The sequence below is a fragment of the Rhodoplanes sp. SY1 genome, assembly GCF_046000175.1.
GTDB lineage: Bacteria > Pseudomonadota > Alphaproteobacteria > Rhizobiales > Xanthobacteraceae > Rhodoplanes.
The window spans coordinates 1-55,851 of sequence record NZ_JBEOMB010000008.1 but is presented as its reverse complement, the minus strand read 5'-3'; the positions used below and the strand labels follow the sequence as shown (position 1 = coordinate 55,851).

At 70.6% G+C, this 55,851-nt stretch carries 50 protein-coding genes and 1 tRNA gene (1 of these 51 only partly in view); 13 read left to right on the top strand and 38 right to left on the bottom strand.

Features of this window, described 5'->3' with window-relative positions; genetic code table 11:
- Together ABTU92_RS02880 and hemA are read right to left on the bottom strand one after the other, a co-directional pair.
- On the bottom strand, positions 1-211 hold the beginning of the coding sequence (locus tag ABTU92_RS02880) for a RidA family protein (RefSeq protein WP_408087491.1). It extends 269 nt beyond the left edge of the window; 211 of the gene's 480 nt are visible here — the first part of the coding sequence; it begins with the start codon at positions 209-211; the stop codon falls past the left edge of the window.
- A 344-nt stretch (positions 212-555) separates the two neighbouring features.
- Positions 556-1,788, bottom strand: coding sequence for a 5-aminolevulinate synthase (gene hemA / locus ABTU92_RS02875; protein ID WP_408087489.1), 1,233 nt, complete (start codon positions 1,786-1,788; stop codon positions 556-558).
- A 397-nt stretch (positions 1,789-2,185) separates the two neighbouring features.
- Between hemA and ABTU92_RS02870 the strand changes: the two genes are divergently transcribed.
- The 3 genes from ABTU92_RS02870 (at position 2,186) to ABTU92_RS02860 (ending at position 7,134) form a co-directional block, all read left to right on the top strand.
- Positions 2,186-3,658 (top strand): YcjX family protein, encoded by a 1,473-nt coding sequence (locus tag ABTU92_RS02870; protein ID WP_408087487.1) that lies wholly within the window; start codon positions 2,186-2,188, stop codon positions 3,656-3,658.
- Positions 3,655-4,821 carry a YcjF family protein gene (locus ABTU92_RS02865; RefSeq protein WP_408087485.1) on the top strand — a complete coding sequence of 389 codons (1,167 nt, stop codon included), beginning with the start codon at positions 3,655-3,657 and terminating at the stop codon, positions 4,819-4,821. Before ABTU92_RS02870 ends, ABTU92_RS02865 begins: the two co-directional genes overlap by 4 nt.
- Before the next feature lie 186 nt (positions 4,822-5,007).
- Complete coding sequence (locus tag ABTU92_RS02860) at positions 5,008-7,134, top strand: ATP-binding protein (RefSeq protein WP_408087483.1); 2,127 nt, start codon at positions 5,008-5,010, stop codon at positions 7,132-7,134.
- Between the two features lie 166 nt (positions 7,135-7,300).
- Here ABTU92_RS02860 and ABTU92_RS02855 read toward each other — a convergent pair whose 3' ends face one another.
- The 5 genes from ABTU92_RS02855 to ABTU92_RS02835 all read right to left on the bottom strand — a co-directional run bounded on the left by ABTU92_RS02855 (position 7,301) and on the right by ABTU92_RS02835 (position 13,088).
- Positions 7,301-8,200 carry a sulfurtransferase gene (locus ABTU92_RS02855; RefSeq protein ID WP_408087481.1) on the bottom strand — a complete coding sequence of 300 codons (900 nt, stop codon included), beginning with the start codon at positions 8,198-8,200 and terminating at the stop codon, positions 7,301-7,303.
- Positions 8,201-8,431: 231 nt separating this feature from the next.
- The gene (locus ABTU92_RS02850) at positions 8,432-9,112 is read right to left on the bottom strand and encodes a 3'-5' exonuclease (RefSeq protein ID WP_408087479.1); all 681 of its coding nucleotides are present in this window, start codon (positions 9,110-9,112) and stop codon (positions 8,432-8,434) included.
- The gene (locus tag ABTU92_RS02845) at positions 9,112-10,926 is read right to left on the bottom strand and encodes a DUF294 nucleotidyltransferase-like domain-containing protein (protein ID WP_408087477.1); all 1,815 of its coding nucleotides are present in this window, start codon (positions 10,924-10,926) and stop codon (positions 9,112-9,114) included. The genes ABTU92_RS02850 and ABTU92_RS02845 overlap by 1 nt, the downstream gene beginning before the upstream one ends.
- 129 nt (positions 10,927-11,055) lie before the next feature.
- Positions 11,056-12,783, bottom strand: coding sequence for a cation acetate symporter (locus tag ABTU92_RS02840; protein WP_408087475.1), 1,728 nt, complete (start codon positions 12,781-12,783; stop codon positions 11,056-11,058).
- Positions 12,783-13,088: a DUF485 domain-containing protein gene (locus ABTU92_RS02835; RefSeq protein ID WP_408087473.1), complete on the bottom strand. Its 306-nt coding sequence runs from the start codon at positions 13,086-13,088 to the stop codon at positions 12,783-12,785. Before ABTU92_RS02835 ends, ABTU92_RS02840 begins: the two co-directional genes overlap by 1 nt.
- 499 nt (positions 13,089-13,587) lie before the next feature.
- Here ABTU92_RS02835 and ABTU92_RS02830 point away from each other — a divergent pair, with 499 nt between their 5' ends.
- Both ABTU92_RS02830 and ABTU92_RS02825 read left to right on the top strand, forming a co-directional pair.
- Positions 13,588-14,598, top strand: coding sequence for a TerC family protein (locus ABTU92_RS02830; protein ID WP_408087471.1), 1,011 nt, complete (start codon positions 13,588-13,590; stop codon positions 14,596-14,598).
- A gap of 42 nt (positions 14,599-14,640) precedes the next feature.
- Positions 14,641-15,543 (top strand): tellurite resistance TerB family protein, encoded by a 903-nt coding sequence (locus ABTU92_RS02825; protein ID WP_408087469.1) that lies wholly within the window; start codon positions 14,641-14,643, stop codon positions 15,541-15,543.
- Positions 15,544-15,587: 44 nt separating this feature from the next.
- Here the strand turns inward: ABTU92_RS02825 and ABTU92_RS02820 are convergent, their stop codons facing one another.
- From ABTU92_RS02820 to ABTU92_RS02810, 3 genes are all read right to left on the bottom strand, one after another.
- Entirely contained in the window at positions 15,588-16,232 is a 645-nt protein-coding gene (locus tag ABTU92_RS02820; RefSeq protein ID WP_408087467.1) for an MT-A70 family methyltransferase, read from the bottom strand.
- A 91-nt stretch (positions 16,233-16,323) separates the two neighbouring features.
- Positions 16,324-17,130, bottom strand: a complete 807-nt coding sequence (locus ABTU92_RS02815; RefSeq protein ID WP_408087465.1) for a slipin family protein — start codon at positions 17,128-17,130, stop codon at positions 16,324-16,326.
- Complete coding sequence (locus tag ABTU92_RS02810) at positions 17,127-17,813, bottom strand: NfeD family protein (protein WP_408087463.1); 687 nt, start codon at positions 17,811-17,813, stop codon at positions 17,127-17,129. Before ABTU92_RS02810 ends, ABTU92_RS02815 begins: the two co-directional genes overlap by 4 nt.
- Before the next feature lie 225 nt (positions 17,814-18,038).
- On the opposite strand from ABTU92_RS02810, the gene ABTU92_RS02805 reads away from it, so the two are divergent.
- Positions 18,039-18,488, top strand: a complete 450-nt coding sequence (locus tag ABTU92_RS02805; protein WP_408087461.1) for a hypothetical protein — start codon at positions 18,039-18,041, stop codon at positions 18,486-18,488.
- A gap of 160 nt (positions 18,489-18,648) precedes the next feature.
- A complete protein-coding gene (locus ABTU92_RS02800) occupies positions 18,649-19,521 on the top strand; it encodes a hypothetical protein (protein ID WP_408087459.1) in 873 nt (290 codons plus the stop codon).
- Positions 19,522-19,738: 217 nt separating this feature from the next.
- Here the strand turns inward: ABTU92_RS02800 and ABTU92_RS02795 are convergent, their stop codons facing one another.
- Both ABTU92_RS02795 and ABTU92_RS02790 read right to left on the bottom strand, forming a co-directional pair.
- Positions 19,739-20,323 carry a hypothetical protein gene (locus ABTU92_RS02795; RefSeq protein WP_408087457.1) on the bottom strand — a complete coding sequence of 195 codons (585 nt, stop codon included), beginning with the start codon at positions 20,321-20,323 and terminating at the stop codon, positions 19,739-19,741.
- A 94-nt stretch (positions 20,324-20,417) separates the two neighbouring features.
- Positions 20,418-21,380 carry a DUF1236 domain-containing protein gene (locus ABTU92_RS02790; RefSeq protein WP_408087455.1) on the bottom strand — a complete coding sequence of 321 codons (963 nt, stop codon included), beginning with the start codon at positions 21,378-21,380 and terminating at the stop codon, positions 20,418-20,420.
- Positions 21,381-21,678: 298 nt separating this feature from the next.
- Between ABTU92_RS02790 and ABTU92_RS02785 the strand changes: the two genes are divergently transcribed.
- On the top strand, positions 21,679-22,068 hold the full coding sequence (locus ABTU92_RS02785) for a hypothetical protein (protein WP_408087453.1): 390 nt from the start codon (positions 21,679-21,681) through the stop codon (positions 22,066-22,068).
- Positions 22,069-22,307: 239 nt separating this feature from the next.
- Here the strand turns inward: ABTU92_RS02785 and ABTU92_RS02780 are convergent, their stop codons facing one another.
- Both ABTU92_RS02780 and ABTU92_RS02775 read right to left on the bottom strand, forming a co-directional pair.
- Positions 22,308-22,601 carry a DUF3072 domain-containing protein gene (locus ABTU92_RS02780; protein ID WP_408087451.1) on the bottom strand — a complete coding sequence of 98 codons (294 nt, stop codon included), beginning with the start codon at positions 22,599-22,601 and terminating at the stop codon, positions 22,308-22,310.
- A gap of 34 nt (positions 22,602-22,635) precedes the next feature.
- Complete coding sequence (locus ABTU92_RS02775; RefSeq protein WP_408087449.1) at positions 22,636-23,013, bottom strand: DUF1236 domain-containing protein; 378 nt, start codon at positions 23,011-23,013, stop codon at positions 22,636-22,638.
- Between the two features lie 235 nt (positions 23,014-23,248).
- Here ABTU92_RS02775 and ABTU92_RS02770 point away from each other — a divergent pair, with 235 nt between their 5' ends.
- A complete protein-coding gene (locus ABTU92_RS02770) occupies positions 23,249-23,641 on the top strand; it encodes a hypothetical protein (protein ID WP_408087447.1) in 393 nt (130 codons plus the stop codon).
- A gap of 36 nt (positions 23,642-23,677) precedes the next feature.
- Here the strand turns inward: ABTU92_RS02770 and ABTU92_RS02765 are convergent, their stop codons facing one another.
- From ABTU92_RS02765 to ABTU92_RS02750, 4 genes are all read right to left on the bottom strand, one after another.
- Positions 23,678-24,040, bottom strand: coding sequence for a DUF1236 domain-containing protein (locus ABTU92_RS02765; RefSeq protein WP_408087445.1), 363 nt, complete (start codon positions 24,038-24,040; stop codon positions 23,678-23,680).
- A gap of 286 nt (positions 24,041-24,326) precedes the next feature.
- A complete protein-coding gene (gene murA / locus ABTU92_RS02760; RefSeq protein WP_408087443.1) occupies positions 24,327-25,616 on the bottom strand; it encodes a UDP-N-acetylglucosamine 1-carboxyvinyltransferase in 1,290 nt (429 codons plus the stop codon).
- Between the two features lie 54 nt (positions 25,617-25,670).
- On the bottom strand, positions 25,671-25,895 hold the full coding sequence (locus ABTU92_RS02755) for a hypothetical protein (protein WP_408087441.1): 225 nt from the start codon (positions 25,893-25,895) through the stop codon (positions 25,671-25,673).
- Between the two features lie 105 nt (positions 25,896-26,000).
- On the bottom strand, positions 26,001-26,900 hold the full coding sequence (locus ABTU92_RS02750) for a LysR family transcriptional regulator (RefSeq protein WP_408087439.1): 900 nt from the start codon (positions 26,898-26,900) through the stop codon (positions 26,001-26,003).
- A gap of 137 nt (positions 26,901-27,037) precedes the next feature.
- Here ABTU92_RS02750 and ABTU92_RS02745 point away from each other — a divergent pair, with 137 nt between their 5' ends.
- On the top strand, positions 27,038-28,201 hold the full coding sequence (locus ABTU92_RS02745) for a mandelate racemase/muconate lactonizing enzyme family protein (RefSeq protein ID WP_408087437.1): 1,164 nt from the start codon (positions 27,038-27,040) through the stop codon (positions 28,199-28,201).
- 46 nt (positions 28,202-28,247) lie between these two features.
- Here the strand turns inward: ABTU92_RS02745 and ABTU92_RS02740 are convergent, their stop codons facing one another.
- Positions 28,248-28,442 (bottom strand): hypothetical protein, encoded by a 195-nt coding sequence (locus ABTU92_RS02740; RefSeq protein WP_408087435.1) that lies wholly within the window; start codon positions 28,440-28,442, stop codon positions 28,248-28,250.
- Between the two features lie 20 nt (positions 28,443-28,462).
- Entirely contained in the window at positions 28,463-28,801 is a 339-nt protein-coding gene (locus tag ABTU92_RS02735) for a hypothetical protein (RefSeq protein WP_408087433.1), read from the bottom strand.
- Between the two features lie 436 nt (positions 28,802-29,237).
- On the opposite strand from ABTU92_RS02735, the gene ABTU92_RS02730 reads away from it, so the two are divergent.
- Positions 29,238-29,456 carry a DUF6894 family protein gene (locus ABTU92_RS02730; RefSeq protein WP_408087431.1) on the top strand — a complete coding sequence of 73 codons (219 nt, stop codon included), beginning with the start codon at positions 29,238-29,240 and terminating at the stop codon, positions 29,454-29,456.
- Between the two features lie 565 nt (positions 29,457-30,021).
- Here the strand turns inward: ABTU92_RS02730 and ABTU92_RS02725 are convergent.
- The 5 genes from ABTU92_RS02725 to ABTU92_RS02705 form a co-directional block, all read right to left on the bottom strand.
- Complete coding sequence (locus ABTU92_RS02725) at positions 30,022-30,504, bottom strand: DUF6538 domain-containing protein (RefSeq protein ID WP_408087429.1); 483 nt, start codon at positions 30,502-30,504, stop codon at positions 30,022-30,024.
- A 95-nt stretch (positions 30,505-30,599) separates the two neighbouring features.
- Positions 30,600-30,674, bottom strand: a tRNA-Thr gene (locus ABTU92_RS02720).
- Positions 30,675-31,092: 418 nt separating this feature from the next.
- Complete coding sequence (locus ABTU92_RS02715; protein WP_408087427.1) at positions 31,093-32,073, bottom strand: tripartite tricarboxylate transporter substrate binding protein; 981 nt, start codon at positions 32,071-32,073, stop codon at positions 31,093-31,095.
- 116 nt (positions 32,074-32,189) lie between these two features.
- On the bottom strand, positions 32,190-32,888 hold the full coding sequence (locus ABTU92_RS02710) for an RraA family protein (protein WP_408087425.1): 699 nt from the start codon (positions 32,886-32,888) through the stop codon (positions 32,190-32,192).
- A gap of 57 nt (positions 32,889-32,945) precedes the next feature.
- Positions 32,946-33,878, bottom strand: a complete 933-nt coding sequence (locus tag ABTU92_RS02705; protein ID WP_408087423.1) for an NAD(P)-dependent oxidoreductase — start codon at positions 33,876-33,878, stop codon at positions 32,946-32,948.
- Between the two features lie 136 nt (positions 33,879-34,014).
- On the opposite strand from ABTU92_RS02705, the gene ABTU92_RS02700 reads away from it, so the two are divergent.
- Positions 34,015-34,968 carry a LysR family transcriptional regulator gene (locus ABTU92_RS02700; protein WP_408087421.1) on the top strand — a complete coding sequence of 318 codons (954 nt, stop codon included), beginning with the start codon at positions 34,015-34,017 and terminating at the stop codon, positions 34,966-34,968.
- Between the two features lies 1 nt (position 34,969).
- Here ABTU92_RS02700 and ABTU92_RS02695 read toward each other — a convergent pair whose 3' ends face one another.
- Complete coding sequence (locus ABTU92_RS02695) at positions 34,970-35,476, bottom strand: pyridoxamine 5'-phosphate oxidase family protein (RefSeq protein ID WP_408087419.1); 507 nt, start codon at positions 35,474-35,476, stop codon at positions 34,970-34,972.
- Positions 35,477-35,653: 177 nt separating this feature from the next.
- Here ABTU92_RS02695 and ABTU92_RS02690 point away from each other — a divergent pair, with 177 nt between their 5' ends.
- Positions 35,654-35,923, top strand: a complete 270-nt coding sequence (locus tag ABTU92_RS02690) for a hypothetical protein (protein ID WP_408087417.1) — start codon at positions 35,654-35,656, stop codon at positions 35,921-35,923.
- Between the two features lie 31 nt (positions 35,924-35,954).
- Here ABTU92_RS02690 and ABTU92_RS02685 read toward each other — a convergent pair whose 3' ends face one another.
- From ABTU92_RS02685 to uvrB, 12 genes are all read right to left on the bottom strand, one after another.
- Positions 35,955-37,343: a dihydroorotase gene (locus ABTU92_RS02685; RefSeq protein WP_408087415.1), complete on the bottom strand. Its 1,389-nt coding sequence runs from the start codon at positions 37,341-37,343 to the stop codon at positions 35,955-35,957.
- Entirely contained in the window at positions 37,340-38,776 is a 1,437-nt protein-coding gene (locus ABTU92_RS02680; RefSeq protein ID WP_408087413.1) for an amidohydrolase family protein, read from the bottom strand. Before ABTU92_RS02680 ends, ABTU92_RS02685 begins: the two co-directional genes overlap by 4 nt.
- The gene (locus tag ABTU92_RS02675; RefSeq protein ID WP_408087411.1) at positions 38,773-39,831 is read right to left on the bottom strand and encodes an ornithine cyclodeaminase family protein; all 1,059 of its coding nucleotides are present in this window, start codon (positions 39,829-39,831) and stop codon (positions 38,773-38,775) included. The genes ABTU92_RS02680 and ABTU92_RS02675 overlap by 4 nt, the downstream gene beginning before the upstream one ends.
- Before the next feature lie 53 nt (positions 39,832-39,884).
- Positions 39,885-40,673 (bottom strand): ABC transporter permease, encoded by a 789-nt coding sequence (locus ABTU92_RS02670; RefSeq protein ID WP_408087409.1) that lies wholly within the window; start codon positions 40,671-40,673, stop codon positions 39,885-39,887.
- Positions 40,670-41,458: an ABC transporter permease gene (locus ABTU92_RS02665; protein ID WP_408087407.1), complete on the bottom strand. Its 789-nt coding sequence runs from the start codon at positions 41,456-41,458 to the stop codon at positions 40,670-40,672. The genes ABTU92_RS02670 and ABTU92_RS02665 overlap by 4 nt, the downstream gene beginning before the upstream one ends.
- Positions 41,458-42,267, bottom strand: a complete 810-nt coding sequence (locus ABTU92_RS02660; RefSeq protein ID WP_408087405.1) for an ABC transporter ATP-binding protein — start codon at positions 42,265-42,267, stop codon at positions 41,458-41,460. Before ABTU92_RS02660 ends, ABTU92_RS02665 begins: the two co-directional genes overlap by 1 nt.
- 61 nt (positions 42,268-42,328) lie before the next feature.
- The gene (locus ABTU92_RS02655) at positions 42,329-43,366 is read right to left on the bottom strand and encodes an ABC transporter substrate-binding protein (protein ID WP_408087403.1); all 1,038 of its coding nucleotides are present in this window, start codon (positions 43,364-43,366) and stop codon (positions 42,329-42,331) included.
- Complete coding sequence (locus tag ABTU92_RS02650) at positions 43,363-44,217, bottom strand: FCD domain-containing protein (protein ID WP_408087401.1); 855 nt, start codon at positions 44,215-44,217, stop codon at positions 43,363-43,365. Before ABTU92_RS02650 ends, ABTU92_RS02655 begins: the two co-directional genes overlap by 4 nt.
- A gap of 318 nt (positions 44,218-44,535) precedes the next feature.
- Positions 44,536-45,972 (bottom strand): amidohydrolase family protein, encoded by a 1,437-nt coding sequence (locus ABTU92_RS02645; protein WP_408087399.1) that lies wholly within the window; start codon positions 45,970-45,972, stop codon positions 44,536-44,538.
- Positions 45,973-46,058: 86 nt separating this feature from the next.
- Positions 46,059-47,639 carry an HWE histidine kinase domain-containing protein gene (locus ABTU92_RS02640; protein WP_408087397.1) on the bottom strand — a complete coding sequence of 527 codons (1,581 nt, stop codon included), beginning with the start codon at positions 47,637-47,639 and terminating at the stop codon, positions 46,059-46,061.
- 8 nt (positions 47,640-47,647) lie between these two features.
- Positions 47,648-52,657: a response regulator gene (locus ABTU92_RS02635; RefSeq protein WP_408087395.1), complete on the bottom strand. Its 5,010-nt coding sequence runs from the start codon at positions 52,655-52,657 to the stop codon at positions 47,648-47,650.
- Between the two features lie 578 nt (positions 52,658-53,235).
- Positions 53,236-55,851, bottom strand: a 2,616-nt coding sequence (gene uvrB / locus ABTU92_RS02630) for an excinuclease ABC subunit UvrB (RefSeq protein ID WP_408087393.1), incomplete at its 5' end; no start/stop codon positions are given.

Sequence of the window (55,851 nt, the reverse complement as noted above, 5' to 3'; positions counted from 1 at the left end):
CCTCGCGGGCGTCGTCGAGCGACACGCCGTCGCCGACCCGGCCGGGCTGCGCCCACAGGCGGCCGTCCGGCAGCACCGGGCCATGGCCCGAGATCAGGGCGCGGCGGCCGACGACGCGCACCGGGGCGAAGGGCAGCACGGTGCCGGGCGGCAGCGCCGGCGGCGGCGGCAGCACGAGCCCGAGCTCCTGCAGGCGGGATTCGATCGACATGGTGAAGAGATCCTTCTCAGAACGAACACCGACGCCGGAGGCGACGAGCCGCGTGGCCTCGGTTCCGCAGCGGTCGTCGTCCCGGGGCGGCGCGCCACCGCCGAGCCCGGGACCCATACGCCCTGTCCGTCGTGAGCCATAGGCTCCGGGGTTATGGGTTCCGGGCTCGCGGACCTGTCGGCCCGCGCTCCGGAACGACGGGCTCGCACATGCGGCGAGTCTTCGCTCCTCGTCGGAGTGGCGACCGCACACCCCAAAAAAATGCGCGGGCCGGAGCCCGCGCAAGAGAGTCGTCCAGGTCGAAACGTATCAGGCCGATATGGCCCGGCTCGAAACGAGCCGGATCACTCGGCCGCGATGGCGCTGTACGGCTTGCGCGGGAGCTCGAGGCGGTCCCACACGTCGATCAGGGCTTCGGTGAGCGCCTGCATCAGGACGTCGTCGTGATAGGGCGACGGGGTGATGCGCAGCCGCTCGGTGCCGACCGGAACGGTCGGGTAGTTGATCGGCTGGATGTAGATGCCGTGCTCCTCGAGCAGGATGTCGGTGGCCTGCTTGCACTTCTCGGCGTCGCAGACCATCACGGGCACGATGTGGGTGTCGGTCGGCATCACCGGCAGGCCGGCGGCCGAGAGGTCGGCCTTCAGCTTGGCGGCGCGCTCCTGCTGGCGCTCGCGCTCCCAGCTCGACTCCTTGAGGTGCTTGATCGCGGCGGTCGCGGCGGCGCAGATGCCGGGCGGCAGCGCGGTGGTGAAGATGAAGCCCGGCGCGAAGGAGCGCACGGCGTCGACCAGCTCCTTGGTGCCGGTGATGTAGCCGCCGAGGCAGCCGAACGCCTTGGCGAGCGTCGCCTCGATCACGTCGATGCGGGCCATCTCGCCCTGATGCTCGGCCTGGCCGCCACCGCGGGCCCCGTACATGCCGACCGCGTGGACCTCGTCGATATAGGTCATCGCGTTGTACTTCTCGGCGAGGTCGCAGATCTTGCCGATCGGCGAGACGTCGCCGTCCATCGAGTACAGGCCCTCGAAGACGATCAGCTTGGCCCGCTCCTTGCCGGCCTTCTTGAGCAGATCCTCGAGATGCTCGACGTCGTTGTGGCGCCACACCACCTTGTCGGTGCCGGCGTTGCGCACGCCGGTGATCATCGAGTTGTGGTTCAGCGCGTCCGAGAGGATCAGGCAGTTCGGCAGCAGCTTGGCGATCGTCGAGATGCCGGCGTCGTTGGAGACGTAGCCCGACGTGAAGACGAGGCCGGCTTCCTTCCCGTGCAGGTCCGCGAGCTCCTGCTCGAGCAGGACCAGGGGATGGTTGGTGCCGGCGATGTTGCGGGTGCCGCCCGCGCCGGTGCCCATGCGGGTCGCCGTCTCGACCAGGGCGCCGACCACCTTCGGGTGCTGGCCCATGCCGAGGTAATCATTGGAGCACCACACGACGACGTCGCGCGGGCCTTCGGGCGTGTGGTGGATGGCGTGCGGGTAGCGGCCGGCCAGCCGCTCGAGATGGGCGAACACCCGGTAACGACGCTCCGAATGCAGGCGGTTCAGGGCGTCGGCAAAATAAGTGTTGTATCCCATTAGTTTAAACTCCCCGATCACGGTCGGAACGCCGCGAGAGTATCATGTGGTGCGCAGAGTTGACAACGGCCGCTGTCACGCTGCCTTGACGATTGTCAATGGACGGACCGGGAACGGGCATGGATTTGGCTCCCTTCGGGGGGCAGGGCGGGGGTGGTCCGGTAGAGCGCCGGGATGGCCGACTGTCGCCGGGCCGGTTTGGAATTGTCCTAGACGGAGATCAATCATCTTGAAAGTCCGTGTGACTCCGCGGCGACGCGCAGCATGACGCAGGCGCGCGCCCCGGCTGCACCGACGGTTGCCGCTTGTGGCGACGACGCGCCCGGACTATGGGTGTGGCCTGCCGGCAGAGCGGTGTCGCGCGGGGCCCTGTGATTTTGCTCAAGTCGTTGCAAACATGACGTCATTCGTCTCGGATCTGGTCGAGCGGGCACGCCTCGCGGCGCGCGCTCTGGCCGATTACGGCGAGAATCTCGTCCGCCCGACGGTGCGGATCGGGGTCACCGGCCTGTCGCGGGCCGGCAAGACCGTGTTCATCACGGCGCTGGTGCACGGGCTCGCCCGCGGCGGGCGCTTCCCGGTGTTCACGCCGCTGGCCGACGACACGGTGCTGCGCGCCTATCTGGCGCCGCAGCCCGACGACGCGGTGCCGCGCTTCGAGTACGAGAGCCATGTCCGGGCCCTCGTCACGGACCGGGTCTGGCCGGAATCGACGCGCCAGATCAGCGAGTTGCGCATCGTCATCGAGTACCGGGGCAAGGACGGCCAGACCAAGACCCTGACGCTCGACATCGTCGACTATCCGGGCGAGTGGCTCTTGGACCTGCCGCTCCTCGACAAGTCCTACGAGCAGTGGGCCAAGGAGAGCCTGGCGCTGTCGCACAGCGGGCCGCGCGCCATGCTGGCCGCCTCCTGGCACGCCTTCAACGCCACGCTCGATCCCGACGCGCCGGCCGACGAGCAGTCGGCCATCACGGCCTCGCAGCTGTTCACGGACTATTTACGCAGCTGCCGCGACGAGCGCTGGGCGCTGAGCCTGCTGCCGCCCGGGCGGTTCCTCCTCCCCGGCGATCTCGCCGGCTCGCCGGCCCTGACCTTCGCGCCGCTCGCCCTGCCGGCCGAGGCGGGGCCGCACGAGGGCTCGCTGTGGGCGATGATGAAGCGGCGCTACGACGCCTACAAGGACATCGTCGTGAAGCCGTTCTTCCGCGACCATTTCGCGCGGCTGGACCGGCAGATCGTCCTGGTCGACGTACTCGCCGCCCTGAACGCCGGGCCGGCCGCGGTGCGCGACCTCGAGTTCGCGCTCGCCTCGATCCTCGACTGCTTCCAGGTCGGCCGCCGGACCTTCCTCAACAGCCTGATCAGCCCGCGCGTCGACAAGGTGCTGTTCGGCGCCACCAAGGCCGACCATCTCAACCAGGTCAGCCACGACCGGCTGGAGGCGATTCTCCACCGCATGATCGAGCGCGCCGCCAGCCGCGCCCTCTATGCCGGGGCCGAGACCGACGTGGTGGCGCTCGCCGCCGTGCGGGCGACCCGCGAGGCGCGGGTGCGCTCCAACGGTGACGAGCTGCCGGCGATCGTCGGCGTGCCGCAGGCGGGCGAGCGCGCCGCCGGCCATCTGTTCGACGGCGAGCGCGAGATCGCGCTGTTCCCGGGCGACCTGCCGTCCGACCCCGAGCGGGTGTTCGACCTCGGCCGCACCGGCTACCAAGGCCTCACGGCGGGCTCGCACGACGACGCGGAATTCCGCTTCCTGCGCTTCCGGCCGCCGCGGATCGAGCGTACCGTGGACGGACTGCCGACTCTGCCCCATATCCGCCTGGACCGCGTGCTGCAGTTTCTCATCGGAGATCGATTTCAATGAGCAGCCCCGCCGAATCCCGCCGCCCCGCCGCGTTCAGTGTCGACGATCCCAACGTGCTGATCGGGCCGGCCCCGGCCAGCGAGCCGCCGCGCCGGGCGATGGCGCGCGAGCCGCTGCGGGAGGCGCCACGGCGTCCGGTCGCGGTGGCGAGCGTCGTGGTGCCACCGGTCGCCGAGACGCCGGCCACGGTTCCGGCTGCCGCGGTCGCGGCCGCCGCCACCACGGTGGTGGCCGAGCAGGATCTTCCGCGCGGCACCGTGGCGGGCCGGCAAGTCCCGTGGGGGCTGCTGTTCTGGAGCTCGGCCGGCGGCCTCGTGGTGCTCGGCATGGCGCTCTCGGTGATCGACCTGGTCGCCGATCTCTACGGCCGCTCCGGCTGGCTCGGCACGCTCGGGCTGGTGCTGGCCGCGGTCGCCGCCGTCGCCTTCGTGGTGGTGGCCGGGCGCGAGGCCTCCGGGCTCCTGCGCCTCAAGGCGATCGACCAGGTGCGCGACCGCGCCACGGCCGCGATCGAGACCGACGACCGCGCCACCGGCCAGGCCGCCGTCACCGAGCTGCTCGCCGTCACGCGCGGCATGCCGGCGCTGGCGAGCGCCCGCATGCGGGTGCAGTTCCACCTCAACGAGATCATCGACGGCCGCGACGTCGTCCATCTCGCCGAGCGCGAGCTGCTCGCCTCGCTCGACGAGGAGGCCTCGCGTCTCGTCACCAATGCGGCGAAGCGCGTCTCGGTCGTCACCGCGGTCAGCCCGCGCGCCGCCATCGACATGCTGTTCGTGCTGGTCACGGCGCTCGGCCTCGTGCGCAAGCTGGCGCTGCTCTACGGTGGCCGGCCGGGCGCGCTCGGCATGGTGCGGCTGATGCGCCACGTCGTCACCCATCTCGCCCTCACCGGCGGGCTGTCGGTCGGCGACGGCGTCGTCCAGCAGATGATCGGCCAGGGGCTCGCCGCCAAGGTCTCGGCGAAGCTCGGCGAAGGCGTGCTCAACGGCCTGCTCACCGCCCGGCTCGGCCTCGCCGCGATCGACGTGACGCGGCCGCTGCCGTTCTCGGCGCTCAAGCGCCCGACGCTGCAAGACCTCGCCGGCGGCCTGCTGAAGGGCCCGGAGAAGGGCGACGCGGTGCCGGCCGGCGGCATGCCGCGCGCCGCCACGGCGGACTGATCCGCACCCTCTGCGCAGACGAGCGGCTCGGCCACCCGGCCGGGCCGCTGTTTCATATGGCGCTCCCGCGACGCGCGGCACTGCGGAACCTTTGATGATGCCCCGCGTTGGTGCATCACGTTTTGCCGCGCCGTTCCGCTCTTTTGCCCGTCCCTCCGTTCGGTGCGCCTCGTGGAGTCCTGATCGATGGTGAGCGCCCGGCGCGGGACGCTGCGTCTCCTCCGTGCCCTCATGGTCGGTGCCGTCGTGGTCCCGGCGGCGCTGTTCGCCTATGTGGCCTGGGTGTCGTGGGGATCGATCACCGCGCTCACCGACGACCGCCTGGTCCGCACGCTCGACGTGCTGCACGAGCAGGCCCTCAAGGTGCTCACCACCGGCGACCTGGTGCTCGACGAGATCGTCGAGGCGGTCGAGGACGCCACCGCCGAGCAGATCGCGGCGCGCGAAGGCGAGCTGCACCGCCGCCTCAAGCGCGTCGCCGACCTGCTGCCGCAGGTGCAGTCGATCTGGGTGATCGATCGCGACGGCTACGCGCTCGCCAACAGCTACTTCGTCCCGGCGCCGCGCGGTGCCTCGCTCGCCGACCGCGACTTCTTCCGGGCCCAGGTCGACCGCGACGCCGGCACCTATGTGAGCAGCGTGTTCACGCCGCGGCTGATCGAGGGGCCGTCCTTCTTCAGCATGAGCCGCCGCCTGAACGGCCCGAACGGATCGTTCGAGGGCGTCGCCAGCGTGTCGATGCTGCCGGGCGACTTCGAGAAGTTCTACCGCGAGATCGCCCGCAGCCCCGGCGAGGTCTTCGCGCTGATGCGCGATGACGGTGCCTTCCTGGCGCGCTGGCCGGCGAGCCCGGCGGGCAGCGCGCCGCTGCCGCCGCGCAGCCTGTTCTTCCAGGAGATCGCCCGCGCCCCGCAGCGCGGCCTCTACACCGGCGTGTCCCGCATCGACGGGGTCGAGCGCCGCGTCGGCTACCGCCGCATCGAGGGCTTTCCGATCTATGTCGTCGCCTCGGTGGAGGCCGCGTCGATCCGGGCCGAATGGCTCGCCGGGCTGCGCGGCCACCTGGTGTTCGGCCTGCCGGCGACACTGCTGCTCCTGTGGGTGCTGTGGGTCGCGCATCAGCGCACCGCCTCGCTCTACGCGGAGGCGATGCGGCGCGAGACGGCCGAGGCGGCGCTGCGCCAGGCGCAGCGGCTGGAGGCGGTCGGCCGGCTCACCGGCGGCGTCGCCCACGACTTCAACAATCTCCTGATGGTGATCTCCGGCAGCGCCGACCGGCTGCGCCGCCTGGTCGAGGGCGAGAAGGAGAGCCGGCTCGTCGAGATGATCACGACCGCGGCGAAGCGCGGCGAGACGCTGACGCGCCAGCTCCTGTCGTTCTCGCGCCAGCAGGCGCTGAGCCCGCAGAGCATCGATCTGTCGCAACGCATGCCCGAGCTCTCGGAGCTGATCCGCCGCTCGCTCGCCGACGACGTGGAGGTGGTGATCGACGTCCCGGATCGCGTCTGTCCGGTCAAGGTCGATCCGAGCGAGTTCGAGGTCGCGGTCCTCAACATCTGCGTCAACGCGCGCGACGCCATGCCGAAGGGCGGGCGTCTTCTCGTGCGGGTGCGCGACGCGGTGCTCGACGAGGACGGCGAGAGCGGGCTCGTCGGCGCCTTCGTGTCGCTGTCCTTCGACGACACCGGGGCGGGCATCCCGGAGGACCTGCTGCCGCGCGTCTTCGAGCCGTTCTTCACCACCAAGGAGACGGCCAAGGGCACCGGCCTCGGGCTGAGCCAGGTCTACGGCTTCGCCCGCCAGGCCGGCGGCGACGTGCGCATCACGAGCCGGGTCGGCGAGGGCACCACGGTGACGCTGTGGCTGCCCTGGGTCGCCTTCGAGCCGGCCGCCGTGACGGAGCCGTCGCCCGCGCCCGTGGCGCGACCGGCCGAGCGCCGGACCGTGATGGTGGTCGAGGACAACCGCTCGGTCGCCGATGTCTGCGGCGCCTATCTGGAGCAGCTCGGCTACGACGTGCGAGTCGCGGCCTCGCCGCGCGACGCGCTCGCGGTGCTGCGCGGCGAGCATTCCGTCGATCTGGTGCTCTCCGACATCCTGATGCCGGGCGGCATGAGCGGCGTCGACCTCGCGCGCGAGCTGCGGGCGCGCGACCCCGAGCTGCCCGTGGTGCTGATGACCGGCTTCAGCGACCGCGCCGGCGAAGTGGCGCGCGACGGCTTCCCGGTGCTGCGCAAGCCCTTCGACGTCGACCAACTGGAGCGCGAGCTCGCCGCCGCCCTGGCCCGCCGCGACGGCTCGGCGGCGGCGTGAGGACTTCGCCGGCGGCCCCACGGTAGGCTCCGTCGTCCCGGGGCGGCGCGCCAGCGCCGAGCCCGGGACCCATACGCCCTGTCTCGCGAGAGCCACCTGTACAGGGGCTATGGATTCCGGGCTCGCGGGCCAAAGGCCCGCGCCCCGGAATGACGGAGAGCCGGCATCACCCTCGCTTGCGCTCGTCCGGGCCGGTGGCGACCGGGCGCGAGGGCTCCTCGGTCCATTCCGACATCGAGCCGTCGTAGAGCGACACGTCGGGCCAGCCGAGGATCTCCGACAGCACGAGCCACGGGGTCGCCGCCTGGTGGCCGGTGTTGCAATAGGTGACGACGGGCGCCTTGGGCACCGAGGCGACCAGCGCCTCGAGGGCCGCTCTGTCCTTCAGCCGGCCGCTCGCCGCGTCCCACAGGGTCGTGTGGTCGAGCAGGAAGGCGCCGGGCAGCCGCCCCGGCACGCGCGCCTGCGGGCTCTGCGCGCGGCCCTCGAAGAACGACAGGGCGCGCGTGTCGAGCAGCACGGCGTCATCGGTGGCGAGCGCCCGCACCACGCGCGGAATCTCGGCGCGCGGGCCGGACGCGATCGCGACCGGATAGGGCGCAGCCTGCGGTGGCTTGCTCGGGCCGCCGACCACCGGGCGCGCCGGATCCGCCGTCCACGCCGCCATGCCCCCGTCGAGAATCGTGATCCGCGGGTGGCCGGCCATGCGCAGCGTCCAGAACACCCGCGCGGCCGCGGCGAAGTCGCCGGCCGAGGTGCCGGCCGCGATCACGACCGCGGTCTGCTCGGGCGTCAGGCCGATGCCGCCGAGCAGCACGGCGAGCGCGTCGGGCTCGGGCAGCAGCCCGGTCGCCATGCCGCGCGTCGCCCGCCAGCCGTCCTCGACATAGTCCGAATGCACGGTGCCCGGGATGTGCGCCGTCAGATAGGCGCCGCGGGCGCCGCCGTCGACCACCGAGCGGATGTCGATCAGCCGCAGCGCCGGATCGCCGAGCCTCTGGGCGAGCCAGTCGGCGGAGACGAGCGACGGGACGGTGTCGGGGGCGGGCTTTTCGACTTCGGGCATGGGGCACTCCTGGGCGGGAGGGCGTTATAGCACCGCGAGCGGCGCTGTCCCTATCGCCCCGGGCCGATGCATCGCTCCTCATCATGGTGAGGAGCACTCCTGGCGCATGCGCCAGGAGTGCGTCTCGAACCATGAGGTCGCCGGCATCGTGCCCGCCCTCGCCCTTCGAGACGCGGCCTTCGGCCGCTCCTCAGGGTGAGGGCGGAGACGATCACGCGCTGTCCGTCCTGATCACACCGAAAAGTCGCCCGTCCGCGGGGTCGCGCGCTGGCGCGGGATGCGCACGCCGCGGCGCTGCATGTCCTTCAGGATCACGTACATCTGCGCCGCCGTCAGGGCGTCGTTGAAGGCGTCGTGCTGGGGCAGCATCGTCAGGTCGAGATCCGCGGCGATCGCCGCGTAGCGCAGGTCGATCTCGGTGCCGGGCGGCGCCTTGCCGTACTTGCGCTCGTAATACAGCTCGGAGACGTCGATCTGACGGTTCGGCAGGTTGATGTTGAGCATGCCGAACAGGTACTTGTTGATCATCCGCACGTCGAACGACACCCAGTAGCCGACCAGCGGCCGGCTGCCGATGAAGCGCAGGAACTCCGGCATCACCTCGCGGATGGTGCGGCCTTCCTTCACGTCGGCCTCGCGCAGCTGATGCACCTTGATGGCCGACACCTCCATGGCGGCGCCGGGCCGGATCAGGGCCCGGAACGTCTCGCTGGTCAGGATCGTGTTGCCGCGGATCTTGATCGCCGCGATGCTGATCACGTCGTCGGCCAGGATGTCGAAGCCCGAGGTCTCGCAGTCGAACGACACCACCTCGCCCGAGTCGTCCTGGTCGAACAGGAACGCGTAGGCGTTATCGGCGAGCAGCATGCGGTCGAACAGGGCGCGGCTGCGGCGGAGAATCTCGGAGCGCATCAGAACACGCTCAGATGGTAGCGGTTGCGGACGATCTCGCGGAAGCGCTTGACCACGCGGAGCGCGTCGCGCAAGAGGTCGCGGTCGCGCGTCGTCAGCTCGCCGAGCTTGACGATCGATTCGCGCTCGCGTTTCCCCGTCGCCATGGCGGCGAGCTGCGAGCGCAGCCGGATCTCCATGAAGTAGGACAGCGCGCTGGTCAGCTCGCGGCCGAAGTCGGCGCCGAACAGACCGGCCTCGGCCAGCGCCGCGATGCGATCCGCCGTCGACACCTCGCGGATGCCCTGGTCGATGGCGAGCGTGCGCACCCCGTGGACGATCGGGAAGGTGCCGGATTTCTTCACGTCGATCTCGTCCGAGCCGACGCCGACCGAGGCCATGAACGAGGTCAGCATGCCGGCGCTCGCCCCGGCGAACAGGTCGATGGCGCGGGCGAAGCGGGCCAGATACGCGGTCTCGCCCCGCATCAGGTCGACCATGGTCGACTTGGCGCGATCGAGCAGGTCATGGTGGCCCGTGACCGAGACGGCGTCGAAGAAGATGCCGAGATTCATCGGCCCGTCCTCGGCCGGCGAGCGCACCCAGCCCTCGAGCTGGAAGAGGAAGTCGTCGATCGGCTGCGACCAGCGCGGGTTCTTCACCATCACGTCGCCCGGGCAGGGCGGGAAGCCGAAGCTCTCCAGCGCGCCCGAGAAGGCGGTGCGGAACGCCGCGAGGTCGGCCTCCGGGACCGGCTTCGCCAGCAGGATCCCGTTGTCCTGGTCGGTCCGCACGGTCTGCTCGCCGCGCCCCTCCGAGCCCATGACCAGAAGGCAGCCGTGCTCGCGGATCGAGGGCGGCGCCACCATCTCGAACAGCTTGGCGAACAGCCGACGGTTGAGGTCCGACGTGATCTCGGCGATCACCTCGACGCGGGCGCCCTGGCGGTGAAGCCGCTCGACCTGGCTCTGGATGTCGAGCGCGCAGGCCTTCAGGTCCGCCGGCACCTTGGCCTGGTCGATCTGGCCCGGGATGAGCTGCGGATTGCCGGCGACGAGGCCGAGAATGTCGATGTCCTCGAGCACGCCGACATAGTCGTCGCCGGAGCGGATCGCGAGGCGGCGCTTGTTGTGGCGGGTCATCGCGATGACGGCCGCGAAGATGAAGTCGTCGGCGTCGATCGCCACCACGTCGAAATGGCAGACTTCGCGCACCGGCGCGTCGAGCGGCTTGCGGTCGACCACGAAGGCCTTGGCGAGATTGGCGCCCGTGACGATGCCGGTGCGCGCGCCGTCGCGCACGAACAGCGTGTTGTTGTTGCGCTCCTGCATGAGCTGGCCGGCATCGTGCAGGCTGGTCGACCCGTCGACGAAGATCGCCGCGTGGTAGCGCACCTCGCGCACATGGGCGCGCAGCGCCGAGTCGACGCCGGTGCGGTCGCGCCGGTCGTAGGACCGCAGCTTCCGCGAGATCTCGGAATAGAAGAAGGCGGCGAAGCCGGGGTTGCGGGAGATCAGGTCCTGCACCACCGCCTTCGGCAGCAGGTAGCAGAGCGTCTCCTCGGCGGCCACGAAGGTGGTGCCGGCCGGCCCGTGCACCAGCGAGCGGGCGTCGAACGTGTCCTTCGGGCCGAGGCTCGACTCGACGGTGTCGCCGTCGCGCTCCTCGACCCGGCCCTTGATGACGACGTGCAGGTGCTCGGATCGCTGGCCGGACGGGATGACGCTCTCGCCGGGCGCGAAATAGCCGATGTCGATGGCGGCGCGCAGCGTGCCGATCTCGTCGTGGCTGAGCCGGTCGAAGGGGGGATTCTGGGCGTCGAAGGCTTGCGGCATGCGGTCACCAGCAACTGTCACCCGGAACCAAGCGGTCGACCGGCCCGGGGCGGGCCGATCGACCGGAGGGTCGGCATCCGGTCGCCGCCCGGTCTCCGTGCGAAGACCGGGCGGTCGATCGGATGGTGGTCAGTGGGCGACCGCCTTGTGCGAGCCGATGCCGGTTTCGGAGCGGACGTACTGGTGCTCGAAGCCGGCCTTGTCGATGGCGCCGCGCTTGGAGCCGTCCAGCTTGGAGAACAGCCAGATGCCGGCGAACGCGATGGTCATCGAGAACAGCGCCGGGTTGTCGTAGGGGAACGGCGCCGAGGCGAAGCCGAAGGTCTTCACCCACACGGCCGGGCTGAGCACGACCAGCGACACCGAGCTGATCAGGCCGAGCAGGCCGCCGAACAGCACGCCCCGGGTGGTGGTGCCGCCCCACAGGATCGACATCAGGAGCACCGGGAAGTTGCAGCTCGCGGCCACCGCGAAGGCGAGGCCGACCATGAAGGCGACGTTCTGGTTCTCGAAGATGTAGCCGAGGATGATGGCGACGATGCCGATCACCACGGCCGTGACCTTCGACACCCTGACCTCGCGGTCCTCGGAGACGCGGCCTTTGGCGATGACCGAGGCGTAGAGGTCGTGGCTGACCGCCGAGGCGCCGGCGAGCGTCAGGCCGGCCACCACGGCCAGGATGGTGGCGAAGGCGACGGCCGAGATGAAGCCGAGGAAGAGCGAGCCGCCGACCGCGTTGGAGAGATGGATCGCCGCCATGTTGGTCCCGCCCAGCAGGGCCGTGACCTTGTTGTAGGCGCCGTCGGCTCCGACCTTGTAGAAGCTCGGGTCGTTCATCAGGAACGTGATGGCGCCGAAGCCGATGATGAAGGTCAGGATGTAGAAGTAGCCGATGAAGCCGGTCGCGTAGAACACCGACTTGCGGGCCGCCTTGGCGTCCGAGACGGTGAAGAAGCGCATCAGGATGTGGGGCAGGCCGGCCGTGCCGAACATCAGCGCGAGGCCGAGCGACAGCGCCGAGACCGGATCCGACACGAGATTGCCCGGGGCCATGATGGAGGCGCCCTTGGGATGCGTCTGGACTGCCTTCTGGAACAGCGCCTCCGGCGAGAAGCCGAAGTGGATCAGGACCATCAGGGCCATGAAGGTGGCGCCGCCGAGCAGCAGGCAGGCCTTGATGATCTGCACCCAGGTGGTGGCCACCATGCCGCCGAAGGCGACGTAGATGATCATCAGGGCGCCGACCGAGATCACGGCGTAGAGATAGGGCAGGCCGAACAGCAGCTCGATCAGCTTGCCGGCGCCGACCATCTGGGCGATCAGGTAGAACGCCACCACGGTCAGGGTGCCGACCGCCGACAGGCTGCGGATCTGGGTCTGCTCCAGGCGGAACGACACCACGTCGGCGAACGTGTACTTGCCGAGGTTGCGGAGCCGCTCGGCGATCAGGAACAGGATCACGGGCCAGCCGACCAGCCAGCCGACCGAGTAGATCAGGCCGTCGAAGCCGGTGGCGAAGACGAGGCCGGAGATCCCGAGGAACGAGGCGGCCGACATGTAGTCGCCGGCGATGGCGAGGCCGTTCTGGCCGGCCGTGATGCCGCCGCCCGCGGCGTAGAAGTCGGCGGCCGAGCGGGTGCGCCGCGCCGCCCAGTAGGTGATCCCGAGCGTCGCCGCCACGAAGGCGAAGAACATCAGGATGGCGGCGAGGTTGAGGGCCTGCTTGCCGCCGCCCTCGATCGGGCCGGCGGCCTCGGCGACGCCGGCGAGCGCCGCGAGCGCGAGGGCCGCCGTGACGGTCGTGGTCGCGGTGGTCTTGACCGCGACGGTTCTGGCCGTGGTGCGGAGCGCGCGCATCACTTCTGCCTCCCGACGATGTTCGTGGTGATATCGTCGAACTCGGAGTTGGCGCGGCGCACGTAGATGCCGGTCAGGAGGAACGCCGAGACGATGACACCGAGGCCGATCGGGATGCCGACCGTGGTGACGCCGCTGCCGAGCTTGACGGCGAGGATGCCGGGCGCGAAGGCGATGACGAAGATGAAGCCGAAATAGATGACCAGCATCGCCAGGGTCAGGGTCCACGCGAAGCGCGAGCGCTTCGTGACGAGCTCCTGGAACTGCGGGTCTGATTTGATCGTGTCGTACGACGGCGTACTCACGGCGTCCCCCTTGGTTAGAGCCTCCCGCTCCGATATCGGCCGACTGTTTGCTCGGCTCTGATGATTGCGCGGCACGTTAGTCGGCGCGACCACACGGCGCAATCCGACCAAAGACGCAACTCGCCCGTCCCGCCATCCGAAGAATCACGTGCTTCGGTGGCGTTCGGCGACACGATCGCGTGCGCGTGTGCGGCGGCGGACGCGGCGGTCCGGACCGGCCGGGGCACCGCCCGCACCGGGCGCGACGGCGGCCGCCACGGAGCCGGCGCGGCCGGTGCAAGCGGCTGACCCGTCGACCTTTCCTCGCGGCCGCCCCGGGCTGCGGCGGTTTGGCGCGACCCGGCGCGGTCCGGTTCTCCTGGACGGCCGGCCGGCGGGTTCCTAGATCTCGCGATACCGATCCGGGCCCCTCTGGCGGCACCGTTGCCGCGATGTCGGATCTTTCACCTGCCGCTCCTTTCGACTTTGGTCGAGCCGGAGCGACATCTGGAGGATTGCGATGGAGCTCCTGTCCGGACTCGATTTTCTGTTCGCGACGTTTCTCGGCAAGCCGGCCTGGGCCTGGTTCTTGTTTCTCGGCATCGTGACGACGCTTCTGGTGCTCGACCTCGGCGTCCTGCACCGCAAGGCGCGCGCCATCGGGGCGGGCGAGAGCCTGGCGCTGTCGGCCGCCTATATCGCCGTCGCGCTCGTCTTCGGCGCCTGGGTGTGGTCCGACATGGGCCGCGAGGCGGGCGTCGCCTGGCTCACCGGCTTCTTCGTCGAGAAGACCCTGGCGCTCGACAACGTCTTCGTCATCTCGCTGATCTTCGCGACGCTCGCGGTGCCGCCGTACCTGCAGCACCGGGTGCTGTTCTACGGTATCCTCGGCGTCGTCGTGCTGCGCGCCGTGATGATCGGGCTCGGCGCCGCGATCGTGTCGTCGTTCTCCTGGGTGTTGTTCCTGTTCGGCGCGCTCCTCATCGCCACCGGCATCAAGATGCTGGTGGTCGCCGAGAATCCCGCCGCCTGGGTCGACAACCCGATGATGCGATGGATGAACCGCCGCCTGCGGGTCACCCGCGAGCTGCGCGGCGAGGCGTTTTTCGTGCGGCAGCCCGCCGTCGCGGGCGGCCCGGCCGTCATGTGGGCGACGCCGCTGTTCGTCGCGCTCGTGCTGATCGAGTTCGCCGACCTCGTCTTCGCGGTCGACAGCGTGCCGGCGATCTTCGCCATCACCACCGACCCCTACATCGTCTACACCTCCAACATCTTCGCCATCCTGGGCCTGCGCGCCCTCTACTTCGCGCTCGCCGCCTCGGTGCACCGCTTCCGCTACCTGAAATACGCGCTGTCGCTGGTGCTGGTGTTCATCGGCGCGAAGATCTTCTGGAACCAGATCGTCGGCAAGGTCGATCCCCTGGTGTCGCTCGGCGTCACCTTCGCGCTCCTGGCCGGCGGCGTGATCGTCTCGCTGTGGAAGACGCGGGCGGAGACGCCCGCCGCCACGACCCCGGCGTCCTCGGCCTGACGCCTCGTGAGTAGACCCCGAACCTCGACCCTGGAGACCCGCATGTTCGACGTGAACAAGATCCTCACCGCGGTGCTGGCCGGTGACGGCGCCGGCGCGCCGCCTCCGGCGACCAGCCGAGATACCGGCTTCCTCACCCGCGGCCGCGGCCTGCCGCCCGCCGGGCAGGGGGGCGCGGCGCAGGGCCAGGGCGGCGGCCTGCCGTTCGACCTCGGCAGCCTCGCCGGCCGGCTCGGTGGGCTCGCCGGCGGCAGCCCGCTGGGCGCGGGTGGCGGCGGCGGACTCGGCGATCTGCTCGGCCGCAATGCCGGGATGCTCGGCGCCGGCGGTCTCGCGGGCGGGCTCGCCGGGATCCTGCTGAACTCGAAGCATGCGCGGAAATACGCCGGCACGGCGCTGAAGGTCGGCGCCGCCGCGGTGCTGGGCGGCCTCGCCTACAAGGCGTATCAGGACTATCGGGCCGGGCGCCCGGTGGTGCCGCAGGGCGTCGCCGACACGCTCGGCCAGATGCTCGGCGGGCCGCAGGGCGGCGCGACGGCGGCGAGCGGCCCGGCCGGGGCGCCGGCGCCGGGCAGCGAGGCGGCGGCGGCCCGCACCACGCTCCTCCTCTTGCGCGCCATGATCGGCGCCGCGCTCGCCGACGGCCGCATCGACGAGGCCGAGCGTGTCATGCTGATCGAGCGGATCGAGGCGAGCCCGCTCTCGGTCGAGGAGCGCCAGGTGCTGGAGGGCCTCGTCGCACGGCCCGACACGCCGGCCTCGCTCGCCGCCGACGCGGCCACCCCGGAGGAGCGCGCCGAGGTCTATCTCGCCGCCTATGTGGCGATCGACGCCGACACGCCGGCCGAGCGCGCCTGGCTCGACGACCTCGCGGCGCGGCTGCAGCTCGATCCGCGGCTGCGCCAAAACCTCGAGACGGCCGGCGACGCCGCCGCGGCGGCGTGAGCCCACGCGGCGGCGTGAGCGAGGAGCGCGCGTCGCCGCGGCGCCTACTCGGCCGGCAGGCCGGCGCGCGAGTGGTTCGCGTAGGTCGCCCAGGTCGGCGCGTAGGCGTCGTCGGCCTGGTTGCCCCAGGTCGCCCAGCCGGGCCGCGTGCCGCGGGCGAACAGCTCGAGATAAGGCCCCGGCGAGCACGCCTCGATCAGCCCGTACTGCTCGTCGGGTTTTCGCGAGTGCTCGCGCTTTCGGGTGGCGAGGAAGTTGACCTGGCGGCGGCCGGCCTCGCGGGTGCGGGCGTTGCGGCCCCGCACGCCGAACAGCAGAAGCTCGGTGACGTTGCGGAAGTAGAAGCCGACCCCGCGCCCGTCCGGACCGCCGTCCTTCCTCACCTTGTGCCAGACGATGTTGGACTTGTAGGCGAAGCCCCAGGCCCGCATCACGGCGAGCCCCTCGGGCAACAGCGCGTTCGGCACCCACAGATAGAGATGCGCCGGCTCCTGCGCGAGCGCCGCGACCGGCAGCGCCTCGATCTCGGGAAGCGTCATGGTGCCGTAGCGCGACAGCCGCCGATGCTCGGGCGCCATCTTTCCGGTGCGGTTGACGAACTGCCAGGGCGGGTCGGCGAGAACGGTGGCGAAGCGGCGGCCGCCCGCGAAAACCTCGAGATCGACGGCGGCTGGATGATCGGCGGCCATGATGCGGTCCGGCGGTGCGACTCGCGCCGCGTCCGGCGCGATTCCGCATCTATAGCGCGACCGGGCGCGCTGCCGCCAGAACGGCGGCCGCTCACGCCGGCGGCGTCGCCCGCGGCGCGGGAGGCGGTGCGTCGGGTGTCGTGACCCGGGCGGCGAACGACTGGATCAGGTCTATCGGCACCGGGAACACGATGGTCGAGTTCTTCTCGCCGGCGATGTCCTGCAGCGTGGAGAGGAAGCGCAGCTGCATCGACTGCGGCGTGCGGGCCAGCATCTCGCCGGCCTGGACGAGCTTCTCGGCCGCCTGCTGCTCGGCCTCGGCGCCGATGATGCGGGCGCGGCGATAGCGCTCCGCCTCGGCCTGGCGGGCGATGGCGCGGATCATGCTCTCGTCGATGTCGACATGCTTGATCTCGACATTGGCGACCTTGATGCCCCAGGCGTCGGTCTGGCTGTCGAGAATCGTCTGGATGTCGCGGTTGAGCTTGTCGCGCTCGGCCAGCATCTCGTCGAGCTCGTGCTTGCCGAGCACCGAGCGCAGCGTCGTCTGCGCGAGCTGGCTGGTCGCATTCATGAAGTTCTCGACCTGGATCACCGCCTTGTCGGCGTCGACGACGCGGAAATAGACGACCGCGTTGACCTTCACCGAGACGTTGTCGCGCGAGATCACGTCTTGGGTCGGCACGTCGAGCACCAGCGTGCGCAGATCGACCCGCACCATCTGCTGGATCAGCGGCACGAGGAAGATCAGGCCGGGCCCCTTCACGCCGGAATAGCGGCCGAGCGTGAACACCACGGCGCGCTCGTATTCGCGCATGATCCGCACCGCCGCGAGAACGAGGCCCACGACGAGGACGGCAATCACGAGATACGGGAGAATGCTGGAGAGGGCGTTCATGAGCGGTCCTTCGGGCGAGCGGTGGGTGCGGATGTCGCGGGAGCGGGTGCAGGCGCGGGCTCGACCCGCAGCACGAGGCCGCGGCGGCCGACGACCCTGACGGATCGGCCGGACCCGTCCGCGGCGCGCGCATCCGTCGCTGCCGCAGCATCCGTCCAGGATGGCAGCGGGGCGTCGCTGCGCGCCTGCCAGAGCTCGCCGCAGACCCGGATCATGCCGGTCCGGCCGCGCCAAGCGACCACGATGCCGTCGCTGCCGATCAGCGCCGGGTCGCCGGTCGCGACGCGGTGGCGCCACGCCCGCCGCACGACGGCGCCGGCGATGACGAGGTAAACGAGCAGAACGACCGCGACGCCGATCGCGGTCGTCTGCGAAACGTCGGCGACGTCGGCCGCCACGGCTCTCCCGTCGGCCAGAATCAGGAGACCGGCCGCCAGCGCGACGAGGCCGCCGACGCCGAGGAGACCGAGGGTCGGCAGCACCGCTTCGGCGGCGATCAGGACGATGCCGAGCAGCAGGAGGCCGAGTCCGGTCCACCAGCCGAACAGCCACCAGCCGAGACGCCACGTCGATGTCGTCTGATCGACATTGACGCCCGGCGCGGCCGCGCTCGGGCCGGCCACGAGCGCGAGAAGCAGCGCGAGCAGAATCGGCGCGAGCAGAATCATCGGGCGAGTCGGCATCGAATCTCCGTCACGACTCGTCTCCGTCACGACTCGGGGAGGGCGGACGCCGTGTCGCGTCGGCCGCATCACCGCTTCCTTCGGGCAACGATCGGCCTGTCTCGCCGTTCCGGCGCGGGTCGCGAACCTCCGTCCCCGCGACCCGATGACACCCGCGGCCGTAGCAGGTAGAAAGTGGGCGTAGGCCCATCGTCGCAAGGGAGGGCGCCGATGCCGGAGGGGCCCATGTCACCTGAGTCGATTTCGCCTGAGTCGATGTCGCTGGAGACGCTGCTGGCGCTGTTTCGTACCGCGGCGCTGTTCTGGCTCGTCCTGTTGGGGCTCGCCGTCGCCAATGGTGCGTTCCGCGAGCTGGTGCTCGCGCGGCTTCTCGGTCCCGAGGCGCTGCCGATCTCGGGCATCACCGGTATCGTGCTGATGGCGGTCGCGATCGCGCTGTTCGTGCGGCGGGTGCGGCCCGGCTTCGGCGCCGCCTTCGCGATCGGCGCGATGTGGCTCGTCCTCACGCTCTCCGCCGAAGCCGTGCTGGTGGTCGCGAGCGGCAAGCCGCTCCGGGTCGTGGTCGATACCTTCTCGGCTGCCGCGGTGGCGGAGGGCGACTTGTTCGCGCCGCTCGCGGTGTTCGTCGCCCTGTCGCCGCCGCTGTTCGCGCTGCTCCGGCGGCCGCTTCATTGAGTCGCTGCACCGCGCCCGGGTGTGGCCGCGCAACAGGCGCGGGTGCGGTGCGCAACGGGTCTGCGGCCGGCCGGCGCAAATCCGCCGCGATCGGGCGTCACTCGCCGGCGAAAAGCCGCTATCATCGAATCGAAATCGTATCCGAGTATCGAGGCTCGCCATGATCGATCATAAGTACCGCTTGCAGCTGCGCGCCGGTTCCGCCGTCGCCGGCCTTCTGGCCGCGAGTCTCGTCGCGCTGGCCGGTCCCGCGCACGCGCAGCTGTTCGATCGCTGGCCGGCTCCCGCCCAGCAGATGGAGCAGCGCACGCCGGACGCGACCGATCCGCCGGCCGCCGAGGCGCCGCCTCAGCCGGCCAAGCCCAAGCCGGTGCGCAAGCCGAAGCCGGCGCCCGAGCCGAGCGCGCAAGGCGCCGATCCGGCCGCCGCGCCGGCACCTGCCGCACCGCCGCGCCGCGCCGCGCCCAAGCCGGCTGCCGCCGCGGCCGGCGCCCCGAAGACGATCGCCTGCGCGGGCGTGTTCGCCAAAGGGTCGAGCCATCTCCAGCTCGCCCAGACCTTCGACGCCAAGAACGTCGAGTTCGGCGAGGTCGACGGGCCGGAGGGCAGCAAGCTCAACGCCACCCTGGTGTACCCGACCGACCCGAAGCGCCGGCTCGAGGTGCTGTGGCAGAACGAGGCGGCGCGCAGCGACGTGTCGCTCATCGTCGTCACCGGCCAGTCGGGCTGGACGGCGCCCAAGGGGTTGAAGCTCGGGATGCCGCTCGCCCAGCTCGAGAAGGCCAACGGCAAGCCGTTCAAGGTGTCGGGCCTCGATCAGGACAACGGCGGCAGCGTGATCGACTGGCAGGGCGGCGCCCTCGCCTCGTTGCCGGGCGGCTGCAAGGTCGGGGTGCGGCTGACGCCGGACGCCAAGGCGACCGACGCCGCCAAGGCCCAGGCCGCCGGCAAGGAGTTCGCCTCCACGGACGCCGCCCTGAAGGGCATCAAGCCGGTGATCGCCGAGATCCTGCTCGGCTATCCGCAGGACTGATTTTTCGCACGGACACCCCGACCCTCTCCCAGAGGGAGAGGGTCGACGCGCTGTTGCGCCTCGGGGTGAGGGGTTAGGGCGCCAGTTGGCTGGCCTCGGCATCCCCTCACCCGGTTCTCGCGCAGCCGCGCGAGAACCGACCTCTCCCCGCTGGGGAGAGGTGAAGGCAGGCGGCGCGGTCGGTGAAGCTGGGATCCTGCTGAGATGCGCCCCGCCGTCACGCCGGCTTCGGCACGGTCGGGGGCGACGCGGTCGGCTTGACGGCGGCCGCGGCCGCCGCCATCGCGGACGGCGCGGGAGCCGCCGTGCCGGGACTGGCGAACGGGCCGGAGCGGGCCGCCTGCAGGGCGGCGCGGGCGCGGGCGGCCGAATCACCGGATTTCGAAATCTCGGCATAGTCGCCGCGCAGCGCCTTGAGGGCGTTGCGCTCGACGTCGATCTCGCGGGCCGTACGGAAGCCCATGCGCCGCATCACCGGCAGGGGCGGGCACCAGCCCTGGGTCGCGTGCTGCAGCAGGAAGCCGCCGACCACGGCCGGCACGGCGAACCAGCCGCCGCCGCGGGTGAGCGCCAGGAGCGAGCCGGCGAGGCCGACCGCGGCGGCGTTCGCCTGCAGGGCGCGCTCGACATCCCACTCGGCGTCGAGGGCGCGCAGGCGCAGCGCGATCTCGTCCGGATGCTCGGCGTAGAACAGGACGTTGCGCTCGATCTGGCGATCGATGGCGGCGTTGATCTCGGCGTCTGTCATGCGGCGCACGCGCTGCGGCGTGCCGGGAAGCGTGGCGGTGTGGCGAATCGTCATCGGGGGTGTCCGCGTTTTCTGGTTCGGGAAGGTTTCTCGCTGCGGCTTCGACGAAGCGACGCGGCCGAGGCCGCGTCGCGGTCGCAGCCGGGCGTCAGCGGACGACGTCGGCCACCACGGTGCCGGTCGACGGGTCGATCAGCAGCACCCGGCCGTTGACGACGGCGTACTGGTAGCCGCGCGTCTGCGGGATCTGCGTCGCGATCCGGCGCGGCACCGGCGCGAGCGTCACGCTGTCCGGCACGACCGAGCCGACCGTGTACGTCACGGCGCGGGTGGTCGGCACCGCCGCGTAGCCGGCGTAGCCCGACTGCCAGCCGTAAGGCTGCGCGTAGGCCGGCTGACCCCAGGATTGGCCGTAGGGCTGCGCGTAGGTCGGCGTCACCCGCTCCAGCGTCGCCGGATCGTAGGAGGACTGCTGCCCCAGCGTCCGATAGATCACGGCCCGCTGGGTGGGGGCGAGGGCCATCGGCTCGGCCGTGACGCGCCGGACCGTGCGGGTGCGGCTGGTTCGGGTCGGCTCGGGCTCGACGGCGCGCGCCATGATCGGCGGGGTGCCACGCCGGACGGTGCGCACGGTCGGCGCCGGCACCGGATCGTCGACCGACTCCTCGATCACCACGGTGCGGGTCGGGTCGACCGGGACGGTCTCGACATAGGGGCCGCCATAGGGCCGCACCGACACGCCGCCACCGACCGGCGCGGGCGGGGCGACGGCGACCGCGGGCGGCGCCGTGTAGGCCGGGGCCCAGCCGGTCGGCGCCGGCGCCCAGCTCTGCAGATAGGCTTCGCCGGAGGGGCCGTAGGTCGGGAACACCGGCGTGGTCGAGACCACCGGAGCCGCCATGGTCTGCAGCGGCCGCCGCGTCACCGTGATGCCGGCCGGCCCACTGGTGATGACGGTCTCGACCGGCTCGTTCGACACCTCGCGGGAGATGACGGTCTGGGCGTTTGCGAGGGCGGTTCCGGACAGGAGCGCCGCGGCGACGGCGAGCATGCGGGGCGCGATGCTGCGAGGCACGAGCGGACGGGGGGCGAGCAGGCGGGATGCGGTCATGCGGCCTCTCCGGGGCTGGGGACGGTACACCCCAAACGCGGGCGCTCCGGTGCCGTTCCCGTCATACCGCCACACGGTCGCGTGAGCGCCGGCCGGATCCCACGATCGTGGCGATCTTTGGACGAGAGCGGGGCGGCAAAAGCCCAACTGCGGCCGTCACGACGTCAAATTCCCGCGAGTTAATCGAGGCATGGCGCGTCGCCTTGGGGCGTCGCTCGAAGGGGACCACCGCAGGGTGGGTCGGGCCCGGCCGGATGCGCCCAGGGGACCAGAGTTTCAAACCAGGAGTACGGGGAGAATGACCATCACGACCCAGGCGCCGCTGCAGCCGGCCGACGATGTCGAGGCCGCCGCCACCTCGTTCGAGGGCGAGATCCGCGAGTTCGTCCGGCGCGACTTCACGCCGGTGCGGCGCGGCACCGACACCGGCTCGGGCGAGTTCGCGGCCAGCAACATCTCGACCCTAGTGCAGCGGGTCGCCGGCACGTCGCTCGCCGAGATCGAGAACCTGATCGGCGAGCTGCAGACGCTGCGCGACTACATCGCCAGCGAGGGCGAGCGCGTGCAGCGCGAGCTCGCCGGCTACGCCCAGCTCAACCAGGCCGCCATGGCCTCGACCCGCATCATCGCGGACAGCATGTCGAAGTGGAAGACGCACGCCGGCGTCGAGGAGACGAAGACGGCGTGAGGAGGCGACGCGCGTCTCCGATCTGATCAGATCGCTGCAGATCGGGAATTGCGACGCGTCGCGGAAGGCACCGGACCCTCTCCCTCAGGGAGAGGGTCGGACGCGAGCGCAGCTCGCGACCGGCGTGAGGGCTTCCGACGTCTGTTGGATGGCTCGGCACCCCCTCACCCGGATCTCGCGCGGTTGCGCGAGATCCGACCTCTCCCCGCCGGGGAGAGGTGAAGTGCGAGCGGCGCCCTCTACTTGTTCAATGACAATCGCTGTTTCAGCGCGTCGATGCGGCGCGACGCCTCGGCCTTGGTGAGGTCGGGCGCGAAGGCGTCGGGATCGTGCGCCTGCTCGGACAGGGTCTTCAGATACGACGCCTGCGCGCCGGTCATCGGCTCGCCGCCCGACACCCAGTCGTCCGGATCCTTCTCGGTGTTGCCGGGCGGCGCCGGATCGCGCTTCGGATCGGGCGCGGACGACTCCTGTCCGGTGCGATCCCGAGTCTCGTCCGTCTCGACATGTGTGCGGGTGGGGCTCTTCGCCATCTGCTCCTCGTGATCGTTCCGGCCGCGAACGGCGTCACTCCTCCGACGTGATCACGAGCGCGACGCGCCGCGACTCCGGCTCGACCAGCACGACCTGCCTCTCGATCATCGCCACCGAGAACGGCTTCGCCTCCGGCATCAGCGTCACCAGCGTGTCCGGCATCGGCGCGAGATCGACGCCCGCCGGCAGCGTGGCGCCGACGGAGACGCGGAAGCCGGTCGGAGCGGCGTGGTTCTTCTGGGTGCGGCTGACGCTCTGATAGATCGTGTGGCGCTGCGCGTCGGTGAAGCGCACGCGCGGCGCCGCGCCCGGATCCTGGGTGTCCTGCGGCGTCGTCTGGGCCGTCACGATGGTCGGCGTCGCGAGCGCCAGCCCGGCCGCGAGCATCAGGATCGGCGGCGAACGGCGCATGCGAGACCTCCATCGCGGTGTGATCGTCTCGTCAACGCCCGCCTCGCGGACGCGGTTCCTGGATGCGGTCGCCGCCGTCCCGCTGCCACGCGATCGCCGCACAGCTTGACGCGGCATTAACCGTGTTTCGATTATGCTTCGGGGTGATCCTGCGACTCGGGCATGGCGCGCGGCTTGCTTGCCTCACGCCGCGGACGCGCCGCAGAGGCGAGCGGAACGGGGGGATGTCATGATCATGGCACCGCTTTATGCGGCGGCGCTGGCGACCGCGCTGACGACGGCGGTCGCGACCGGGCCGATCGACCCGGGCGCTGCGATCGGCCGGGCCGGCCTGCAGAGCCGCGTCACGGCGACGACCGACTGCATCGTGCGCGCCGTCGCGGCCGATCCGCGATATCGCCGGGCGAGCGCCGACGCCACCGCTGTCGAGGCGACCGCGCCCGCGGCGACGCTCGGCGATTTGATCGTCGATTCGATGACGGCCTGCGCGAGCACGGTGCGCGAGATGATCGACGCCTGGGACGCGACCTATGGCGAGGGCAGCGGCGAGGCCTTCTTCATGGGCCCGTTCCTCGACGTGCTGCCGACCGCGGCGAGCCGACTGCTCGAACGCGCCAAGCCGAAGTGAAGGCGAGGTGTTTGCGCGGTGACGCGCAACGCGCCGCTATTTCGCCAGCACCTCGACGACCCGCATCGTGGTCGGATCGACCAGCACGACGCGCTCCTCCACCACGGTGTAGCGGTAGGGCTTCGCCTCCGGGATGTCGGCCAGCGCCCGGTCGGGCAGCATGTGCAGCTCCATCGCGGGCGGCAGCTCGGCGCCGACCTGCGGCGAAACGCCGGGCGGCACCTTCACGTCGCGGCGGTTCTCCCGCACCGCCTGGGCGATCGCCCCCTTCTGCTCCTCGGTGAGCGGCACCGGCTGAGCCGACACCGGACCGACCCCGCCGGTCGACGGCATCGCCGGCAGCGGCGTCTGGGCCGATGCGGAAAACGTGGGGACGAGCAGCGCCGGAGCGGCGATCACGGCCGCCGCCAGGGCGGCACGAAGCGCACGGGACCGGCGGACGGGCGATAGTCGGACAGGCGATCGTCGGAACGGCATGGCATCCTCGCGAAACGATGGGGTTCGAGAGGGAATGCCGCGGCGCGGAAGTCGTTCCGGAATTTCCGGGCATCGAGCCGGCTCGTGCTCGGACATCCCCGCGCTCCGCTCGTTCCCGCGCAAGCGGGAAACCAGAGCCCCCGCGTCGTGCGGCCCCTGGGTCCCCGCCTTCGCGGGGACGAGCGAAGGAACACCGCTTCCCGGCGAACTACCCGCTGATGCGCTCGATCTCGGCGCCGCAGGCCGAGAGCTTGTCTTCCAGCCGCTCGAAGCCGCGGTCGAGGTGGTAGACGCGGTTGACCAGCGTCTCGCCCTCGGCGACCAGCGCCGCGATGACCAGCGACACCGAGGCGCGCAGGTCGGTCGCCATCACGGGCGCGCCCTTGAGGCGCGGCACCCCGGCGATGGTGGCGGTCTCGCCGTCGAGCCGGATGTCGGCGCCGAAGCGGGCGAGCTCCTGCACGTGCATGAAGCGGTTCTCGAAGATCGTCTCGGTGATGCGCGACGTGCCCTTCGCCCGCGTCATCAGCGCCATCAGCTGCGCCTGCAGGTCGGTCGGGAAGCCCGGGAACGGCGCGGTCGTCACCGTCACGGGCGCGATGCCGGCGCCGTTGCGCTGGACCCGGAGCCCCTCGTTGGTCGCGGCGATCTCGACGCCGGCCTCGACCAGCACGTCGAGCGCGGCCTGCAGAAGCTCCGGGCGGGCGCCGTCGAGCATCACGTCGCCGCCCGTCATCGCCACCGCCATCGCATAGGTGCCGGTCTCGATGCGGTCGGCGAGGACGCGGTGACGGGTGCCGTCGAGCCGCGCCACGCCCTCGATCTCGATGCGCGGCGTGCCGGCGCCCTTGATGCGGGCGCCCATCTTGACGAGGCAGTCGGCGACGTCGGCGATCTCGGGCTCGCAGGCGGCGTTCTCGATCACGGTCGCGCCCTTCGCCAGCACGGCGCCCATCAGGGCCGTGTGGGTGCCGCTCACCGTCACCTTGGGGAAGACGATCTCGCCGCCGCGCAGGCCGTGCGGCGCCCGGGCCAGCACGTAGCCGCCGTCGATCTCGATCTCGGCGCCGAGATTCCGCAGCGCCATCAGGAGCAGGTCCACGGGCCGCGTGCCGATGGCACAGCCGCCCGGCAGCGACACCTTGGCCTCGCCCATGCGGGCGACCAGCGGCGCGATGACCCAAAAACTCGCCCGCATGCGCGAGACGAGATCATAGGGCGCCGTGGTGTCGACGATGCGCTTGGCCGAGATGTGCAGGGTCTGGCCGTCGTACTCGCCGTCGCCCGGCCGCTTGCCGCCGACCATGACGTCGACGCCGTGATTGCCCAGGATGCGTTGGAGCAGGGCGACGTCGGCGAGGCGCGGCACGTTCTCCAGCACCAGCGGCTCGTCGGTGAGCAGGCTCGCGATCATCAGGGGCAGGGTGGCGTTCTTGGCGCCCGAGATCGGGATGCGCCCCTTCAGGGGCTGCCCGCCCACGATGCGAATCCTGTCCATCTCGCCCCCTCTGCCCGCGCCGGGCAAGCCCGCGGCGTCCTGCCGCCGGCGCGTCTATCCATCGATGCCGGATTGCTTTTCTGTGACGATTCCGGCGGAATCGTGGGACTCGTCCGCCGCTCCGGTGCGGTCTCGCCGGCCCGGATCGGCCGCGTCCGGCGGCTCCCCGCCGACGCGCGCCCGCGACTGCGCCTTGCGGCGCTTGAGGTTCTCGCGCAACGCCGCCGAGAGCCGCTGCTCCCGTGCCGCGCGTTCCCGATCCTTCCCGGCCGCCGTCATGGCGGCCTTAGAGCATGGCGGGAAAGGGGGCGCAACACGGCGACGCGGCCCGCCCGCGGGGGGACGGGGCGAGGCGGGTCGCCGGCCCCGGCCCGGTCCGGCCGGTCACGGCGCCGTCAAGCCGTGCCACAACGCGTCCGCCGCCGCGTTGCGGCAATCCGGGGACCGGACCAGCCGGATCTCGATCGCGATGTCGAGCGCGTCCGATCCGGCGCGCACGAGTCGGCCCTGGTCGAGGTCGTCCTGCGCCAGCGTCCGCGGCAGCCAGGCGACCCCGTGGCCTTCGCGCGCCATCGTCATCAGCGTGGCGGCGAGATGCGACGTGAAGCCGATCTCCATGGGCGCGGTGGCCTCGCGGGTGATCGGATGCCCCGACACGATGCGGCCGAGGCCGGACGCCCGGCTGTAGGCGAGCAGCCGGCTCGGCCGCGCGGCGGCCGCGGGCAGGGGCCAGGCCGGCCGGCCATCGGCCGCGGGCGCGCAGAGCGGCACCAGCACGTCGTCGCCGACCCGGACGCTCTCGAAGCGGTCCGGCGCGAAGCGGATCGGCGCGTCCGGGTGATGGTGACAGAGCAGAAAGTGCACGTCGCCGGCGAGCATCACCTGCTCGCACGCCTCCATGCTGTCCGACAGCAGGTTGAGGGTGCCCAGGGCCTCGAACCGCACGTGCCGCCGGATCCAGGACGGGAAGAACGTGAAGGAGAGCGCGTGCGTCGCGGCGATCGACAGCGTCGCCATGCCCTGCGCGCCGACGTCGCGCGTCTCGCGTCGCGCCTTCTCCAGATCGCGCAGCAACGTCTCGACCTGCGGCTTCAGGTGGCGCCCCGCGGGCGTGAGCGTCACGCCGCCGGCGCCGCGCGCGAACAGCGACGTGCCGGCCCACTCCTCGAGCGACCGGATGCGACGGCTGAAGGCGGGCTGCGAGACATGCCGGGCGTCGGCGGCGCGCGAGAAGTTCCGATGCTCGGCGAGCGCCAGGAAGTCTCTCAGCCAGTCGGAATCCATGATGCGACTCGCGCATGGGGCGATCCGATCTTGGCATTGGCCAGACGCGGCCCACAAGCCTATCGGGTCTGCCGACGCTCGGGGTCGTTCCGCCCGGCCCGTCCCGCATAATCCATCCAGCACCGAGGAGAACCGGCATGCGCATCGTCGACGTCCGCGAGGTCACCAAGCCGATCGCCTCGCCCATCCGCAACGCCTATATCGACTTCTCCAAGATGACCGCGAGCCTCGTCGCGGTGGTGACCGACGTCGTGCGCGACGGCCGCCGGGTGGTCGGTTACGGCTTCAACTCGAACGGCCGCTACGGCCAGGGCGGGCTGATCCGCGAACGGTTTCGCGATCGCCTGCTGGGCGCCGATCCCGAGAGCGTGCTCAACGAGGCCGGCGACAATCTCGACCCGCACAAGCTGTGGGCGGCGATGATGACCAACGAGAAGCCGGGCGGTCACGGCGAGCGCTCGGTCGCGGTCGGCACCCTCGACATGGCGATCTGGGACGCGACCGCGAAGATCGCCGGAATGCCGCTGTTCCGGATGCTTGCCGCGCAGAAGGGCCGCGTCGCCGATCCGCGTGTCTTCGTTTACGCGGCCGGCGGCTACTACTATCCGGGCAAGGACCACACGGCCCTGCGGGCCGAGATGCGCGGCTATCTCGATCGCGGCTACACGGTCGTGAAGATGAAGATCGGCGGCGCGCCGATCGGCGAGGACCAGGCCCGCATCGAGGCGGTGCTGGCCGAGATCGGGAGCGAGGCGCAGCTCGCCGTCGACGCCAACGGCCGCTTCGATCTGGAGACCGGCATCGCCTACGCCAAGATGCTGCGGCAATATCCGCTGTTCTGGTACGAGGAGGTCGGCGACCCGCTCGACTACGCCCTGCAGGCGGCGCTCACGGAGTTCTATCCCGGCCCGATGGCGACCGGCGAGAACCTGTTCTCGCACCAGGACGCCCGCAACCTCTTGCGCTACGGCGGCATGCGGCCGGATCGCGACTGGCTGCAGTTCGACTGCGCGCTCTCCTACGGCCTCGTCGAGTATCTGCGCACGCTCGACGTGCTGCACCAGCTCGGCTGGTCGCCGTCGCGCTGCATCCCTCACGGCGGCCATCAGATGTCGCTCAACATCGCGGCCGGCCTCGGGCTCGGCGGCAACGAGAGCTATCCGGACCTGTTCCAGCCCTATGGCGGCTTCCCGGACAGCGTGAAGGTCGAGAACGGCCACATCGTCATGCCGGAGCTCCCCGGCATCGGCTTCGAGGGCAAGTCGGACCTGATCGCGGTGATGCGCGAGTTGGCCGAGTAGGGGGGCGGGGGGGCGAGGTTCGCCGGTGCCGGGCTCGGGGGCGTCGTCAGCTCCGGCGTAGCTCCGCGGCCGTCGTGCCGTGCAGGTCGAGCCAGCTCCGGCCGATCAGCCATCCCGGGTTGGTCAACTTGCCCCAGCGACGCAGCAGCTTGCGCTGCAGCCGGCCGAGCGCGGGCAGCGACTGATAACGGCGGAACTGCCTGACCAGCGTGTCGAACCCGACCCACCGGTTCGGCGGCAACTCGCGCCTGAACGGGCCACTCATCTTGCCGGGAAACGCGACGGGACGTAGCGTCCTTCGCGCGCCGGGTGGGGTGGGCGATAGAGCCGAAGGCGGGCCTGGTCGATGATCTGAAAGCGATCGTATCCCAGCCGTGCCACGATCGGCCGGCCGGCCCGCGGATTGTCATCCCCGACCACGACGTTGCAGAGCTGGACGCCCCACAGCCGGAAGCCCGTGGTGGCGGTGACGCGGTCGAAGTCGTCTGGGGCGATCAACACGGGCCAGCCCTCCGGGCCGACCGACAGCAGGAGCGCGGGGCCTCCGTCCAGCGTCTCGACGGCCTGAGCGGTGGGCGCCGACACGATGCGGCTGGACATGGGTGGGTGCTCCTCGGGTTCGGTCAGGGACGGTGGGGTCGGGACGGTGCCGGCTCGGCGGCGGCGGCGCCGCTGATCGGAGGCGGACGGCCCGGCGGTAGCTGCGCCGTGTGGCTCTCGGGACGACGGGCCGGGCGGCTGGGCAGGTCGGCGCCGAGGCCTGGCGCGGGGACTTTGCGCGGCGGCGCGAATCGAGGGGGCGGCTCGGATTTTCTGCCGAACATCCTGGGTGGTGGACCGTGCCGTGCTGCAGGCTCCCGAGCAGCACGCTGCTCATCCCGTCCGAGATGAACCACACCGGGCAGCTTCACCGCCGCGCGACGGACACCGCTTCATTCGGAGGTCGGCGAACTCGGCGCCGCTGTAGTCCGAAAGAAAACGCAAGCCGGCCGGAACGTCGCTTCATCAGCCAGGGTTGGACATACAGAGGTCCAAGATGCCGCGGTATTTTTTCGACTATGCCGACGACACGCGCGTCCTGGACCGTTCCGGCACGGAGTTTCCCCGACTAGCTGATGCCGAGCACCACGCCCGCATCATCGCTGCTGAGCTGGCCCGGGATGTGCCGGACCACGAACTCCACGAAGCCTTCATCGTGGTAGTCGACTCGGATGCCAAGGAGGTGTTCAGGGTCGCTCTGGCCCACCTCCAGTAAATGTCAGCGTTCGGTCGATTCCGCCGGGGGCGACCACACGTCTCCGATAGCATTCATGCTTTGGAGCATTGCGGCAGCTCTCGCCTGAATTGCGTCGGTCGAGTACCCAGACGAGATCAATCGTCCGTCCGGGGCTCTCAGCTCCCAGTGCCAGCCGTTGTCGGTTTCGCGCAATACGTATCGGAGATCGTCAGCCATGACATGACTCCCACGTTTGCTGGCGGGAGCACAAGTGTCTCTCAGGCGACAGCGCCAGTTGGCCGCGGCTGTCGATTTTCGTCAACTCGCAAGGGGTCGAGTTGGTTCCGCCACCTTCCAGTTTAATCCAGGAGTTGAGGCGCGGCACGGTTGTAGCGGCCGGCCGACCACCAGGGCGCCTACACCCAAGTCAGGGCCGACCATGACGGAACCTGCTCGGCACCGACCGGAGAGGCTGGCGGTGGTGACGACGATCGACGATGCCACGAGCCGGACCTCCTCGTCGTGTTCGGAGCGCAACACCGGCCCGTGGAGTTGCTTTCGTCCGATGACCGCGGCGTCTCCGTGAAGGTCGCCTGGAGCGGCATCATCTCGGTCGCGCCCACCTCCACGGTCGCCGGGTCGGCGCCGGCCAGGACGTAGCCGCCGTCTTGCGGATCGCCGGCAGCACCTCGCGGGTCACCCAGGCCGTGTTGCCCGAGCCGCGCGTCGCGGTTCGCCTCGGCGATCGCCCGCCACTGCTCCGCCGCGAGCACCGGGTCCTCTTCCAGGCCTTCGGTGAAGCTCGGTAGACCAGCCCGGAGAGCCCGGCGATCTGCTTCGGCGTGAGCGGCGCCGGCCCCTTCCGCAGCGCCTGCATCTGGCGCACGACGGCGGCGGCGATCTCCGGGCACTTCGCCTTCGCGGTGCCCCGGTCGGCGGTGCCGATCGAGATGACGATGTGCTGCTTGTGCCAGCCGGGCGGACGGCGGGACTTCGGAAGGGACGCGAGGATACGTTGCAGATCGGCGGGGAGCTTGCGGCGGAAGTACCAGTTGTCGGACCCCTTCCGCTTCGTGGGGCAGGCCATTCTCAGCACCATGGTGGTGTATCAGTCCCGTGTATCAGGGACGGTGCGAAAATGCCAACAGACTCAGTAAGGTGTTGGAGTATCAGCGGTTCTGCTGGTGCTGCCGGACAGGATTGAACTGTCGACCTCTCCCTTACCAAGGGAGTGCTCTACCACTGAGCTACGGCAGCATCAGGCTCGCGCGGGCGGTGCGACACGGTGCGACGCAGTCGCCGGCGACGCGGTTCCATGCCACAAGCCCCGGGGCGGCGCAAGCGCCGCGGAGGGGCTTCTCCCCCGCGTCCGGCCGCCACGTCGGAACCGGCCGGTGGAGCGGCCGGTGCGGAGCCGGACGGCACCGCACCGGCTTCGACAATTGCCCCCCCGGCGACGACAGGCCACCGCCCGCCGCCGGCGAGGCGTCCCCGCCGACGAGGCGCCACCGCCCCGGCGGGCGGGTGCCCGGCCGGGGCGGACCTCCCGCCCGGCCGGCGGGGTGGCCGGGCCGGAGGTCGGGCCCCGGCGCAGCGGCGTCACGTGGGCAGGCTCACTTGGGCAGCCTCACTCGGGCAGCCTCACATGGGCGGCCTCACATGGGCGGCTTCGCCGTCACTTGGGCAGCGAATCGGCGAGCTTGCGCAGCGCGTCCATGCTCTTGGCCAGCGACGCCTGCCATTGCGCGCCCGGCAGGTAGGCGAGGACCGGGGCGTCGCCCGGCGAGGCGGCGATGAACTCCGGGTCGCGCACGCTCTCGGCGATCGCCGCCTCGAGTTTTTGGACGATCGCCTCGGGCACGCCCTTGGGCACCGCGACGCCGCGCTCCGACGACATCACCACGGCGACGCCGGCCTCGCGCGCCGTCGGCACGCCGGGCAGGGCCGGGGAGCGCGCGTCGGAGAGCTGCGCCAGCACCCGCATGTCGCCGGTCGCCCCGCCGTGCAGCTCGGGCACCTCGCCGACGCTGATCAGGCCGACGTCGAGATGGCCGCCGAGGACGTCGGTCTTCTGCGCCGCCGTGCCCTTGTAAGGCACCTCGTTGGGCGCGACCTTGGTGGCCTCGGCGAGCAGCCGGATCGCCAGATGGCTGTTGGTGCCGGTGCCGTTGTGGCCGAGCGCGATCGTGCCGGGCTTCTCGCGCAACGCGGCGAGCAGGTCGCCGAGGCTCTTGAAGCGGCTGTCAGCGCGCACCACCAGCACGGTCGGGTCGTCGACCACCCGGGCGACGAAGCGCACGTCGTCGACGCTGTACTGCGCCTTCTTGATCATCGGGACCACCACGAAGGGCGGCAGGTTGACGACGCCGATCGTGTAGCCGTCCGGGGCCGAGCGGGTGAGATAGGCGCTGGCGATCTCGCCGGCCGCGCCGGGCTTGTTGATCACCACGATCTTGGCCTTGTCGCCGAGCCGCTTCTGCACCGACTGGAACAGCTTGCGGGCCATCACGTCGGTGCCGCCGCCGGCCGCGTAGCCGACCACGACCTCGATCGGCTTGTCGTCCGGCCACGCCGCGGCCGCGGGCTGCGCGACCGCGAGGGCGAGCGCCGCGCCCACGAGGACCTGGATCGCTCGCCTGCGAGACTTGGTTTTCATTCTTCGCCTCCCCTTGTGATCTTGCCGTCTCTCACACTGTCCGTCTCTCGCGCGCGCCGTCTCTCCCGTCGTCGCCGCCATGCCGGCGCGCCCGGCGTGGCGGCGGGCCGGCGCGGTCAGAACCGATAGACGTCGTCGATGATCTCGGTGCCGCTCTGGCGCAGCTTGGCGTCGACCCAGCTGCGGTCGTAGCGGCCGGCCGCGATGTCGGCGAAAATCTTCTTCTCGTTGGCCGACATCGCCTGCGCGGCGGCCAGCACGGTGCGGGCGTCGCGGGCCTGAACGAAGACGACGCCGTCGGCGTCGCCGACCACGATGTCGCCCGGCCGCACCACGGCGCCGCCGCAGGCGATCACCGTGTTGATCTCGCCGCAGCCGTTCTTGTACGGCCCCATCGGCGTGTAGCCGCGCGAGAACACCGGCAGCACCCCGAGCGCCGCGATGCCGGCGCGGTCCCGCATGGTGCCGTCGAGCACCAGGCCGCCGATGCGGCGCTGGGCGGCGTAGCGCACCATGATCTCGCCGATCAGCGCGTTGGTGGTGTCGCCCTGGCCGTCGACCACCACGATGTCGCCCGGCTGGGCGAGGTCGAGCGCCTTGTGGATGAAGAGATTGTCGCCGGGATTGACCTTCACGGTGAAGGCCGGGCCGCACAGCGTCATCTCCGGGAGAACCGGCGCGATGGCGCTGCAGGCGCAGAACATGCGCGACATGTTGTCGGCGATGTTCGGGGTCGGCAGGCCACGGAAGGCCTCGACGAGATCGGGCGCCGGGCGCTCGATGCGGGTGTAGATGCGGTTTCCGGGAAGGGACATGTCGGGCTCCGATTCTCGTGGGACGTGACCGCCTCGGCCGAGGACGAGGCGGTCGTCTCAGGCGTAGGCGAATTGCGGGGCCGCGCCGCGCAGCACCGCGAGCACGTCGTCGACCACGATGGTGCCGACGCGCAGCAGCGCCTCCTCGGTCGCGGCGCCGACATGCAGCGTGCCGATGAAGTTTTTCTGCGCGAGCAGCGGATGGTCGGGCTTCGGCGGCTCCTCTTCGAACACGTCGCAGGCCGCGCCTGCGAGCCGGCCGGCGGCGAGCGCCGCCGCGAGAGCGCGCTCGTCGACCACGCCGCCGCGCGCCGTGTTGATCAGCAGAGTGCCGGGCCGGCAGGCGGCGAGCGCGGCGGCGTCGATCAGATGATGGGTCTGCGGCCCGTAGGGCACGCTGATGCTGATCACGTCGGCTTCGGCGAGCAGCGTCTCCAGGGCCGCGTGGTGCGTGATGCCGAGCGCCGCGGCGCTCTCGGCGGAGACGTAAGGGTCGTAACCGGCGATCCGCATGCCGAAGCCGGCGCGGCCGATCGCGGCGATGCGGCGCGAGATGCGGCCGAGCCCGACGAGGCCGAGCGTCTTGCCGCCGAGCTCGGTGCCGGTCAGCTCCGGCGGCGCGAGGCGGGTGGCGCCGGCGCGCAGCAGCCGGTCGTTCCCCGGCAGCCTGCGGGCGAGTGCCAGCATCAGCCCGACGGCCAGCTCGGCGACCGAATCGACATTTGCGGTCGGCGTGTAGACGACCGTGACGCCGCGCTCACGGGCGGCGCCGACGTCGATGGCGTCGACCCCGATGCCGTGCTTGCCGATCACCTTGAGCTTCGGCGCGGCGGCGATACGGGCGCGCGGCACCGCGGCGGCCCGCACGATCACGGCGTCGGCCTGCGACCAGTCGCCGGCGCGCGGGTCGTCCCAGGTCACCACCTCGACCTCGTGACGCAAGCGGGCCAGCGGCGTCGCGTGGATCGGCTCCGTCACGATGACCTGCATGGGGCGCTCCGAGGGATGCGGCGGACCTTCTGTCGGGTCCCGCCTTCTCGGTGCCACGAGACGGAATATCGGAAAAGCGATCTATCGGAATGAATAATATCGGCTATAAGAATATTGGTTGCGGCGTGGAGAATGCATGGATTCCCAGGATCTCGATCTCTTCCTCCAGGTGGCGCGACACCGGACCCTGTCCCGTGCCGCCGAGGCGGTGCATCTGGCGCAATCGACCGTCAGCAAGCGGATCCAGATGCTGGAGGAGCGGCTCGGCTATCCGCTGCTGGAGCGCGGCAAGGGTTTGAAGCGGGTCGCGCTGACGCCGCAGGGCGAGGCCTTCCTGCCGATCGCCGAGCGCTGGCAGGAGCTGGCCCGCGAGGCCTTCGAGGTCAACCGCTCGAAGCCGCGCCAACACCTCGTCATCGGCACCGTGTCGAGCGCCAACATGACGTTCATCCCGGAGCTGTGCCGCCGGCTGTGGAACCGCTCGCCGCGCGTCTCCTACCGGGTGATCTCGCTCCACTCGGTCGAGATGTACGACGAGATCGAGAAGCGCACGATCGACGTCGGCTTTCCGCTCGTCGAGCAGACCGCGCAAAACGTCGCCGTGACGCCGTGCTTCTCGGTCCCGCTGGTCGGCGTCCGGCTCAAGCAGGGCGGTCCGCGAAGGGTCGACGTGCGTACGCTGCCGGCGGAGACCTGCGTGTTCGTCCCTTGGGGAACGAGCTATCTCACGTGGCACGACTACTGGTTCCACGCCGGCCAGAAGCCGTGGGCCGCTGTCGACAACCCGCTCCTGCTGTTCACCGTGATCGAGCATTCCGAGCAATGGGCGATCGTGCCGCGCGGCATCGGCCATTCGATGCTGGCGACCGGTCGCTTCGAGACGTTCCAGATCGATCCGGCGCCGCCGCAGCGCACCTTCTACAAGATTACGCACAAAGCGCCGCGGAGCGGCGTCGCCGCCGCGCTGCGGTTGTTCGACGAGGAGCTGGCCGGCACCATCCGGGACGGATTTCCGGACATCTACACGGACATCCGAACGGGGCGGGCGGAGCGCAGCTCTAAGCGCAAGTTGGGTCGCACGCGGCCCTGAATCACATCGCCACCTTGCGGTTCTCGCCGAGCGCCGGGCGCGTGTTGGTCACGGCGGCCGCCGCCATCTTTACGTAGCTCACCACGGTGCCGGGCGAGTCCCAGTACTCGGCGTCGTGCGGCGTCACCTTCAGGAGGCGGATGTTCGGATCCTCGGCGCTGTCCCACCACGCTTTCGCCGGCGTCGACCACAGCTCCTTGATCTTGGCGAGATCATAAGTGACCTCGGCACGGCCGGTGAGCGAAACGTAGGTCTGGCCGCGCGAATCCGCGAAAGCGAGACAGACATGCGGGTCGCGGGCGATCTCGTCGTCCTTGTGCCGGCGGATGTCGGTGAAGAAATAGACGGCGTTCTCCTCGGGCCGGACATAGGCGCCCATCGGGCGCGCCCGGATCTCCTCGCCGTCGCGGGTCGCCAGCATGCAGATGCCGACGTCCTTCATCAGCGCCCACACCTTGTCGCTGTTGTCGGCGTCGCTCCTGCCGGCCTCGTGGGTCGTGCTGCTCATGGGATTCTCCAGGCGGTATCGTTTGGCCGGACACGGCGTCCGGCGCTCGATCAACCAACCGAGGCGATCCGACACGGTTCCTGGACGCACCGAATGGCGTGGTGCGGCGCCACGGTGCCGACGGTAACGGAACCTGCATGCCCGCGGGCAGTTGGCGGAGCAAATGGAGGTTTTCCCATGGTCACACGGCTGCTCATCGCTGCGCTCGTCTACATGATGGTGCAGGCGGTCCTGTTCGGGATCGGCACCATCCTGATCGTCTCGACGCCGCTCGCGGCCTACGCGAGCGAGCTGATGCCGTTGCACATCGTGCTCAGCTTCGTGGTGGCGGCTCCGATCGCGTGGGTTCTGGCGCCGCGGCTGCGCGCCCGCTGGTCGCGACGCCGCGAGGCCCGGATCGCGGCCGGCCTGGAGCCGGCGCCGGACGCGCCGCGGCCGCGGATCTGATCAGGGCCGTTCTGATCAGGCCGTGTGTGACTCACGTCCGGGTGACGGCGACCGGCCGGCCCCAGCCGGGCGTGCCGACCGGCCGGCCTTCGACCGCGACGGTGCGTCCCCGCACCAGCGTGCGCACCGGCAGGCCGTGCAGGGCAAATCCCTCGAACGGCGTCGCGTTGCCGATCGAGTGAAGGCCGTCGGCCGTGATGTGGCCGGTCCTGGTCATGTCGAGCAGCACGATGTCGGCATCGGCGCCGACCGCCAGAACGCCTTTGGTCGGGAACAGGCCGAAGGCCTTGGCGGGCGCCTCGCAGGCCATGCGCACATACTGCCCGAGCGTCAGCCGTCCGCGCGACACCTGCGCCAGCATCAGCACCATCGCGGTCTCGACGCCCGGAAAGCCCGGCGCACAGTCCCAGATCACGTCACGGGTCTTCTCGGACCTCAGGTGCGGCGCGTGGTCGGTGGACAGCATGTCGATGGTGCCGTCGAGCAGCGCGTCCCACAGCGGTCCGGCATGGCCGGGCTCGCGCACCGGCGGCTTCACCCGCATGAAGTTGTCGCCGAGCCGTGCGCCGTCGTCGGTCGTGAGGAAGAGGTAGTGCGGGCAGGTCTCGACCGTCAGGTCGACGCCGCGCGCTTTCGCGAAGCGGATGTGCGGCAGCGAATGGCGCGTGCTCTCGTGCGCGATATGCACCTTGGCGCCGGTCCACTCGGCGAAGATCGCGGTGCGGCTCACCGCCTCGACGGCCGCGAGGTCGATGTGCTGCTCGAGATGCGCGGCCGCCTCGGTGCGGCCGGCGGCGCGCAGCTTGTCACCGCGCCAGGCGAGCAGCGGCGTGTTCTCGGCATGCACGGTGCAGCGGAGACCGAGCCGCGCCAGGATCTCGAACGCCTCGACGATGGCGCCGTCGGGCGGGCAGGGCACCAGCGGGTTCTCGCTGCCCATGTAGAGCTTGAAGCTCGCCGCGCCGGCCTCTGCCATCGCTTCGAGCTGATCGAGATTGTGCTCGCCGATCAGGCCGTAGAGCCCGTAGTCGACGATCGCCTGGGTGCCGGCGAGGGCGTGCTTCTGTTCGAGCGCTGCGACGTTCGCGGTCGGCGGATTGGTGTTCGGCATGTCGAACACGGTGGTGACGCCGCCGACGGCCGCCGCCTGCGTGGCGCTGGTCCAGGTCTCCTTGTGCGAGAAACCGGGTTCGCGAAAGTGCACGTGCACGTCGATGGCGCCGGGGATCACGTGCAGCCCGGTCGCGTCGATGGTCTCCCGCGCCGGCGGCAGCGTGCCGGGCGCGCCGATGGCGACGATGCGGCCCTGATCGACCGCGATGTCGGCCGCGGTCGTCGTGTCGGGTGAGACGAGCAGGCCGTTCGTGATCACGAGATCGACGGAACGTTGCGCGAGGGTCGGCGTCTCGGCGGTCGTCACGGCACCACCCCCGCGATCTCGGTCGCGACCGCGAACAGGTCGGCGTTACGCCGTTTCAGAAATGCCGCCATGGCGCGCACCTCGCGTACCAGGGCGTCGGTGTCGAACGTGGTGACGCGGCCGCGGTCCAGCACGATGCGGCCGGCGATCATCACGGTGTCGACCGCGCCACCGGTCTCGGCGAAGACGAGCTGCGCCACCGGATCGTTGAGCGGCGTCCACCACGGCGTGTCGCGCCGGTAGAGCACCAGATCGGCCGGCGCGCCGGGGACGAGGGCGCCGAGGCCGGGGCAGCGCAGGGCCGCGGCGCCACCGCGCGTCGCCATGTGGAGCGCGTCCCGTGCGGAGATCCAGCGCGTGCGGTCCGGCTCGGCGGCGCGATGGCTGGTCGCGACGGCGCGCATCGCCTCGTGCAGGACCATGTTGTCGTTGGCGCTCGCCCCGTCGGTGCCGAGCGCCAGCGTCACGCCCCGCCGCAGCATCTCGGGGGCGCGGGCGAGGCCGGTGCCGAGCCGGGCGTTGCTCTCGGGATTGAGCACCGCGACGACGCCGCGCTCCGCCATCAGGTCGATGTCGGCGTCGTCGAGCCAGATCGAATGCGCGCAGGACCAGCGCGACGAGAGAACGCCGAGCGTCTCCAGGTGCCGCACGGCCGTCTCGCCGTATTGTTCCGCTGCGAGGCGGGCCTGCTTCCGCGTCTCCAGGAGATGCGTGTGGATGCCGGTATCGTGCTTTTCCGCCAGCTCGGCGCAGAGCCGCAGCGCCGCGTCGGTGCAGCGGTCGGGATTGGACGGTGCCGGAAACACGGAGAGCCGGCCGGCGCGGCCGTGCCACCGCGCGATCGTGTCGCCCATCAGGTCGCGCAGCTCGTCGACGCCCTGGGGCTTCAAGATCTCGACCGCGGCCATGCGGGCCTTCAGATCGTCCGGCAGCGGCGCATCGGGAAAGATGTCGGCGAAGGCGCCGTCGAAGAAGCGCATCGCGAGCGCGGCGCGCAGGCCCGTCTCCTCCCAGGCGGACAGCACCGCGTCGATGTCGGCTGCCGTGAAACGCTGGCCCGGGAAGTGATCGATCGCGGCCGTCGTGCCGCTGGTGATCATGCCCCAGGCGGCGAGCAGCACGGCGAGGCGGATCTCGTCTCGCGTGCGACGCGAGGTGTGCGCCTGCGTCAGCCACATGAAGGCGGGATGGCTCAGCCGGTCGCCGAAGCCCGCCATGGTGCTCGATTGCGAATGCATGTGGGCGTTGACGAGCCCTGACGCGACCATCCGGTCGGTGCCGTCGATGATCGTGTCGGGCGTCTCGGGTCCGACGTGGTCGCCCGCCGCGACCGCGGCCATCACCCCGTCGCGGATCAGCACATGGCCGCGCGGAATAAAGGTGTCGGCGACGTCGAGCGTCAGGATCGCGGCGTCGCGGATCAGCGTGATCATGACGCCGGCCCGGGGGTCGCCGGTGCTGTTGCGGCGACCGGAACGACGCTGCCGTCGCGCATGTCGAACTCGAGGCCGACGCCCTCGCGCACCGCACGGTCGTAGACCATGCCGGCCGTGATCACGTCCTGGGCCGCGATGCCGATCGACTTGAACACCGTGATGTCGAGGCCGGGCGGCATCGGCGGCACCTCGCCGGACGCCAGGACCGCGCCGATCTCGCCAAAAATCTGCTCGGGCCGCAGCACGCCGCTCGCCAGCGTCAGGGCGAGGTCGCCGGCTCGCGTGGTGGCGCCGTCGAAGTGATCGACGAAGACGCGGGCGCGACGCATGAAGCCGTCGTCGACCTCGCGGTGCGTCGGGCGGTTGCCGCCGCCGAGAATGACGACGGTGCCGGACCGCACCGCGTCACCGGGGAAGATGGGCGTCTCGGCCGTGGTTACGGTGGCGATCACGTCGGCCTCGGTGGCGGCCGTCGCGGCGTCGGTCTCGACCGTGATGTCGATACCGTCGAGCTCGGGCCTTGCTGCGAGCTGGGCCGCGAGGCCGCGCGCCCGCTCGACGTTGCGGCCGACCAGGACCACGCGGGCGAAGCGCCGCACGGTCGCGAGATACAGCACCGTGGCGGGTGCGATCTTGCCGGCCCCGAACACGGCGAGCGTATGCGGCGCGGGTGGTACGAGCATCTGTGCGGCGGCGGCGAATCCGGCCGCGGTGCGGTGATCGTTGAACGACGACGTCGCCATGTGGGCGAGCGGCACGCAGGCGACGCCATCCCACAGCACCAGCCCGCTCGACGCGGTGCGGGCTGGCTTCGCGGCGTCCGTCGCGGCGTCCGCATAGGCGTGGATGTTGGTCTTGACCACGAAGCGATGGTCGAAGGAGTGGCCGGCCAGCACCAGGGCACCGCCTTTCGGGTCGGTGCGCAGCACGTCGAGGCGGCCCGGCGCCGGCATCTCGCCGGCCGCCTGGCGGCGATAGGCCTCGGCCGAGGCCGCGATGGCGGCAGCCGGATCGATCAGGCGCTCGATGTCCCGTTCGGACAGAAGCCTCATGAGCAGTCTCGATGCGCCGGGCGCGATGCCGGCGAAGGAAGGAAAGGGCGGGTTCAGGCCCGCCAATGGACGAATCGCTTCTCGCCGGCCGAGGTGAGCCAGAAGACCGACATGGCAATGGTAACCGAGGTCACGACCGCCGCCCAGAGGAGCTCGGTCTCGCGCATCTCGCCGGAATCGAGGATCAGGTTGCCGAGCCCCTTCGACCCGGTGATCCACTCCGACAGCATGGCCCCGAGGATCGCGCTCGACGCGGCGATGCGCATGCCGGTGAACAGGAAGGGCAGGGCGTAGGGAATGCGGACGTAACGGAGCTGCTGCCAGCGGCTGGCGCCGTAGACATGCATCAGCTCGGCGGCGTTGCGGTCGGCGCCGGCGAGGCCGCGCATCAGGTTCACCAGCAGCGGGAAGAACGACACGATCGTCACCACGGCCATGCTGGTCGCGATGCCGCGTCCGAGGAACAGCATGGCGAGCGGCGCGACGGCGGCGACCGGCGTCGAGCGGAACGCGATGACGACGGGCAGCGACGCCTGCGCGATGTTACGGCTCATCGAGAAGGCGAGCGCGATGCCGGTCGCGAGCAGCGTGCTGAGAGTCAGGCCGAGCGCGGCGGCGGTGAGCGTGAAGCCGGTCTGGGTCGCGATGACCTTGATGTTGACGACGAAGGCGTGCGCCACCGGTCCGGGCGGCGGGACCAGGTAGGGCGGAATCCTGAGCGCGACGACGATGAGCTGCCAGGCGAGCACCAGGATGCCGACGGTGAGCGCCACCAAAGCGAGGCTGCGCGCGACGCGCAGACCCGGCCGTGCCGTGTTGTCCGGGGAGGTCGTGGCGCTCATGGCTGGTCCGCCAGCTCGGTGGCCGGCTCCCAGAAGATCGCGACGCGCTCGATCGCGGCCCAGATCGCGTAGCCGCTCGCCGCGAGCAGGCAGGTGAGCACGACGGAGAGCCACACCTTCGGCGTGTCGTAGGCGAACAGCGCGTAGAGCATCATGGCGCCGACGCCACGGTCGGCCCCGGCCCACTCGGCCGTGATGGCGCCCAGCACGGCCGAGGGCGCCGCGATCTTGAGACCGGCGAACAGGTAGGGCAACGCGCTCGGGACGAGCAGATACCGCAGCATCTGCAGTCGCGTCGCGGAGAGCACGTGGAGCAGCTCGCGCTGGCGCGCATCCGCCGCGCGCAGCCCCTGGATGGTGCCGACCAGCATGGCGAACTGGCTGGTCAGCGCCGCGATGGCGATCTGCAGCTGCGAGCCGGTGCCGATCCAGGTGGCGAGCAGCGGCGCGAGGGCGATGATGGGAATCGAGTGCAACGTCACGCCGAGATTGTAGACGGGGCCGTAGAGCGGCCGCACCAGCACGGCGAGCGAGGCGGCCGTGATGGCGATCGTCGCCGAGATCGCGTAGCCGATGGCGGCGCGCAGCGCGGTCTGGCCGACGTTTTCGGTGACGAGGCGCGGATCCCGGATCGCCTCGGCGATCACCTGGGTCGGCGAGGGGATGAACACCGGCAGCAGTCCGGCGCGCTGCGCCGCCTCGGCGCCGCCGAGCAGCACCGCGACGGTGAGCAGCGGCCGCCACGACGCGGCCGCGGCCCGGCGCAGGCTCGTCGCCGCGCTCATCAATAGGCCTCGACCGGCTCGCCGGCGCGGGCCGGCTCGCTCTCGCGGCCGAACAGGCCGTCGCGCACCGCGTTGACGCAGTCGTAGAAGGCGGGCGTTCGCATCATGTCGAGGCTGCGCGGGCGCGGCAGCGGCACCTCGACCACGCCGGCGATGCGGCCCGGCCGTGCGCTCATCACGTGCACCTGGTCGGACATGAACACGGCCTCGGCGATCGAGTGGGTGACGAGCAGGGCCGTGGTGCCGGACTCGGCCCAGATGCGCAGGAGCTCGAGATTCATGCGCTGGCGGGTGATCTCGTCGAGCGCGCCGAACGGCTCGTCGAGCAGCAGGATGTCGGGCTCGAGCACCAGCGAGCGCGCGATGGCGACGCGCTGCTGCATGCCGCCCGAGAGTTCGTGCGGCAGCGCCCGCTCGAAGCCCTTCAGGCCGACCAGCTCGATCAGCTCGTCGGGCGTCTTCTGCGAGCGCCGCGTGCTCTTGCGGCCGACCACGTCGAGCGGTAGCTCGACGTTCTGCCGCACGGTGCGCCACGGCAGCAGCGTCGGGCTCTGGAACACGAAGCCGATCGCGTGCTCGTGGCGCGCCGTCCGGGGCGAGTCCCCGGACAGCGTGACGGTGCCGGCGAAGGGCTGCATCACGTCGGCGACGAGGCGCAGCAGCGTCGACTTCCCGCAGCCGCTCGGCCCGATGATCGAGCCGAAGCTGCCGGCCGGAACATGCAGGTCGACCTTGTCGAGCGCGACGACCGGCTGGCCGCGACCCTCGAACACCATCGTGACCTGATCGACCTTGATGTCCCGTGACACGGTGCGTCTCGTTCCTTCTCGTGATCTGCTCGCCTGAGGGTGCTGGCGTCAGGCGTCGACGTCAGGCCTTGGTCGCGGCCTCGGCGAAGCTCGGATCGCACAGATCGGTCGCCTTCATGTCGCCCTTCACCAGGCCGACGCTGCGATAAAGCGCGATGATCTTGCCGAACAGATCCATGTCGAGGGTGAGCAGCCCCTTGGTCGCCGCCGGGCCTGCCTCGATGAACGGCTTGCTCTCCTTGATCTCGGCGAGCTGCGCCTCGTAGACGAGCCCGGGATTGCCGTACTTCTCGACCATCAGCTTGGCGGTCGCCTCCGGATTGGCGAGTGCCCAGCGCCACGACTCGGCGGTGGCGCGCAGGAATTTCACGACGAGCTCGCGATTGTCCTTCAGGAAGTCCTCGCGGGCGTAGATGGTGCCCGTGGTCTCCGGCAGGCCGAGGTCGTGCGCGTTGAGGGTGACGATGTCGACGCCGCGCGTCTTCAGCATCACGCCCTGGTTGGTCGAGTAGCCGGCATAGCCGTCGATCTGGCCGGAGACGAGCGCCGACGGATCGGGCGCCGACGGCACCAGGTTGACCGACGCCGGATCGAGCCCCGCCTCCTTGATCAGATAGAGCATCATCGGCCGGCCGGAGGTCGCCGTCGCGATGGTCTTGCCGGCGAGCTGCTTGACGTCGGTGATCGGCGTCTTGGCGAGGCTGATGATGCTGTACGGGCTCTTCTGGAATACCGTGCCGATCACCTTGATCGGGATGCCTTTCTCGCGCGCTACGACGAGCGGGCCGATCGGCCGGTCGCCGATCTGCGAGCGGCCGCTCGCGACGTTGGCGACGGGATCAATGTTGGGGCCGCCCGACACGAAGGTCGGATCGATGCCCGCCTTCTTGTAGATGCCCTGGTCGATGCCGGCGAAGTAGCCGCCGTACTGGATGCTCTTGATCCACGAGAGCTGGAACGACAGCGGCGTCTCCGCGGCGAATGCACGTGAGACTCCGTCGAGACCGCCGACCGACAGCGCGGCGGCCGATGCCGCCGCGGCGCCGCCGATCTCGAGGAACCTGCGCCGGCTGAGCGAGCGATCGTCGCGTGAGGTCATCGCGGTCTTCCTTTCTGGCTGGATGGGCGCGGACGGGCGTCGCCGGAGGTCCGGCGACGGGAGGGGGAACGTGCCGCAGAACGTGCCGGCGTCTCAGCAAGCGACGTGCCACGCGCGCTGCGGCGCGGCGTCGTATCCGGAAAACGCGGGGCGACCATGCGGGCGATGTCGGCGGCGGCCTCGGCGATGTGGCGCTCGAGCAGCGTCGCAGCGCGTGCCGCGTCACGCGCCAAGGCGGCCTCGACGATGGCGCCGTGCAGGTTGGCGCCGACGCGCGGATGGCGGCCGGCCGCCTGCACGGCGATGCGGCGATAGCGGTCGAAGCGGTCGTGCAGGTCGTGACAGAAGCCGAGCAGCAGGGCCGAGCCGCAGGCGTCGATCAGGGCGAGATGGAAGGCGCGATGGCGGCGCTCCCAGTCCTCGTCGACCAGCAGCTCGGGCGTGCGCGGCCGCCGCACGAGACGATGATGGGTGGCGAGAATCTGCGCCTCCCAGGTGTCGTCGCCGTGCGCGATGGCGTCGCGCAACGCCATGGATTCGAGCCGGATGCGCGTCGCCGTGATGTCGTCGAGCTCGCGGCGCGAGATCGGTGCGACACGAAAGCCGCGCTGGCCGTCCTGAATCACGAGGCCGCGGCCGACGAGCTGCGCCAGCGCCTCGCGCATCGGGCTCATGCCGACGGCGTAGCTCTCGCACAGCGGCTCGAGCCGCAGCCGGTCGTCCGGCGCGAGCCGGCCGAACAGGATGTCGGCGGACAGGCGGCCCTGCACGGCTTGCGCGATGGTGCGCACGTCGGACACGCGCGGGTCGATCGGCCCGGCGTCGGACGCGCGGACGTCGGTTCGGTCCATGGCTCTCCTCCGGCGTCGTCTCAGCAAGGGCCGGGCCACGCCGGTTTGCATGCCAGGTATGGTGCGAGACGCCGGCGCTGCCGCGAAACTGGGCAGCCTCGTAGGCAAACTGCCGTTTCGTATGCAAACGGATGGAATTTCGAAATTCCAGCCGAAGGCACACCCGGGGCTGTTGCGGGATCACGAGCGACAACGATGCCGCGCCGAAGCCGCTCGTCCCCGCGAAGGCGGGGATCCAGGGGCGGCACGGCAGAGAAACACTGGATCCCCGCTCGCGCGGGGATGAGCGGAGGACAGGGCCGGACTCGCCGGTATTGCTCAGGGCAGCGCCGCGGCGATCTCGGCGGCGAGGCCGTGGAGGGCGACGTTGCGGGCGCGCAGATGCTTCACGAGGTCGCGCGCCTCGCGCAGCACCGGCTCCGGGTCGAAGGCGGTGATGCGTCCGGCCTCCATCAGCACCCGGCCGGCGACCACGACGGTATCGACCGTCGAGCCCGACCCGCCGAACACCAGTTGCACGAGCGGATCGTTCAGCGGCGTCCAGAACGGCGTTCTCAGATCGTGCAGCACGAAGTCGGCCGGCGCGCCCGGCGCGATGCGGCCGAGCCCCTCGACCCGCATCACCGCGGCGCCCGACAGCGTCGCCATCGCGAGCGCGTCGGCGGCGGTCGGCCAGCGGCGGCGATCGGGTTCGCCCGGCCGCTGCAGCATCACGGCGAGCCGCATCACCTCGTGCATGTCGAGATTGTCGTTGGTCGAGGCGCCGTCGGTGCCGAGCCCGACCCGCATGCCGGCGGTCAGCATGCGGGCGACCGGCGCGATGCCGGCGCCGAGCTTGAGATTGCTCTCGGGATTGTGGACCGCGATGGCGCCGCCCGCCGCCATGCGGGCGATGTCGTCGTCGCCGATCCAGATCGTGTGGGCGCAGGAGAGCCGGTCGGTCACGAGGCCGAGCCGTTCCAGATGCGCCACCATGGTGGTGCCGTAACGCTTTTCCGCGATTTCGGCCTGGATGCGCGTCTCCAGCAGATGCATGTGCAGGCTGGTGTCGTATTTGAGCGAGAGGTCGCGCACCGCCTGCAGGAGCGCGTCACTGCAGCGGCTCGGATTGGACGGTGCCGGGCAGAGGCGAATCCGCCCGTCGGCGGCGTGATCATGACGCGCGATCGCGTCGTCGATCAGGTCGAGCGATTCGCGCAATGGCGGTGGCGTCAGCGGGTTGCACGCCCCCACCGAGGCGGGCAGCCCACCGGGCGGATCGATGTCCGAATAGGGCTCGTCGAAGACGCGCAGCGCCACCAGGGCGCGCAAGCCGGCTACCTCGTAGGCCTTCACAACCGCATCGACGTCGGAGGAGACGAAGCCCTGCTCCGGGAAGTGATCGACCACGGCGGTGGTGCCGTTGCGCAGATGCTCGACGCAACCGAGCAGCGCGGAGAGCCGGATCTCGTCGGCCGTGCGGTGCGCCGTGTCGGCCTGGTTGAGCCACATGAAGGCCGGGTGGCTCAGCACGTCGCCGGTGCCCTTGAGCACGTTCAGCGGCGAATGCGTGTGGGCGTTGACGAGACCCGGGACCATGAGCTTGTCACGCCCGTCGATCACCTGTTGGTCGTTAACATGTGTGTCGGGCTCGATCGTCGCGGACGGCGCCCGCACCGCGACGACCCACGTTCCTTCGATCAGAACGTCGCGGCGCGCCGGCGCGATTTCGGCGTCGAGCACGAGCACGTCACGGACGAGAATGCGGTTTGTCATGAGCGGCCTGTGCGGTCGAGGGCGGGTGCACAGGCGTCAGCAAGGTGCGTGCCAGATGATTCGACCGGCGTGGGGCGGCGGCCGGATCACCCGCCGCGCGCGCCGGCGCTCGTGCCCGCGACCTTCCGAGGTACCCGCGGGGCCGCGGGCATCTCGGCCGCCTCGACCGGAGCCGCATGCGTTGCGCCGTCGTCCCGGGGCAGGGCCGACCGCGGCCGCGGGCCGCAGGGGATCTCCAACGTGCAGGCGAGGCCGCTCGGCCGCCAGTCGAGCGTCACGCGGCCGGCGATCTGCTGGTTGATGCTGGCCTCGAGAATCTTGGTGCCGAAGCCGCGCGACTGCGGCTTGCGGACCGGCGGGCCACCCGCCTCGCTCCAGCTCAGGATCACGCGCTCGCCGTCGAATCGCCAGGCGACGTCGAGCGAGCCGGTCTCGACCGAGAGCGCGCCGTACTTCACCGAGTTGGTGGCGAGCTCGTGCAGCGCCAGCGCCAGCACCTGGGCGCGGTCGGGCGGCAGCGAGACGGACGGGCCGTCGGTCGCGACCCGCGGGCCGTCGCGCCGATACGCCTCCAGCTCCTCGTCGACCAGACGCCGCACGTCGGCGCCTTCCCAGCGCGATTCCGAGAGCAGCGTGTGGGCCTGGGCCAGCGCCCGGATGCGGCCCTCGACGGCCGCCATGTAGGCCTGCGGGTCGCGCGCGCTCGTGAGTCGCACGATCGCCTGCACGATGGCGAGCGCGTTGCGGGCGCGGTGGTCGACCTCCCGGGCGAGCAGGAGCTGGCGCTCCTCGGCGAGCTTGCGGTCGGTGATGTCGATGGTCACGCCGCTGACCCGCGTGACGGCGCCGCGCGCGTCACGCGTCACCGCGGCAGCGCAGATGCACCAGCGCTGCGCGCCGTCCGGGCGCACGATGCGGGCCTCGACCTGGAAGGTCTGTCGCTCGGGCTCGGTGCGCAGCAGCGTACGGATACGCTCGATGTCCTCGCCGGCGATCAGCGGTCGCACCGTCGCGAGGCTCGGTCGGAAGCTCTCGGGATCGACGCCGAAGATGCGGAACTGGCCCGGATCCCACAGGCACTCGCCGGTCGTCACGTCGAGATCCCACGAGCCCATCTGGCCGGCGGCGAGCGCGACGCTGCGCCGCCGCTCGCTCTCGCGCAACTGCTCGGTCGACGCCTCGAGCGCGGCGGTCCGCTCGGTGACGCGGCGCTCCAGCTCGCGTGCGGCGGCCTCGAGCTGGCGCGTCTTGCGGAACAGGTCGACGAACACCCGCACCTTGGCGCGCAACACCTCGGGGATCACCGGCACCGGCACGTAGTCGACCGCGCCCATGGCGTAGCCGCGTACCCGGTCCTCGTCGGAGAGATGCACGGCCGAGATGAAGATGATCGCCGTCTGCTCGAAGCGCGGATGATCGCGGATCATGCGGGCGAGCTCGAAGCCGTCGAGCTCCGGCATGCAGACGTCGACCAGCACCACGGCGACGTCGGTGCGCAGCAGATGACGCAGCGCCTCGCGCGCCGAGGTCGCGGTGATCAGGCGCTCGCCGAGCTCGCGCAGGATAACCTCGTAGCTCATCAGCTTGGCCGGCTGGTCGTCGACCAGCAGGATGTCGACCGGATCGGGCCGGATCGCGTCGCGGCGCAGCGGATCATGCATGTCCATGGCCGACCTCAGCGATGCAGCCAGAGCCGCAGCGCCGAGAGGAGCTGCTCGGTGTTCACGGGCTTGGCGAGATAGTCGGAGGCGCCGGCCTCCAGGCAGCGCTCGCGGTCGCCCTTCATGGCCTTGGCGGTGAGCGCGATGATCGGCAGCCGCCCGAAGCGCGCGTCGCGCCGGATCGTCGCCATGGTCTCGTAGCCGTCCATCTCCGGCATCATGATGTCCATCAGCACGAGCGCGAGGTCTTCGGTCGCCTCGATCGTCTCGATCGCCTCGCGGCCCGTCGTGGCGGTGAGCACCCGCATGCCGCGCCGCTCCAGGACGCTCGACAGCGCGAAGATGTTGCGCGGATCGTCGTCGACGACCAGCACGGTGCGTCCGACCAGGCGATCGTCCGACTGGTGCAGCCGCTCCAGCATGCGCCGCCGCTCCGGCGTCAGGCGGGCGATCTCCCGATGCAGCACCAGCGCGGTCTCGTCGAGCAGACGCTCGGGCGATTCGACGCCCTTGACGACGATGCCGCGCGCCAGCGTGCGCAGCCGCGCATGCTCCTCGGCGTCGAGCGCCCGGCCCGTGTAGACGATCACGGGAACTCCGGCGAGCGACGGATCGGCGCTCATCGCCTCCAGCACGGCGAATCCCGTCATGTCCGGCAGGCGCAGATCGAGCACGACGCAATCGTGAGACGTGTGACGCAAAGCGGCGAGGGCTTCGTGTCCGGTCTCGGCGGCGGCGATCTCGATGTCGTCGTCGCCGAGAAGCGCGCCGACGGCGGCGCGGGTGGCGCGATCGTCGTCGACGATCAGGAGGCGCTTGCGCCGCGGCGCCGCGAAGGCGAGGAGACGGTCCAGCGCCGCCGCCAGGCCGTCGGCCGTGGCCGGCTTGCTCAAAGCGGCGAAGGCACCGCGCGCGAGCCCGTCCATGCGGTCCTCGTCGACGCTGACGATCTGCACGGGAACGTGGCGCGTCACCGGATCCTGCTTGAGACGGCCGAGGACGCTCCAGCCGAGCATGTCGGGCAGGTGGATGTCGAGCGATATCGCGGCCGGACGGTAGCGTCGCACGAGCTCCGGCACCTCGGCCCCGCGGGCGGCGATCACCACCTTGAGGCCGCGGCGGCGGGCGACATCGGCGAGGAGCCCGGCATAGTGAATGTCGTCCTCGACGATCATCAGGACGGCGTCGCCGTTCGTGATGTCATGGCGGTCGTCGCGCACCGGCAGCGGCGCCGGGACGCTCTCGGCGCGTGTGGCCTCGAACTCCTGCGTTTGCGTCTGCGACGACATCTGTGACGGCGCGGCGATCGCCGGCAGCGGGCGGCGGGGTGGCAGCGCCTCGGACGCCGGCCGCGGGACCGACGGGCCGGTGTAGCGCGCCGGCAGATAGAGCACGAAGGTGCTGCCGGCCCCCGGCGTCGATTGAAGCTGGATCTCGCCGCCGAGCAGCGCGGCGAGCTCGCGGCTGATCGCGAGACCGAGGCCGGTGCCGCCGAAACGGCGGCTGGTGGAGGCATCGGCCTGCTGGAACGCCTCGAAGACGATCTTCTGCTTGTCGGACGGGATGCCGATGCCGGTGTCGGCGACCTCGAAGGCGACGACGCTCGCGGCGCGGCCGAGCACCGGGTGAGTGGGTGTCCAGCCCGTCGTCGCCGGAGCGACGGTGAGCCGCACCGAGCCGCGCTCGGTGAACTTGAAGGCGTTCGAGAGCAGGTTCTTGAGCACCTGCTGGAGCCGCTTCGGATCGGTGACGATGCTGCGGCCGAGCAGCGCGTCGGCGTCGACCGAGAAGGCGAGCGCGCGCGTCTCCGCCTCGTGGCGGAACGGCCGCGCCACCGCCTCGACGAGATCGGAGAACAGAAGCTCCTCGGCCTCCACCGTGACGGTGCCGGACTCGATCTTGGAGAGATCCAGAATGTCGCTGATCAGGTTGAGCAGATCCGTCCCGGCACCGTGGATGGTGCGGGCGAACTCGACCTGTCGGGCCGAGAGGTTGCCGTCCGGATTGTCGGCGAGCTGCTGGCCGAGAATCAGGATCGAGTTGAGCGGCGTGCGCAGCTCGTGCGACATGTTGGCGAGGAACTCGGACTTGTATTTGGAGGTCAGCGCCAGCTCGGCCGCCTGCTCCTCGAGGGCGCGGCGGGCCTGCTCGATCTCCTGGTTCTTGCGCTCGACCTCGACGTTGCGCTCGGCGAGCTGCGCCGCCTTCTGCTCGAGCTGCTCGTTGGTCTGCTGCAACTCGCGTTGCTGGGCCTGCAGCTCGGCGGCGAGCTGCTGCGACTGCTGCAGCAGCCCTTCGGTCTGCATCGTCGCCTCGATCGAGTTCAGCACGATGCCGATCGAGTCGGTGAGTTGTTCGAGGAACGTGATCTGCAACGGCTTGAAGCTGCCGATCGAGGCGAGCTCGATCACGGCCTTCACCTGGTTCTCGAACAGCACCGGGAGCACCACGATGTTGCGCGGCGTGGCCTTGAACAGCGACGAGACGATGGGCGGCGCATCGGCCGGAATGTCGGCGACGAGCTGACGGCGCTTGTCGAGAGCGCATTGGCCGGCCAGTCCCTCGCCCGGGACGAGAATTGGCTTGTGTCCGTCGTCCAGGCTGTCCGCATAGGCGGACAGGAGGCGCAGGCGCGGCGCCGCGTCCATCTCCATCTGATAGATGACGCCCTGCTGGGCGCCGACCAGCGGGGTCAGCTCGTCGAGCAGCAGGCGGCCCACCGTGCCGAGATCGCGCTGACCCTGCAGCATCGCGGTGAAGCGGGCGAGATTCGTCTTCAGCCAGTCCTGCTCGGTGTTGCGCTCGGTGGTGAGGCGCAGGTTGTCGATCATGGTGTTGATGTTGTCTTTCAGCTGCGCCACCTCGCCGCGCGCGTCGACCTGGATCGAGCGGGTGAGATCGCCCTTGGTCACCGCGGTCGCGACCTCGGCGATGGCGCGCACCTGGTTGGTCAGGTTGGCGGCGAGCAGGTTGACGTTGCCGGTGAGATCCTTCCAGGTGCCGGCCGCGCCCGGCACCGCGGCCTGGCCGCCGAGCCGGCCCTCGACGCCGACCTCGTGGGCGACGCGCGTCACCTCCGAGGCGAACGACCGGAGCTGCTCCACCATGGTGTTGAGCGTCTCCTTGAGGAGCAGGATCTCGCCGCGCACGTCGACGGTGATCTTCTTCGACAGGTCGCCGCCCGCGATGGCGGTCGCCACCTCGGCGATGTTGCGCACCTGCGCCGTGAGGTTCGACGCCATGAAGTTGACGTTGTCGGTGAGGTCCTTCCAGGTTCCCGCGACGCCGGGCACCTGCGCCTGACCGCCGAGCTTGCCCTCGGTGCCGACCTCGCGGGCGACGCGCGTCACCTCGGCCGCGAAGGCGTTGAGCTGATCCACCATCGTGTTGATGGTGTTCTTCAGCTCCAGGATCTCGCCCTTCACGTCCACGGTGATCTTTCGCGAGAGATCGCCCCGCGCGACGGCGGTGGTGACCTCGGCGATGTTGCGGACCTGGGTCGTCAGATTGGCGGCGAGCAGGTTGACGTTGTCGGTGAGGTCCTTCCACGTTCCCGCGACGCCCGGCACGTTGGCCTGACCGCCGAGCCGCCCCTCGGTGCCGACCTCGCGGGCGACGCGCGTCACCTCCGAGGCGAAGCCGTTGAGCTGATCGACCATGGTGTTGAGCGTGTCCTTCAGCTCGAGAATCTCGCCGCGCACGTCGACGGTGATCTTTCGCGACAGGTCGCCCTTGGCGACCGCGGTCGCCACCTCGGCGATGCTGCGCACCTGCGCGGTCAGGTTCGACGCCATCGAGTTGACGCTGTCGGTCAGGTCCTTCCAGGTGCCGGCGACGCCCGGCACCGTCGCCTGGCCGCCGAGCTTGCCGTCGGTGCCGACCTCGCGGGCGACGCGCGTCACCTCCGACGCGAAGCCGTTGAGCTGATCCACCATGGTGTTGATGGTGTCCTTCAGCTCGAGAATTTCTCCGCGCACGTCCACGGTGATCTTGCGTGACAGGTCGCCGCGCGCCACCGCAGTCGTCACCTGGGCGATGTTGCGCACCTGATCGGTGAGGTTGCCGCACATGGCGTTCACCGAGTCGGTCAGATCCTTCCAGATGCCGGCGACGCCCGGCACCAGCGCCTGGCCGCCGAGCTTGCCGTCGGTGCCGACCTCGCGGGCGACGCGCGTCACCTCCGAGGCGAAGCTGCGGAGCTGGTCGACCATCGTGTTGATGGCCTCTTTCAGTTGCAGGATCTCGCCGCGCACGTCCACGGTGATCTTCTTGGAGAGATCGCCATTCGCCACCGCGATCGTCACCTCGGCGATGTTGCGCACCTGCGCCGTCAGGTTGCCGGCCATGGAGTTCACCGAGTCGGTAAGGTCCTTCCACACGCCGGACACCTCGCGAATCTGCGCCTGGCCGCCGAGCTTGCCCTCGGTGCCGACCTCGCGGGCGACGCGCGTCACCTCGGCCGTGAACACGCCGAGCTGCTTGATCATGGTGTTGACGATGGTGGCGGCTTCCAGGAACTCGCCTTCGAGCGGTCGGCCGTCGACCTCGAGCCGCACCGTCTTCATCAGGTCGCCCTGCGCCACCGCGGCGACCGCGCGGGTCACCTCCTTGGTCGGCCACAGAAGGTCGTCGATCAGCCCGTTGACCGACGTCTCCATGTCGGCCCACGCGCCGATCGCCGGGCTGAAGCGGACGCGATGGCGGGTGCGGCCGCGCCGTCCGACCATGTCGCCGACATGCGCCAGCTCCGTCGCCATGCGCTCGTTGGTGGCGGCGATCTCGTTGAACGTGTCGGCGATCTTCCCGGCGAGCCCGACATGGTCGCCGCGCATGCGCACCGAGAAGTCGCCGCTGCGCATCGCCTGCAAAGCGGCGAGCAGGGCGCGCAGCTCGTCGCGATCGATGTCGCCCGCCATGCCACGATCGGTGCTCGCGTCCGTGTCGGCGTTCATCTCGGAGGCGAGTGCCGCGGCCACGACCGGAGTCTCGACGCCTTTGCTCCGGCTCTCGCGCCTCGCCGTCATGTCACGCTCCTTGTTGATCCGGACCGAGTGCCGGCACGTGGGCATGTCGATACCGTTGCGCCGCAGAGATACCGTTGCGCCGCAGAGCTGCGCAGGCGTGCCGCTCCGACAGTACCGTTCCGACGAACGACGCCGGGCGGCGTTCGGTTCCGCCGGAAGAAATCAACGACCGGAACTTTCATCGGGTTCCGTCGATGGAGGGGCGATCGTGGCGGTCGTCGATCATGGCGGTCGGCGATCGCGGTCATGCGCCGATCGCGATGCTCCGTTTCACCAGCAGCTGGCAGCCGATCGTCACGTCGCGGATGAGAGTCGCGCACCCGACGATGCGTCGCCGGCTCGGATGTGGCGCGGTCGAGACTGGCACGTCTGCTCCCGCGAGGCGCGGTAGGAGAATGCCTTCGATCGAGCCATGCACACGCGATCGAGGAAGAGGCGGGGCCGTGCACCCGAGCGCGAGACGCCGACATGCGGCCCTGTGCACCGGCAACGCGGCGTCATTGTGATTTGGCGCGATACACGAGGCCGGACGTCCGCGCTTCGTGATTGAAACGCGGCCGTCCAAAGCGCTTCGACCGTCACCTCCGGCGTGGCTTGAACCCACCGCGCTGGCCGGGGCGGCCCATCGTGGAGCGCGGGCCGGCGGACTTGTCGTCGCCGCCGGGGTCGTGGCCGGACGAATCGTCGTCACGGGCGCGGGTCGGCTTGTCACGGCCGAACGGGATGGACTCGACGCCCGGGCCCATCTCGTCGAGCGAGGGTTTTCGCGGGCGCTTCGCATCGCGTCCCTTGGTGTCACGCCCCTTGGCGTCCGGGCGATGCACGCCGCGCTCGTGCCAGAGCGCGATGCCCATCTCGTCGAGATCCGGCTTGTGCGGGCGGGCGCGGGCCGGCGACGCGAGCGCCGCGCGGGCCTTCGCGAGATCGACCACCTTGGCGGTCGGGTCGTCGGTGACGGCGAGGTTGGTGGCGCGCAGGCGCTTCACCTCGTCGCGCATCCGCGCCGCCTCCTCGAAGTTCAGGTCGGCCGCGGCCTCGCGCATGCGCGTCTCGAGGTCGGCGATGACGGCCTCGAGATTGTGCCCGATGGTCGCCGCCTCCTCGAAGCCGCCGGCGGCCGACAGGCCGTCGCCGCGCCCGGTCGCGACCAGCACGTGATCACGTTCGTACGGGCTGTCGAGAATGTCGGCGATGCCCTTCTTGACGCTCTCCGGCGTGATGCCGTGCTCGGTGTTGTAGGCCTGCTGCTTCTCGCGCCGGCGATTGGTCTCCGCCATCGCGCGCTCCATCGAGCCGGTGACGTGATCGGCGTAGAGCAGCACCTTGCCGTCGACGTTTCGCGCGGCGCGGCCGATGGTCTGGATCAGCGACGTCTCGCTGCGCAGAAACCCTTCCTTGTCGGCGTCCAGGATCGCCACCAGCGCGCATTCGGGAATGTCGAGGCCCTCGCGCAGCAGGTTGATGCCCACGAGGACATCGAAGGCGCCGAGGCGCAGATCGCGAATGATCTCGATACGCTCGATGGTGTCGATGTCGGAGTGCATGTAGCGCACCCGCAGGCCCTGCTCGTGCAGGTATTCGGTGAGGTCCTCGGCCATGCGCTTGGTCAGCACGGTGACGAGCGCCCGATAGCCCTGCGCCGCGACCTGACGCACCTCACCGACCAGGTCGTCGACCTGGGTGCGGGCCGGCCGCACCTCGACGGGCGGGTCGATCAGGCCGGTCGGCCGGATCACCTGCTCGGCGAACACGCCGCCCGACTCCTCCATCTCCCAGCCGCCGGGCGTCGCCGAGACCGCGACGGTCTGCGGCCGCATCGCATCCCACTCCTCGAAACGCAGCGGGCGGTTGTCCATGCAGGACGGGAGGCGGAAGCCGTATTCGGCGAGCGTCGCCTTGCGGCGGAAGTCGCCCCGGTACATGCCGCCGATCTGCGGCACCGTGACGTGACTCTCGTCGATGAACACGAGCGCATTGTCGGGCACGTACTCGAACAGCGTCGGCGGCGGCTCGCCGGGCTTTCGCCCGGTGAGATAGCGCGAGTAGTTCTCGATGCCGGCGCAGCTGCCGGTCGCTTCCATCATCTCCAGGTCGAACAGCGTGCGCTGCTCGAGCCGCTGCGCCTCGAGGAGCCGCCCGGCGTCGGTGAGCTGGGCGAGCCGCCAGCGCAGCTCCGTCTTGATGCCGTCGATCGCCTGCAGGAGCGTCGGCCGCGGCGTCACGTAGTGCGAGTTGGCGTAGATCTTCACGAAGGACAGCTCGTCGGTCTTGTGGCCGGTGAGCGGGTCGAACTCCTCGATGCTCTCCACCTCGTCGCCGAACAGGTTGATGCGCCAGGCGCGATCCTCGTAGTGGGCCGGGAACACGTCGACGGTGTCGCCACGGACCCGGAAGGTGCCGCGGGAAAAATCGGGCGTGCGCTTGTAATGCAGGGCGACGAGGTCGCCGATCAGCCGGCGCTGATCGATGCGGTCGCCGCGCTTCAGCGTGAAGGTCATGGCCGAGTAGGTCTCGACCGAGCCGATGCCGTAGATGCACGACACCGAGGCGACGATCACGACGTCGTCGCGCTCCAGCAGCGCGCGCGTCGCCGAATGGCGCATGCGGTCGATCTGATCGTTGATCGAGGATTCCTTCTCGATATAGGTGTCGGTGCGCGGAACGTAGGCCTCGGGCTGATAATAATCGTAGTAGCTGACGAAATACTCGACGGCGTTGTCGGGAAAGAAGCTCTTGAACTCGCCGTAGAGCTGCGCGGCCAGCGTCTTGTTGGGCGCCAGGATGATGGCCGGGCGCTGCGTCGCCTCGATCACCTTCGCCATCGTGAAGGTCTTGCCCGAGCCGGTGACGCCGAGCAGCACCTGGGTCTTGTCGTGACGCTGGATGCCGTCGACCAGCTCGGCGATCGCGGTCGGCTGGTCGCCCTTCGGCTCGAAGTCGGACTTCACCACGAGGCGGACGCCGCCCTCGCTCTTCTCCGGCCGCGGCGGCCGGTGCGGCGTCCAGGCCTGGTCGGCGAGCTCGGCTCGTCCCTCGCGCAAGAGCTTCTCCAGCGACGCCGCCGTGGCCGTGGTGCCGAGCTCGGACAGCATAGGTTTTGCGGGGCGGCGGCGGGTCGGTTTGTCGTCTTGCGCTGGAGCGCCGGCGTCGGCCTCCGCCAGCTCCCTCCCCCCTCGTGGGGGAGGGGCGGGGAG

Coding starts and splice junctions, on each gene's coding strand:
- hemA (WP_408087489.1), bottom strand. CDS start 1,788: ATGGGATACAACACTTATTTTGCCGACGCCCTGAACCGCCTGCATTCG.
- ABTU92_RS02870 (WP_408087487.1), top strand. CDS start 2,186: ATGACGTCATTCGTCTCGGATCTGGTCGAGCGGGCACGCCTCGCGGCG.
- ABTU92_RS02865 (WP_408087485.1), top strand. CDS start 3,655: ATGAGCAGCCCCGCCGAATCCCGCCGCCCCGCCGCGTTCAGTGTCGAC.
- ABTU92_RS02860 (WP_408087483.1), top strand. CDS start 5,008: ATGGTGAGCGCCCGGCGCGGGACGCTGCGTCTCCTCCGTGCCCTCATG.
- ABTU92_RS02855 (WP_408087481.1), bottom strand. CDS start 8,200: ATGCCCGAAGTCGAAAAGCCCGCCCCCGACACCGTCCCGTCGCTCGTC.
- ABTU92_RS02850 (WP_408087479.1), bottom strand. CDS start 9,112: ATGCGCTCCGAGATTCTCCGCCGCAGCCGCGCCCTGTTCGACCGCATG.
- ABTU92_RS02845 (WP_408087477.1), bottom strand. CDS start 10,926: ATGCCGCAAGCCTTCGACGCCCAGAATCCCCCCTTCGACCGGCTCAGC.
- ABTU92_RS02840 (WP_408087475.1), bottom strand. CDS start 12,783: ATGCGCGCGCTCCGCACCACGGCCAGAACCGTCGCGGTCAAGACCACC.
- ABTU92_RS02830 (WP_408087471.1), top strand. CDS start 13,588: ATGGAGCTCCTGTCCGGACTCGATTTTCTGTTCGCGACGTTTCTCGGC.
- ABTU92_RS02825 (WP_408087469.1), top strand. CDS start 14,641: ATGTTCGACGTGAACAAGATCCTCACCGCGGTGCTGGCCGGTGACGGC.
- ABTU92_RS02820 (WP_408087467.1), bottom strand. CDS start 16,232: ATGGCCGCCGATCATCCAGCCGCCGTCGATCTCGAGGTTTTCGCGGGC.
- ABTU92_RS02815 (WP_408087465.1), bottom strand. CDS start 17,130: ATGAACGCCCTCTCCAGCATTCTCCCGTATCTCGTGATTGCCGTCCTC.
- ABTU92_RS02810 (WP_408087463.1), bottom strand. CDS start 17,813: ATGCCGACTCGCCCGATGATTCTGCTCGCGCCGATTCTGCTCGCGCTG.
- ABTU92_RS02805 (WP_408087461.1), top strand. CDS start 18,039: ATGTCACCTGAGTCGATTTCGCCTGAGTCGATGTCGCTGGAGACGCTG.
- ABTU92_RS02800 (WP_408087459.1), top strand. CDS start 18,649: ATGATCGATCATAAGTACCGCTTGCAGCTGCGCGCCGGTTCCGCCGTC.
- ABTU92_RS02795 (WP_408087457.1), bottom strand. CDS start 20,323: ATGACGATTCGCCACACCGCCACGCTTCCCGGCACGCCGCAGCGCGTG.
- ABTU92_RS02790 (WP_408087455.1), bottom strand. CDS start 21,380: ATGACCGCATCCCGCCTGCTCGCCCCCCGTCCGCTCGTGCCTCGCAGC.
- ABTU92_RS02785 (WP_408087453.1), top strand. CDS start 21,679: ATGACCATCACGACCCAGGCGCCGCTGCAGCCGGCCGACGATGTCGAG.
- ABTU92_RS02780 (WP_408087451.1), bottom strand. CDS start 22,601: ATGGCGAAGAGCCCCACCCGCACACATGTCGAGACGGACGAGACTCGG.
- ABTU92_RS02775 (WP_408087449.1), bottom strand. CDS start 23,013: ATGCGCCGTTCGCCGCCGATCCTGATGCTCGCGGCCGGGCTGGCGCTC.
- ABTU92_RS02770 (WP_408087447.1), top strand. CDS start 23,249: ATGGCACCGCTTTATGCGGCGGCGCTGGCGACCGCGCTGACGACGGCG.
- murA (WP_408087443.1), bottom strand. CDS start 25,616: ATGGACAGGATTCGCATCGTGGGCGGGCAGCCCCTGAAGGGGCGCATC.
- ABTU92_RS02755 (WP_408087441.1), bottom strand. CDS start 25,895: ATGACGGCGGCCGGGAAGGATCGGGAACGCGCGGCACGGGAGCAGCGG.
- ABTU92_RS02750 (WP_408087439.1), bottom strand. CDS start 26,900: ATGGATTCCGACTGGCTGAGAGACTTCCTGGCGCTCGCCGAGCATCGG.
- ABTU92_RS02745 (WP_408087437.1), top strand. CDS start 27,038: ATGCGCATCGTCGACGTCCGCGAGGTCACCAAGCCGATCGCCTCGCCC.
- ABTU92_RS02735 (WP_408087433.1), bottom strand. CDS start 28,801: ATGTCCAGCCGCATCGTGTCGGCGCCCACCGCTCAGGCCGTCGAGACG.
- ABTU92_RS02730 (WP_408087431.1), top strand. CDS start 29,238: ATGCCGCGGTATTTTTTCGACTATGCCGACGACACGCGCGTCCTGGAC.
- ABTU92_RS02725 (WP_408087429.1), bottom strand. CDS start 30,504: ATGGCCTGCCCCACGAAGCGGAAGGGGTCCGACAACTGGTACTTCCGC.
- ABTU92_RS02715 (WP_408087427.1), bottom strand. CDS start 32,073: ATGAAAACCAAGTCTCGCAGGCGAGCGATCCAGGTCCTCGTGGGCGCG.
- ABTU92_RS02710 (WP_408087425.1), bottom strand. CDS start 32,888: ATGTCCCTTCCCGGAAACCGCATCTACACCCGCATCGAGCGCCCGGCG.
- ABTU92_RS02705 (WP_408087423.1), bottom strand. CDS start 33,878: ATGCAGGTCATCGTGACGGAGCCGATCCACGCGACGCCGCTGGCCCGC.
- ABTU92_RS02700 (WP_408087421.1), top strand. CDS start 34,015: ATGGATTCCCAGGATCTCGATCTCTTCCTCCAGGTGGCGCGACACCGG.
- ABTU92_RS02695 (WP_408087419.1), bottom strand. CDS start 35,476: ATGAGCAGCACGACCCACGAGGCCGGCAGGAGCGACGCCGACAACAGC.
- ABTU92_RS02690 (WP_408087417.1), top strand. CDS start 35,654: ATGGTCACACGGCTGCTCATCGCTGCGCTCGTCTACATGATGGTGCAG.
- ABTU92_RS02680 (WP_408087413.1), bottom strand. CDS start 38,776: ATGATCACGCTGATCCGCGACGCCGCGATCCTGACGCTCGACGTCGCC.
- ABTU92_RS02675 (WP_408087411.1), bottom strand. CDS start 39,831: ATGAGGCTTCTGTCCGAACGGGACATCGAGCGCCTGATCGATCCGGCT.
- ABTU92_RS02670 (WP_408087409.1), bottom strand. CDS start 40,673: ATGAGCGCCACGACCTCCCCGGACAACACGGCACGGCCGGGTCTGCGC.
- ABTU92_RS02665 (WP_408087407.1), bottom strand. CDS start 41,458: ATGAGCGCGGCGACGAGCCTGCGCCGGGCCGCGGCCGCGTCGTGGCGG.
- ABTU92_RS02655 (WP_408087403.1), bottom strand. CDS start 43,366: ATGACCTCACGCGACGATCGCTCGCTCAGCCGGCGCAGGTTCCTCGAG.
- ABTU92_RS02650 (WP_408087401.1), bottom strand. CDS start 44,217: ATGGACCGAACCGACGTCCGCGCGTCCGACGCCGGGCCGATCGACCCG.
- ABTU92_RS02645 (WP_408087399.1), bottom strand. CDS start 45,972: ATGACAAACCGCATTCTCGTCCGTGACGTGCTCGTGCTCGACGCCGAA.
- ABTU92_RS02640 (WP_408087397.1), bottom strand. CDS start 47,639: ATGGACATGCATGATCCGCTGCGCCGCGACGCGATCCGGCCCGATCCG.
- ABTU92_RS02635 (WP_408087395.1), bottom strand. CDS start 52,657: ATGACGGCGAGGCGCGAGAGCCGGAGCAAAGGCGTCGAGACTCCGGTC.